47 protein-coding genes are annotated in these 41,756 nt (G+C 59.1%); 26 read left to right on the forward strand and 21 right to left on the reverse strand.

Going from position 1 to position 41,756, the window contains the following annotated elements; all coding sequences use genetic code 11:
* The first annotated feature begins 457 nt into the window (after positions 1–457).
* From exbB to AC5ZG1_RS38585, 3 genes are all read left to right on the forward strand, one after another.
* Positions 458–886 (forward strand): TonB-system energizer ExbB, encoded by a 429-nt coding sequence (gene exbB / locus AC5ZG1_RS38575; protein ID WP_456646776.1) that lies wholly within the window; start codon positions 458–460, stop codon positions 884–886.
* Complete coding sequence (locus tag AC5ZG1_RS38580; protein WP_496136026.1) at positions 879–1,259, forward strand: ExbD/TolR family protein; 381 nt, start codon at positions 879–881, stop codon at positions 1,257–1,259. The genes exbB and AC5ZG1_RS38580 overlap by 8 nt, the downstream gene beginning before the upstream one ends.
* A gap of 391 nt (positions 1,260–1,650) precedes the next feature.
* A complete protein-coding gene (locus AC5ZG1_RS38585; RefSeq protein ID WP_496136063.1) occupies positions 1,651–1,992 on the forward strand; it encodes an energy transducer TonB family protein in 342 nt (113 codons plus the stop codon).
* 224 nt (positions 1,993–2,216) lie between these two features.
* On the opposite strand, the gene AC5ZG1_RS38590 is transcribed toward AC5ZG1_RS38585, so the two are convergent.
* Complete coding sequence (locus tag AC5ZG1_RS38590; protein WP_496136027.1) at positions 2,217–3,353, reverse strand: hypothetical protein; 1,137 nt, start codon at positions 3,351–3,353, stop codon at positions 2,217–2,219.
* 125 nt (positions 3,354–3,478) lie between these two features.
* Here AC5ZG1_RS38590 and AC5ZG1_RS38595 point away from each other — a divergent pair, with 125 nt between their 5' ends.
* The 3 genes from AC5ZG1_RS38595 to AC5ZG1_RS38605 all read left to right on the forward strand — a co-directional run bounded on the left by AC5ZG1_RS38595 (position 3,479) and on the right by AC5ZG1_RS38605 (position 8,823).
* Positions 3,479–3,958: a hypothetical protein gene (locus AC5ZG1_RS38595; protein WP_456646779.1), complete on the forward strand. Its 480-nt coding sequence runs from the start codon at positions 3,479–3,481 to the stop codon at positions 3,956–3,958.
* A 380-nt stretch (positions 3,959–4,338) separates the two neighbouring features.
* Positions 4,339–7,554 (forward strand): efflux RND transporter permease subunit, encoded by a 3,216-nt coding sequence (locus AC5ZG1_RS38600; protein ID WP_496136028.1) that lies wholly within the window; start codon positions 4,339–4,341, stop codon positions 7,552–7,554.
* Positions 7,555–7,671: 117 nt separating this feature from the next.
* Positions 7,672–8,823, forward strand: coding sequence for an efflux RND transporter periplasmic adaptor subunit (locus AC5ZG1_RS38605; RefSeq protein WP_456646781.1), 1,152 nt, complete (start codon positions 7,672–7,674; stop codon positions 8,821–8,823).
* Positions 8,824–8,904: 81 nt separating this feature from the next.
* Here the strand turns inward: AC5ZG1_RS38605 and AC5ZG1_RS38610 are convergent, their stop codons facing one another.
* The 3 genes from AC5ZG1_RS38610 to AC5ZG1_RS38620 all read right to left on the reverse strand — a co-directional run bounded on the left by AC5ZG1_RS38610 (position 8,905) and on the right by AC5ZG1_RS38620 (position 10,386).
* Positions 8,905–9,162 carry a hypothetical protein gene (locus AC5ZG1_RS38610; RefSeq protein WP_456646782.1) on the reverse strand — a complete coding sequence of 86 codons (258 nt, stop codon included), beginning with the start codon at positions 9,160–9,162 and terminating at the stop codon, positions 8,905–8,907.
* Positions 9,163–9,408: 246 nt separating this feature from the next.
* Positions 9,409–10,101 carry a glutathione S-transferase family protein gene (locus AC5ZG1_RS38615; RefSeq protein WP_496136029.1) on the reverse strand — a complete coding sequence of 231 codons (693 nt, stop codon included), beginning with the start codon at positions 10,099–10,101 and terminating at the stop codon, positions 9,409–9,411.
* Between the two features lie 36 nt (positions 10,102–10,137).
* A complete protein-coding gene (locus AC5ZG1_RS38620; RefSeq protein ID WP_456646784.1) occupies positions 10,138–10,386 on the reverse strand; it encodes a DUF1127 domain-containing protein in 249 nt (82 codons plus the stop codon).
* A 133-nt stretch (positions 10,387–10,519) separates the two neighbouring features.
* On the opposite strand from AC5ZG1_RS38620, the gene AC5ZG1_RS38625 reads away from it, so the two are divergent.
* The 4 genes from AC5ZG1_RS38625 (at position 10,520) to AC5ZG1_RS38640 (ending at position 13,705) form a co-directional block, all read left to right on the forward strand.
* The gene (locus AC5ZG1_RS38625) at positions 10,520–11,452 is read left to right on the forward strand and encodes a transcriptional regulator GcvA (RefSeq protein ID WP_496136030.1); all 933 of its coding nucleotides are present in this window, start codon (positions 10,520–10,522) and stop codon (positions 11,450–11,452) included.
* A 168-nt stretch (positions 11,453–11,620) separates the two neighbouring features.
* Positions 11,621–12,388 (forward strand): sulfite exporter TauE/SafE family protein, encoded by a 768-nt coding sequence (locus tag AC5ZG1_RS38630; RefSeq protein WP_496136031.1) that lies wholly within the window; start codon positions 11,621–11,623, stop codon positions 12,386–12,388.
* A gap of 113 nt (positions 12,389–12,501) precedes the next feature.
* Positions 12,502–12,978, forward strand: a complete 477-nt coding sequence (locus AC5ZG1_RS38635; RefSeq protein WP_456645075.1) for a hypothetical protein — start codon at positions 12,502–12,504, stop codon at positions 12,976–12,978.
* Between the two features lie 184 nt (positions 12,979–13,162).
* On the forward strand, positions 13,163–13,705 hold the full coding sequence (locus AC5ZG1_RS38640) for a c-type cytochrome (RefSeq protein ID WP_456645076.1): 543 nt from the start codon (positions 13,163–13,165) through the stop codon (positions 13,703–13,705).
* A 240-nt stretch (positions 13,706–13,945) separates the two neighbouring features.
* On the opposite strand, the gene AC5ZG1_RS38645 is transcribed toward AC5ZG1_RS38640, so the two are convergent.
* The 4 genes from AC5ZG1_RS38645 to AC5ZG1_RS38660 all read right to left on the reverse strand — a co-directional run bounded on the left by AC5ZG1_RS38645 (position 13,946) and on the right by AC5ZG1_RS38660 (position 17,701).
* Positions 13,946–14,485 (reverse strand): hypothetical protein, encoded by a 540-nt coding sequence (locus tag AC5ZG1_RS38645; RefSeq protein ID WP_496136032.1) that lies wholly within the window; start codon positions 14,483–14,485, stop codon positions 13,946–13,948.
* Positions 14,482–14,982 carry a hypothetical protein gene (locus AC5ZG1_RS38650; protein ID WP_496136033.1) on the reverse strand — a complete coding sequence of 167 codons (501 nt, stop codon included), beginning with the start codon at positions 14,980–14,982 and terminating at the stop codon, positions 14,482–14,484. Before AC5ZG1_RS38650 ends, AC5ZG1_RS38645 begins: the two co-directional genes overlap by 4 nt.
* A gap of 90 nt (positions 14,983–15,072) precedes the next feature.
* Positions 15,073–16,818, reverse strand: coding sequence for a GMC family oxidoreductase (locus AC5ZG1_RS38655; protein ID WP_496136034.1), 1,746 nt, complete (start codon positions 16,816–16,818; stop codon positions 15,073–15,075).
* A 229-nt stretch (positions 16,819–17,047) separates the two neighbouring features.
* Entirely contained in the window at positions 17,048–17,701 is a 654-nt protein-coding gene (locus AC5ZG1_RS38660) for a twin-arginine translocation signal domain-containing protein (RefSeq protein ID WP_496136035.1), read from the reverse strand.
* 669 nt (positions 17,702–18,370) lie between these two features.
* On the opposite strand from AC5ZG1_RS38660, the gene AC5ZG1_RS38665 reads away from it, so the two are divergent.
* The 10 genes from AC5ZG1_RS38665 to AC5ZG1_RS38710 all read left to right on the forward strand — a co-directional run bounded on the left by AC5ZG1_RS38665 (position 18,371) and on the right by AC5ZG1_RS38710 (position 24,540).
* Positions 18,371–18,961, forward strand: a complete 591-nt coding sequence (locus AC5ZG1_RS38665) for a superoxide dismutase (RefSeq protein ID WP_496136036.1) — start codon at positions 18,371–18,373, stop codon at positions 18,959–18,961.
* A 65-nt stretch (positions 18,962–19,026) separates the two neighbouring features.
* The gene (locus AC5ZG1_RS38670) at positions 19,027–19,968 is read left to right on the forward strand and encodes a DUF1259 domain-containing protein (protein WP_496136037.1); all 942 of its coding nucleotides are present in this window, start codon (positions 19,027–19,029) and stop codon (positions 19,966–19,968) included.
* Positions 19,969–20,010: 42 nt separating this feature from the next.
* The gene (locus tag AC5ZG1_RS38675; protein ID WP_028162934.1) at positions 20,011–20,196 is read left to right on the forward strand and encodes a hypothetical protein; all 186 of its coding nucleotides are present in this window, start codon (positions 20,011–20,013) and stop codon (positions 20,194–20,196) included.
* On the forward strand, positions 20,166–20,588 hold the full coding sequence (locus tag AC5ZG1_RS38680) for a hypothetical protein (RefSeq protein WP_496136038.1): 423 nt from the start codon (positions 20,166–20,168) through the stop codon (positions 20,586–20,588). Before AC5ZG1_RS38675 ends, AC5ZG1_RS38680 begins: the two co-directional genes overlap by 31 nt.
* 52 nt (positions 20,589–20,640) lie before the next feature.
* Positions 20,641–20,883: a hypothetical protein gene (locus AC5ZG1_RS38685; RefSeq protein ID WP_496136039.1), complete on the forward strand. Its 243-nt coding sequence runs from the start codon at positions 20,641–20,643 to the stop codon at positions 20,881–20,883.
* Positions 20,855–22,021: a chromate efflux transporter gene (gene chrA / locus AC5ZG1_RS38690; RefSeq protein ID WP_496136040.1), complete on the forward strand. Its 1,167-nt coding sequence runs from the start codon at positions 20,855–20,857 to the stop codon at positions 22,019–22,021. The genes AC5ZG1_RS38685 and chrA overlap by 29 nt, the downstream gene beginning before the upstream one ends.
* 51 nt (positions 22,022–22,072) lie before the next feature.
* Entirely contained in the window at positions 22,073–22,603 is a 531-nt protein-coding gene (locus AC5ZG1_RS38695) for a PepSY domain-containing protein (RefSeq protein ID WP_496136041.1), read from the forward strand.
* 246 nt (positions 22,604–22,849) lie between these two features.
* Entirely contained in the window at positions 22,850–23,143 is a 294-nt protein-coding gene (locus AC5ZG1_RS38700) for a hypothetical protein (protein ID WP_496136043.1), read from the forward strand.
* Positions 23,144–23,446: 303 nt separating this feature from the next.
* On the forward strand, positions 23,447–24,220 hold the full coding sequence (locus tag AC5ZG1_RS38705; protein ID WP_496136044.1) for a hypothetical protein: 774 nt from the start codon (positions 23,447–23,449) through the stop codon (positions 24,218–24,220).
* 86 nt (positions 24,221–24,306) lie between these two features.
* Positions 24,307–24,540 carry a hypothetical protein gene (locus tag AC5ZG1_RS38710; RefSeq protein WP_496136045.1) on the forward strand — a complete coding sequence of 78 codons (234 nt, stop codon included), beginning with the start codon at positions 24,307–24,309 and terminating at the stop codon, positions 24,538–24,540.
* Between the two features lie 46 nt (positions 24,541–24,586).
* Here AC5ZG1_RS38710 and AC5ZG1_RS38715 read toward each other — a convergent pair whose 3' ends face one another.
* The 3 genes from AC5ZG1_RS38715 to AC5ZG1_RS38725 form a co-directional block, all read right to left on the reverse strand.
* Positions 24,587–25,177 carry a QcrA and Rieske domain-containing protein gene (locus tag AC5ZG1_RS38715; RefSeq protein ID WP_496136064.1) on the reverse strand — a complete coding sequence of 197 codons (591 nt, stop codon included), beginning with the start codon at positions 25,175–25,177 and terminating at the stop codon, positions 24,587–24,589.
* A 110-nt stretch (positions 25,178–25,287) separates the two neighbouring features.
* The gene (locus tag AC5ZG1_RS38720) at positions 25,288–26,094 is read right to left on the reverse strand and encodes an ABC transporter permease (RefSeq protein ID WP_496136046.1); all 807 of its coding nucleotides are present in this window, start codon (positions 26,092–26,094) and stop codon (positions 25,288–25,290) included.
* Entirely contained in the window at positions 26,091–26,687 is a 597-nt protein-coding gene (locus AC5ZG1_RS38725; protein ID WP_496136047.1) for an ABC transporter ATP-binding protein, read from the reverse strand. Before AC5ZG1_RS38725 ends, AC5ZG1_RS38720 begins: the two co-directional genes overlap by 4 nt.
* Before the next feature lie 148 nt (positions 26,688–26,835).
* On the opposite strand from AC5ZG1_RS38725, the gene AC5ZG1_RS38730 reads away from it, so the two are divergent.
* Positions 26,836–28,065 carry a DUF3182 family protein gene (locus AC5ZG1_RS38730; RefSeq protein WP_496136048.1) on the forward strand — a complete coding sequence of 410 codons (1,230 nt, stop codon included), beginning with the start codon at positions 26,836–26,838 and terminating at the stop codon, positions 28,063–28,065.
* Here AC5ZG1_RS38730 and AC5ZG1_RS38735 read toward each other — a convergent pair.
* The 7 genes from AC5ZG1_RS38735 to AC5ZG1_RS38765 form a co-directional block, all read right to left on the reverse strand.
* Positions 28,045–28,719 (reverse strand): ABC transporter ATP-binding protein, encoded by a 675-nt coding sequence (locus AC5ZG1_RS38735; protein WP_496136049.1) that lies wholly within the window; start codon positions 28,717–28,719, stop codon positions 28,045–28,047. The genes AC5ZG1_RS38730 and AC5ZG1_RS38735 overlap by 21 nt on opposite strands.
* Complete coding sequence (locus AC5ZG1_RS38740; protein ID WP_496136050.1) at positions 28,716–29,975, reverse strand: ABC transporter permease; 1,260 nt, start codon at positions 29,973–29,975, stop codon at positions 28,716–28,718. Before AC5ZG1_RS38740 ends, AC5ZG1_RS38735 begins: the two co-directional genes overlap by 4 nt.
* Complete coding sequence (locus AC5ZG1_RS38745; RefSeq protein WP_496136051.1) at positions 29,972–31,369, reverse strand: hypothetical protein; 1,398 nt, start codon at positions 31,367–31,369, stop codon at positions 29,972–29,974. The genes AC5ZG1_RS38740 and AC5ZG1_RS38745 overlap by 4 nt, the downstream gene beginning before the upstream one ends.
* A gap of 8 nt (positions 31,370–31,377) precedes the next feature.
* A complete protein-coding gene (locus AC5ZG1_RS38750; protein ID WP_496136052.1) occupies positions 31,378–31,746 on the reverse strand; it encodes a hypothetical protein in 369 nt (122 codons plus the stop codon).
* Between the two features lie 330 nt (positions 31,747–32,076).
* Positions 32,077–33,198, reverse strand: a complete 1,122-nt coding sequence (locus AC5ZG1_RS38755) for a DUF3182 family protein (RefSeq protein WP_496136053.1) — start codon at positions 33,196–33,198, stop codon at positions 32,077–32,079.
* Between the two features lie 172 nt (positions 33,199–33,370).
* Complete coding sequence (locus tag AC5ZG1_RS38760) at positions 33,371–34,381, reverse strand: YncE family protein (RefSeq protein ID WP_496136054.1); 1,011 nt, start codon at positions 34,379–34,381, stop codon at positions 33,371–33,373.
* 60 nt (positions 34,382–34,441) lie between these two features.
* On the reverse strand, positions 34,442–34,993 hold the full coding sequence (locus AC5ZG1_RS38765; RefSeq protein WP_496136055.1) for a hypothetical protein: 552 nt from the start codon (positions 34,991–34,993) through the stop codon (positions 34,442–34,444).
* 312 nt (positions 34,994–35,305) lie between these two features.
* Here AC5ZG1_RS38765 and AC5ZG1_RS38770 point away from each other — a divergent pair, with 312 nt between their 5' ends.
* Both AC5ZG1_RS38770 and AC5ZG1_RS38775 read left to right on the forward strand, forming a co-directional pair.
* Positions 35,306–35,989: a response regulator gene (locus AC5ZG1_RS38770; RefSeq protein WP_496136056.1), complete on the forward strand. Its 684-nt coding sequence runs from the start codon at positions 35,306–35,308 to the stop codon at positions 35,987–35,989.
* Positions 35,986–37,410, forward strand: coding sequence for a sensor histidine kinase (locus AC5ZG1_RS38775; protein ID WP_496136057.1), 1,425 nt, complete (start codon positions 35,986–35,988; stop codon positions 37,408–37,410). Before AC5ZG1_RS38770 ends, AC5ZG1_RS38775 begins: the two co-directional genes overlap by 4 nt.
* Before the next feature lie 517 nt (positions 37,411–37,927).
* Here the strand turns inward: AC5ZG1_RS38775 and AC5ZG1_RS38780 are convergent.
* A complete protein-coding gene (locus AC5ZG1_RS38780; protein ID WP_496136058.1) occupies positions 37,928–38,464 on the reverse strand; it encodes a GlcG/HbpS family heme-binding protein in 537 nt (178 codons plus the stop codon).
* Between the two features lie 317 nt (positions 38,465–38,781).
* On the reverse strand, positions 38,782–39,018 hold the full coding sequence (locus tag AC5ZG1_RS38785; protein WP_496136059.1) for a hypothetical protein: 237 nt from the start codon (positions 39,016–39,018) through the stop codon (positions 38,782–38,784).
* Positions 39,019–39,606: 588 nt separating this feature from the next.
* On the opposite strand from AC5ZG1_RS38785, the gene AC5ZG1_RS38790 reads away from it, so the two are divergent.
* From AC5ZG1_RS38790 to AC5ZG1_RS38800, 3 genes are all read left to right on the forward strand, one after another.
* Positions 39,607–39,816, forward strand: a complete 210-nt coding sequence (locus tag AC5ZG1_RS38790) for a cold-shock protein (protein WP_496136060.1) — start codon at positions 39,607–39,609, stop codon at positions 39,814–39,816.
* Positions 39,817–40,045: 229 nt separating this feature from the next.
* Positions 40,046–40,285 carry a hypothetical protein gene (locus AC5ZG1_RS38795; RefSeq protein WP_496136061.1) on the forward strand — a complete coding sequence of 80 codons (240 nt, stop codon included), beginning with the start codon at positions 40,046–40,048 and terminating at the stop codon, positions 40,283–40,285.
* A gap of 310 nt (positions 40,286–40,595) precedes the next feature.
* Positions 40,596–40,823 (forward strand): hypothetical protein, encoded by a 228-nt coding sequence (locus AC5ZG1_RS38800; RefSeq protein ID WP_091891373.1) that lies wholly within the window; start codon positions 40,596–40,598, stop codon positions 40,821–40,823.
* Positions 40,824–41,395: 572 nt separating this feature from the next.
* On the opposite strand, the gene AC5ZG1_RS38805 is transcribed toward AC5ZG1_RS38800, so the two are convergent.
* Entirely contained in the window at positions 41,396–41,641 is a 246-nt protein-coding gene (locus AC5ZG1_RS38805; protein ID WP_496136062.1) for a hypothetical protein, read from the reverse strand.
* Positions 41,642–41,756: the final 115 nt, after the last annotated feature.

Raw genomic sequence — 41,756 nt, forward strand, 5'->3', positions numbered from 1 at the left:
CCGCCGCAAGACCATCAACTGATGTCGAAGCGCCGCGTTCTCAGCTTCAAGCTGCAACCTCGACCTGAACGGCGAGGTCACGACGGCCCGCACGAAACAGAGAAGCCCGATCATCCCGCCACCTTAGCCGAATCCGTCACATCATCAACTCGGACAAGGTTTTCGGTACACGCAGGGCGCCGTCTGGCTGGAGAACGCGGCCTTCACCACTCTGCAGCACGCCTATACTCAACTGAACGACGTCGGCCTCGGCTATTACGCGACTTACGAATATCTGCCGACGCAGTTCCTGCTTCTGAAAGCGCAGGTCGCGCGCAGTTATGGCTCGAACAGCGCCGCTGCGAGCTACGACCGGGGAACCAAGGCGCTGTTTCAGATCGGCCTGATGTTCTGAGCACTCGAGCGAGTTCACGCTTGCGGATACTGTTTTCTTGAACTGTCTTGAGGGACATTCACCATGGAGATGGAATGGCTGTCGGCTACGATCGACTACGGCGTGATCGGACTTCTGGTCGTGTTGAACATCCTCGTCGTCGCCATCGGCCTGGAACGCCTGTTCTTCTACCGTTCGATCGACATCAAGGCATTCACGAAGATCAAGGCGCTTGAGCTGGAATTGAGCCGGCGGCTGGTCGTGATTGCGTCCGTCGCTTCGAATGCGCCCTATATCGGATTGCTCGGCACCGTGCTCGGCATCATGCTGACTTTCTATAATCTTGGTCTCGACGCCTCGGCGGACGTAGGCAAGATCATGGTGGGCCTCGCGCTTGCCCTGAAGGCGACGGCGGCGGGGCTCGTGGTCGCGCTGATCTCGGTCGTCGTCTACAACGCGCTGCTGCGCAAGAGCAAGGTGCTGCTGCTCCAATGGGAGATCGCGCATGGATGAACAACCCTTCGAGACAATCAATGTCATCCCGCTCGTGGACATCATGCTGGTGCTGCTCACGATGGTGCTGACCACGGCGAATTTCATTGCGACCGGACGTATTCCGGTCGCCTTGCCGCAGGCTTCGCATTCGCAGGCGCAGAAGCATCAAGACAACACCATCGATCTCACCGCCGATGGCCGGATTTACCTGGATGGGCAATCCCTGTCGAAGGAAGAACTTGGAAGCCAAGTGAAATCCTTGCCGCCCGAAACGTCCTTTCTGATACGCGCCGATCGCGCGATCCAGTTCCAGCAGTTCATCGACGTGACAGATGTCCTCAAGCAACTGAATTTTACCAAAGTCGTGGTACAAACGAAAAACGCCAGATAGAGCTTGGCGAACGCTGGAGCAAGCAGCCGATGTCCGATCCAACGGTGAAAAGGCGGTTGCGCGTCACATTGCCCTGGTGTCTCGTCGCGTCGATCGCCTTGCACCTGCTTTTGGGCCTGCCGCTCATCTTGCATGCCTTTGCCGAACCGCCTGACGAGCCTCCGGTGCTGGTTGTCGAGCTGCAGGGCGCTGCCGCCGACATCCAGACCGAACAAAAGGTCATGCAGGATACAAAGGCCGCTCCGGAGCAGCAGGCGCAGTCCGGGAGATCCGGGGCCACCGACCCTCAGCCGCCGGACGATCGTCCACCGGACGCCGCGGAAAGCCCTTCGCAGCAGTACGCGACTCCGCCCGCACCACGGCCGGAAGAGCCGACGCCAAGCAATGAGGGATCAACCAATGTTTCCGGCGGCGAGCAGAAACAGGACGCGCACACGATCAAGGCGAGCAGACCGAGGCCGATCGGCTCAGGGAGTACGCCAAACTGTTGTCAAAGAAGGTGCGAGCCCATCTGGTCAATCCTGGCGGCGGGCACGCCAGTTCCGCTACCGTCACGTTCTTCATCCTGTCCAACGGGCGGATTCGTTCCGACAGTCTGAAGATTGTAACAAGCAGCGGGCAATCCAAGGTCGACGCGAGCGCGCTGCAAACCATTCGCGCAAGCGCGCCGTTCGATCCGCCGCCAAAGGAGATGAGTATCACGATCGTCGTCGATTTTGATCGAAGAAGTTGAGCCTCGACTGAGGTCGCAAGTGCGGGATGCACAGTCGCTGTATCACCGCGCCTCCACATACGTTGTGGCCAGTCCGGTACAATCTTCGATCAGCTTGTGATATTGCTGCTGGTTTGGCAGGGTCATGGTCTTTGCCCATTTCGGATGGGGCATTCCTGTCTCTTCTGCGTCTCGCGCAAGGAAACCAGGCCGCTCGTAGAATGCGCTCGGCGCGCTTTTTCATGCTAGGCGACGCGACGTCTTCGCGCTTGGAGAAAGCGAGCGAACTCCTTCTGAAACCGTCTCACTTCTCCGGCGCCCGCAGCAGCATGGCGTGGGCGTGCATGTCGCCGGCGAGGCTGAGTGCCACGACCCATGGTGTGCTCACCTTGCCCTGCATCAGGCACAGATTCACGGGGATGTTTGCGACTGTCATGTTGGCGTTTTCGGCGAGCGTAAAGAACGTCGCGCCGGGCTCCAGCGTCTTTTGCCAGACATCCAGCAATGTCTGCGAGGCCTGGTGGCCGGTCAGGGTAACGTCCTTGGAAGAGATGCCCTGGCGTTGCAGGAGGCGGGCTCACGGCGTGCGGCGCCGTCTGGCCACCGAAGGTGCCAAAATGCTTCAGACCCGATTCGGTGACGTGGTAGTAGGGACCGGTCCAGTTCTGGGCCTGCGGACTCGGGTCCGAAGCACCGGGTTCAAACCGCACTTGGCGACGGTCGCCGATAAGAAACATATCGCCGAAATTCTGCTCCTGGGCGATCACCTCGGTATCCACCAGACGCCAGCGCGGTTGCTGCCCCGGCGCCGCCACGCCCACCACCGCAGCGGCCGCGCCGTCGGCCGCGCTCACCGACTGCGGCGTGTGGTAATCCATAATGGTTGTCCAGCCGCCGCCGATCGCGACCAGGATGTTGCGCGCACGCCCGGCGCGGATCATGGCGTCGGCCAGTGCCACTCCGACATTGAAATTGCTGAAATCATTCGCCAACGGAATCGTCAGCGTCCTTTCCGAGAGCTTCAGATCTCTCGTCAGCGCGAACAGATCCGGCGGTACGAAATAGGTATTCGGAGAGAGGCAGCCCATGACGATGTCGATCTGGCTGATGTCCAAGCTGGCATCGGCAATCGCTGCGCGTGCAGCCGGCACGAGGATATCGAGCACAGTCTGGCCCTCGGCCAGCACATGGCGCTTGTCATAACCCGTGAATAGCCCCTGTCCGTCAGGATGGTGCTCGCGCAACCAATCGAAGATCTTGTCATCGTTGGTGCGGATGTCAGTTGGCAGATTTTGGGCCATGCCGATAATGCCGATGCGGTTTTCAGTCAAGGCGACAGCCGCCAGACTTCCGGGGGAAGGACCGCCCTTGGGAAAACTCATCCCGTGCTGACGTCGTACGGAAATATTTCCGTTGCGACAGCCCCTGGATCGCTGTGGGAGCCCGACAATAGGTGTAACTTCATCTCGCCGTCGCGTTTGGGGCAGGTCAAGACAGGAGCGGCGACATGAAAAACAGCATGGCGCTTACAATGTTGTTTGTACTGAGCATTACTTCGTCAGCATCGGCGCTCAGCGCAATCGGCAGTCGGAACGACTGGTCGGTGCTTTCGACCGATAGGCTGCAGAGACTTCCTCAGCAAGTCGGCTCGGCCGTCCGTGCGGCACAGAGAGCTTGTGGTGAGTACGAGCCACGCGTTCGGACAGGATTTCTGCGATATCTCAAAGGGCGTAATGGGGAGGAGTTCATTTCGCTCCACTTCGATCAGTTTCATTGTGCGCGGTCGTCGGCTCTCTGCAATTCGGCGGGCTGCATTCATCGCGTCTTCGTGTCCAAACAACGGCAACAGGCCCGCGAAGTCTGGCGCGGTCAGGTACATGATATCGATATGGACGATGTGGCCGGACGAGCGAGTATCACCATCCATTGCGGCGATACTTGCAGCTCAAGACTTCATTGGAACGGGAACGCCTTTTCACGTCAGTGACGCAACTGCGGGACGCGGTCTGGAAGCCGCGTAAGTAATACGATCGAGAGGGTTCTGTATCAGCGGCTTTCGGGTGGCGAGTAACGCTATCGTGCGCTTCTCGCAGAGAAGCACAAATCGGTGCAGACCAGTCCGCGCCCTTCTTCGACCGCGTTCACTGAATTACTTTACGGATGTCGGGGTCCGCAGACCCCCGGCATCCCAAGACGGCCCGCCGTCCAAGTTCTGCTCATTCGCTCGACGTCATGGCTGGACGTCGGGGCTGAGGACTTGGACCGTGCTATGTGCCATTTTTCCCCGAAGCGTACGGCTGCTTTTTGTTGGCACCGTCGAGGCGCGCCCGACCGCACAGGCGATGTCGCGCGGGCTGTGGCGGCACAATGAAACTAGTGTCGTTCGCATTACGACGGCCGATCTCGCTTCTGACGATGGTTATCGCCGTCGCATGGGTGGGCTTTCTGGCGCTCGATCGCATGCCCCGCGACATCTTCCCAGATCTCGGGGTGCCCGTTCTGTACGTGGCCCAACCGTACGGCGGCATGGACCCAGCCCAGATGGAAGGATTCATCGTCAACTATTATGAGTACCACTTCCTCTACATTACGGGCATCGAACATGTCGAAAGCAAATCGATCCAGGGCGCAGGGCTGATCAAACTTCAATTCCATCCCGGCACCGACATGGCGCAGGCCACGGCGGAGACGGTAGCCTACGTCGACCGCGCTCGCGCGTTCATGCCTGCGGGGACGGTGCCGCCATTCGTGATGCGGTTCGACAGTGGCAGCGTTCCGGTCGGCGATCTCGTCTTCACCAGCAAGACGAAAACCGTCGCCGAACTACAGGACGCGGCGCTCTTCAAGGTACGCCCATTGTTTGCGACCTTGCCAGGCGTTTCGGCACCGCCGCCGTTCGGATCGAGCCAGCGGACCATCCTGGTTCATTTGGATCCCGACAAGCTGCGATCCTATAACATGTCGCCGGACGAGGCGGTGCAGGCATTGGCCGCCGGCAACACGATCAGTCCATCTGGCAATGTCCGCATCGGCGATCTCATGCCGATGGTGCCCCTTAACTCTGTTGTCGGAGATTTCAAGGGGCTGAGTAACATTCCCATCCGCTCGCACGGAACACAGACCGTGTTCATACGTGATGTCGGAACGGTCGAAGACGGTGCCGACATTCAGACCGGCTACGCACTCGTCAATGGGCGCCGCACCGTCTATATCCCTGTCACCAAACGAGCAGACGCTTCGACCCTCGCGGTCGTCCAGGCCGTCAAAGCCAACTTGCCACGATTCGAATCCGTACTGCCAAGCGACGTTCAGGTAAGTTACCAGTTCGATCAATCCCCATACGTGACTCGCGCGATCCAGGGCCTATTCGTTGAAGGAGCGCTCGGTGCCGTCCTAACGGGTCTCATGGTGCTGCTTTTCCTTCGGGACTGGCGCAGTTCGCTCGTTGTCGTCCTGAATATTCCGCTGGCGATCCTGGCGTCGGTAATCGCGCTTTGGGTATCGCGTCAGACGATCAACATCATGACGCTGGGTGGGTTGGCATTGGCTGTCGGCATCCTGGTCGACGAAGCGACCGTCACCATCGAGAACATTCACACGCGTCTCGGTGATGGCCATAGCCTCGCCCGCGCCGCAAGCTTAGCCACGGCCGAAACCACGCTGCCCCGCTTCGTGGCCATGCTCTGCATTCTGGCGGTGTTCATTCCAGCCTTCTTCATGACCGGCGCAGCGCACAATCTTTTTGTGCCGCTCGCCTTGGCGGTGGGCTTCGCGATGGTGGGGTCGTATCTGCTTTCGAGCACGTTTGTGCCGGTACTGTCGGTCTGGATGCTGCGCAATCCGGACACGCAACACAAATCACAAGAGAGCGTTTTTGATCGATTCCGCGCCAGATACGATCGGCTTACGCGCACGATCATGAAGCACCGACGCATTACCGTGTTTTCTTACCTGGTTGCGACCGGGGCCATCATTCTCGTGGTCGGCAGCTCGCTCGGCACAGAGATATTTCCGACCGTGGATACCGGCCAGATGCAATTGCATCTTAGGGCTCCGGCGGGAACTCGGATCGAGCGTACCGAGCAGATTGCGCTGCGAACACTCGATATCATCAAGCGCGAGGTGGGGCCTGACAATGTGGACATTAGTCTTGGCTTTGTCGGAACGCAGCCGCCCAACTACCCGATCAATACCGTCTATCTCTGGAGTTCCGGGTCCGAAGAAGCTGTGCTGCAGGTGCAGCTAAAGCGTGGCGCCGGAATCCGCATCGAGGATTTGAAGGAGCGGCTGCGCAAGAAGTTGCCGCAGGAACTCGCGGGTGTACGCTTCTCGTTCGAGCCAAGCGACATCGTCAGCCGGGTGATGAGCTTCGGCGCGCCAACGCCGATCGAAGTCGCCGTGAGCGGGCCGAGCTTCGCCAACAGCCGCCAATATGCCGATAAGCTGCGAGCGAGGCTGGGACAGGTGCCGACGCTGCGAGATCTGGAATTCGAGCAGGAGCTTGATTACCCGACCGTTGCGGTCGCCGTCGACCGCGAGCGAGCGGGCGTTCTGGGAGTGACGACGGACGACGTGGCGAAATCGATCGTCGCGGGTACCTCATCCAGCCGCTACACCTCGACCAATTATTGGGCCGATCCAAAGAGCGGCATTGGATATCAGGTGCAAGTCGAGATCCCTGAGCGCCGGATGAATTCGCTGGAACAGGTGAAGAACCTGCCAATCGCTCGCCGATCGGGCCAACAGATCGACCTTCGCAATCTTGCTCACGTTACGGATAGCACAGCGCTCGGCGAATATGATCGCTACAACATGCAACGGATGCTGACGCTTAGCGCGAACATCTACGGTGAGGATCTAGGACGCGTAGCAAGCCATGTGCAGCAGGCGATCAGCGACGTGGGAAAGCCGCCAAATGGGGTGAGTGTGACGTTGCGCGGGGCGATCCAGCCGATGGCGGAGATGTTCGGCGGCCTCCGTCTGGGACTTTTGACAGCGGTGGGCGTCATTCTTCTGCTGCTGGCCGCCAACTTCCAGTCGTTCCGGCTTTCCCTGGCAGTGGGATTGACGATTCCCGGCGTAGTGGCGGGAGTTGTAGTCATGCTTTGGTTGACCCAGACCACGCTCAACATTCAATCGTTCATCGGCGCGATCATGGCGATCGGTGTCGCCGTGGCAAATGCCATCCTGCTTGTAACTTTCGCAGAGCGCAGCCGCGCCGAAGGCCGCGAGCCGTGGGAGGCAGCCATCGAAGGCGCACGAAGCCGCCTGCGTCCGATCTTGATGACGAGTTTTGCGATGCTGGCGGGAATGTTGCCGATGGCACTCGGACTAGGAGAAGCCGGAGAGCAAAGCGCACCCCTTGGGCGGGCGGTGATCGGCGGTCTGCTCGGCGCAACCTGCGTTACCCTCATCATACTGCCCGCGATCATAGCCATACTCCAGTCGCGACATACGCCGATTTCCGCGTCGCTGGATCCTGACGACCCGCATTGCCGCCATTTTGAGCCGGAGTCGCAGCTCGGGGCGGTGCGGTATGCTGGCGACCGAACAGCGAAGTCCCGCGAGCTGGCGGCGGAATAGACGAATGGCCAGAATGGATCCTAAAGGTGACGTACTATGAATTTCACAAGCCGAACCGTCATCAAGGTCTTGTTAGTCGGCCTCGCAGCAGGAACCATCGCTGTTGAACGGCAACATTTGGCGGCATCGCCATCACCAGTGAAGCAAACAAAGATCGATGACCCTCCGCGGGTCGAGGTTGTGCGGCCACGCCGAGTCACGGTGGCTCAACGTCTTCAAACCAATGCGACCCTCGAAGCTTTTGAGGAGGCGGATCTCTTCGCCAAAGTCGCCGGATACCTGTCAGAGGTTCGGGTCGATATCGGCGATCACGTGAAGGCAGGTCAAGTGCTCGCCGTCATCGACGTTCCGGAAATGAAGCAGGAGCTTGCCGTAGCCAAGGCCGAGCTGGAATCCAAACGAAGTGCGCTGGAGAGCGCGCGCCGTCAGCTGGATCACAACAAGGCCGAGCTGGCGCTTCAGGACGCCCTGGCGAAGGACCGGGAGCAGCTGGGTCAGGGACGGAACTTCATCAGCGACCGGACACTCGATCAGGTGCACGCCAACGCGGCCATCGCCAAGGCAGATCTCGGTGTCGCGGAAGCGAACAGCGATCTCGCGGCCCACCAGGTCGATGTGGCCGCCGCGACCGTGGAGAGGATCAAGACGCTGCTCGCCTATACGCAGATCGTGGCGCCTTTCGATGGCGTGGTCGCGCGGCGCCAGGTGAACCGGGGCGATTTGGTCCAGGCCGCCGCGGCCACGCGGACAACGCCGTCCGCCGGATCGCTTTTCACACTGCAGCGGATCGATACGATCAGGGTGTTCTGCGACATTCCGGAGGACGACGTGCCTCACCTTCACGTCGGCGATCCGGCCGTTGTCAAGCCGTCTGGATTCGACGGTAAGCCATTCATCGGCAAGGTAACCCGCTTCTCACTGCGCCTCGATCCCGAGACCCGCGACATGCGGACCGAAATCGACTTGCCCAATCCCGACGAACGGCTTTATCCCGGCACGTATGCGGAGGTCTCACTGGAAATGAACCGACGGCCCGATGCGCTTACCCTACCCACCGCTGCCGTAGGTTCGGATGATGGCGGCAATTTCGTCTACGCCATCGCTGCCGATCGGGTCACGCGCCTCGCCGTCAGGACCGGTCTCATCGATAACGGTCGCATTGAGATTACGGCGGGCCTGTCGGAGGCGACACCGGTCTTGGCGACCACAAAGGGCATTCCGCCGCTTGGAACGGTGGTTCGGTCGGCGATGGTTCGCGAGAATACCTAACATCGACGCCGAGGCCTGCGGCGTCGGGTCAGTAGTTTTGTCGAACCAATGCCTCATCCCCATACTCGCGCCTTCACTTCATTACTTGGCGCAAGTTCTCTCAGCCGCCAAAGCTGTTTGCGCTTCCGCCTGTGTCGGATGAGCCGTGCCGATAACCTTCATTTCACCAGGGGCAGGCTGGGCAGTGACAACTTTACATTTCATCGTCGCGGGATCTTGAGCTACGTAGAACGCGGAACTGCCTGATGGGGGCGCTTGTCCGGTAGTTTTGTCCTGCTGCGCAAATGAAGGTACCCCAAATGCTAGAACGGCGACCGTCGCTAAAAGCATTTTCGTCATAGTATCTACCTCCTAGCATTGGACAGCGAGCAAATAGAGGCAGCCGACAAAGGTTCCAGCGATGAGGGATATATTTCTACTGGAATCCCCGCAGGGTCGCTTCGTGTTTGCCCGCAGCGTGACCGATCACCTCGACCGTGTTGCGCGGATATGCGCGATGAAGACGCGCCGGGTCTTGGGGGCGAATGCGGTGTGCAGAGGCATCCTTGCCTCGCCGCGGTTTCCGACAAGTTTGGATTTGCAGGGTCAGTATCTCGGTCGGTGCGAATTCGCCCACTCGCGAGCATGCGGAATCGGTTCGCGCGGCGGCAGGATCGCGCGAAGCTTTCGCGTCGCCGGCAGGTTTTCCATGCGCTCGCGCCATCGGCAAAAAGCCGGATAGTTCGGGTACATCGCCTTGCCTTCGTCCGTCAGGCTGAAGGCGAATGTGCTCGGAAGCAGGAAGAAGTCCGCGATCGTGATTTCCGTGCCGAGCAGGTAGTCTTGGCCGTGTTCCAATTCATGCTCCACCATGCCAAGCGCAAGCTCGACCTTGGGCATCGCGTGTGCCACGACCTTTTCATCGGACGCGAGGCCGAGTTCCGGAAAGACCAGCCGTTCGTGGGTCACGTGATAGATCATGTAGGGGTAGTAGTAGGAGTTGACCGCACTGATCCACTGGTTCATGCGCGCCCGCAGGCGGACGTCGCTCGGCGTCAGCTTTGGCCCTTCGAAGGCTTCGTCGACATAGGAGGCAATCGCGCTGGTCTCGTAGACCGTGAAGTCGCCGTGCCGAAGAATCGGGACCCGGTTGAACGGGTGCAGCGCCAGATGCTCACGCTTGCCCATCACCGGTTCAAGGTCATGAAAGCCATACGCTACGTCCTTGTGCGTCAGAATCAACCGCACGATGTTGACGTAGGTGCTTCGCGGGAAACCATAGACGATTGGCTCTGCCATCTGTTCCTCCTCTATCTTGTTCGCGACGGGCGCTTGTCATCGCCAGAACGGCTTAGCGGCTTCGTCCAGCGCCTCTTCGCGCGTGAGGCCGATGTCGGCGAGCAGATGCTGGTCGTCGGCCAGATCGCGGAGTGCCTGACGCAGCCCGCGCCGCGCGGACCAAGCCCGAAGCCCGCGTCCCGGAGCGCCGAGCCTTTGCACCGAATTTTCCTGATGAAGTTGTGGGAGCAGACTGGCCGGCCGGATCAGCCGAAGCGGCGAGGCGTTACGGGCAACGGTTGACATCGACAAGCTCCAAATCTCATGAAATGCTGCGTTGGAGCTTTCCCATAAGGTCAGCGGGCCGTGATCGGCAAAGCATCGTTTCTCTGGCCGGCCCTAGTTTTTCTCACGAAGTCTTTGTGCGATGCGTCCGCGCTTGCCGCCCCTGAATGCACTGAAGGCTTTCGAAGCCGCGGCGCGGCATGAAAGCTTTACCCGCGCAGCCGAGGAGCTTTGCGTCACGCAGGGCGCCGTGAGCCATCAGGTCAAGGCGCTGGAAGCTGAGCTTGCGATCAAGCTGTTCAATCGCGAGCGCCAGCGCCTGATCATCACCGAGGCGGGCAAGGACTATCTCACCATCGTACGCGATGCGCTGGACCGTATTGCGGTTGGCACCGAGTGGCTTCTGCAAAGGCAAAGCGCCGGCGTCCTCACCGTCAGCACCTCGCCAGACTTTGCCGCCAAATGGCTCGTGCACCGGCTGGGCCATTTCGCCGAAGCTCACCCCGGGATCGACCTTCGCGTTTCCGCGACGCTTCATCACGTCGACTTCGCGCGAGAGGAAGTCGACCTTGCGGTGCGCCATGGCGAGGGCAATTGGCCCGGGCTCGATACGATCAAGCTGAGCGCCGAGCAGCTCTTTGCCGTTTGCAGTCCGAAGCTTCTCTCGGGTCGGCGACGGCTCAGCAAGCCAGCCGACATTCTCAAATATCCGCTGATCCATATGGACACCCGGGCAGATTGGTCCAGGTGGCTGCAGGCGGCGGGTGTCAACGACACAAATATCATCCACGGTCCGGTGCTCAATCGGGCAAGCATGGTAATCGACGCGGCGATCAACGGCCAGGGTATCGCACTTGCCCGTACGACATTGGCGGCATGGGACCTGATCAACGGGCGGCTGGTTCGGCCGTTTCCGGAAGCATTGCGACTTTCGAAGACCTACTGGATCATTTGTCCGAAGGCGACGGCAGCCCAGCCGAAGATCGTCACGTTCCGCGACTGGCTTTTGGCAGAGGCTTCCAGGGATCTGCGGCAGCTCAAGAAGCTGGGCTGGTCCTTGAACCCGCTCAAGGAGAGCGGGGACTGATCCGTCCTCACGCAGACGATTGAAGATCAAGCAACGGTCAGTAATCCTTCCTGATCGCCGTTGCGAATAGGAAAGGCGGCGTAAAACCGTCGCTCGTTGCGGCCGTTCGCTTCCTGCACTAGTTTACTGATCGGGGACGTCGCAGCCTCCCCGTAAAATGGTGGCCCCATGCAAGCGCTGCTCGCTTTACTATGGAGCGAGCGCATGGACGGGCCCACTTTTGAACTTCCGCTATTTCTGCTTGCGACCTTTGCGGGTGCATTTGTTGCTGGGCTCTCGGGCTTTGCCTTTGGGCTTGTGGCGGCTTCGCTATGGCTTTACATCCTCACGCCGCTGCAGAGCGCGACATTGATCGTCGGCTTCGGTCTTCTGGTGCAAGGCTACTCAGTCTGGAGACTGCGCCGCGCGCTCGATGGGAGCAAATTGCTGCCGTTCATCGTCGGCGCCGCTCTCGGGGTTCCGACGGGCGTGTCTCTCTTGACTTGGTCCGATCCTCGAACCATCCGCATCGCGGTTGGTGCGTTCCTCGCTGCGTACAGTCTCTACGCACTTCTCCGACCCAGCCTAAAACCGATCTCCACCGGAGGGAGCGCGGCCGACGCTGCGGTTGGCTTCCTCAACGGCGTCCTTGGAGGCCTGACCGGCTTAGCAGGCATACTGGTGACGATCTGGTGCGGCCTGCGCGGCTGGTCCAAGGACCTTCAACGCACAATATTCCAGCCCGTTGCCGTTACGACCTTCCTCATGTCAGCGCTCTGGCTTGGAGGAAAGGGAACGGTGACCAGCGAGACTGTTAAACTCTTCGTGATGGGTTTGCCGTGCTTGCTAATCGGAACATGGCTTGGGCTGAGACTGTTTGACTCCATTGACGAAGAGATGTTCCGAAAGATCGTCCTCGCTTTGTTGCTGATTTCGGGAGTCTTGCTGGTTATCTGACAGCCGATTGACAGCAGCGACGGCAATCGGTCTATTCGATCTATGGGGGCGTGCGATCCCCCCACGAGGCGACATGCCCAAGAATCGCGTCCGAACTTCACCAAGGACGCCGCATGTCTGCCATCAACTTCTCTTCTCGGATTCCACTTTTCGCCCGCGATAACGACGTTTGCGCAAACCTGTCGCGCATCCGGATAGCAAGCCTGCTCCGGATAAGCCGCGTCAGCATCCGGGCTCTCGGGATCTCAGCCGCGCTACTCGCTCCGGCGCATGTCGCGTCGCGTCCTCTTGATGCACCGGCGATCAGTTTGGATCGTGAGGCAAACCAACAGGTCCTGACGAGCCAATTCGACGATCTCACTCCAGCGCTGGCAATCCGAGCTAGGCCGCAAGAAAAGTTGCGAGGAGTCGTCGCGGAGGTGGACCAGCGCCATGATCGGATCACCGTGCGCCTGACATCTCTCACGACTGCGGACTTCAAGGTACAGGACGGTTTGCTTTTCGATTCAGTTCGTTATGGCGACGAGGTCGAGTTCACCGTGGAGACCATCAATGGAGAGAGGACCATTGTTGAGCTTACGAAGGAATAAATCGTGGTGTGTGTTTGCGAACATGCTTTGCCATACGCTTCGCGGGCCCGCTTCCGGCAGAATGGTCAACCAGCGGAGGGTCGCGACCGTGCGAGATGCTGTTGGCGGACGAGGGAGCGGCGGGATGAAATGTCTTAGACCGACGTCGCTACTAGTCCTTGTTGCACTAGTGACCTTCGCACCAATGCAAGTCCTTGCGGCGGAAGCTGAGGCCGGAAAGAACAAGGCAGAGGCCTGTGCGGGGTGTCACGGTGACAAAGGTGTCTCCGCCACCGAGAACACGCCGTCATTGGCGGCGCAACCTGATCAGTTCTTACAATGGCAGCTGGTTTTCTTCCGCAGCGGTGCGCGTAAGAATGAGGTCATGGGACCAATCGCGGAACAACTCAGCAACGAAGATGTCCGCGACCTCAGCGCTTACTTCTCTTCGCTCAAGCCTTCCGATCCAGTCGCGGCGAAGGTGCCCGACGATCATCCCGACTTGACCGAAGCCGGCAAGAAGGCGGCTGCGGCCGGGCGGTGCGCCTCTTGTCACGGCGACAACTACGCTGGCAGCAAGGCTGTCGCCCGCATTGCGGGTCAACGCGAGGAGTATCTTGCGAAGGCGCTCCACGACTACAAAGCCGGCGTTCGATCCGGCGGCGGTGTAGCCGCGATGGCCGAGGTCGCCTATCCCCTGAGCCAGGACGATATCTCGGCGCTGGCGCACTACCTCGCACGACTCTAGGAGAGATGCCAGATGCAACGAGGCGGTCCAGTCGGAGCCGTTCGATGATCTCCGCCGAGGACGGCTGAAGACCATTGGTGGCCGACGCCAATCGGACTCTGGTCTGGTTCCTGGGCGGACTTCCCCCTGTTGATCTGGTGGTGGGTCCGGGCCCAGGGACTCCCTTCCCCTGCAACATTTGAAGGAGGTCAATCATGACCATGCGCGAGGATATTGGGCCGATGATCGCGCGTACTAGACTCAGAAGTGGGTGATGGGTTTGTTGTCCGGCCCGAGCAACGTGGAAGGCGCCTCCTTGAAAACCAAGCTGTCTGGGGCGAACTTGGTTGTCTTCCCGCCCAACACAAAGTCGGCAAAGTTGTGGGGAATCGCCGAATGGACGCCAGTGGCCAGGAAATCAGCGAGTACGAAGCAGATGTCGGGCCTTCCGCCGGATCCGGCCGCTAGAAACGCCTGGAAATTCTGACCTGTGACTTGCGCCTTCTTGCGCGCCGACCAGTTGGTATAGCGCCGATAAAGCTTGGGAAAGATGGCAGGTCCCTTGTCCGTGGCCAGCACGCTGAGGTCGCCGACCTTTGGTTCGCGCAGATTGAAATCGAAGGGACCAATCGTATTGGACAGAAACGTCCACACAAGCGTCTTCTTTGACCGTGCGGTTTTTGCAAGGGCGAGAAGCGCATTGATTTCGTCATTGGTCATGCTTGAGTAGAACGTAGGATATGCCCAGCCATGCTCGACCAGCCAGTGATTCAGATTTACCGCCTGGCCGTTCACCGTCACTTCGATGTCGCCAACCAGCCGTCCGTAAGTGTCAACACCTCGTTTGGGGTATCCACTTGGGTCACAACCCGACAGTCGAGGACCGTCTTTCCCGTCGACGTAAGAAAGTCGTGGAGTGCCTTCGCCGATGTGGCCCCCAGTAGCTGACGATAGAAGTGGATGAGACCTTTGTATGCCGCCAGCTTCGTCGCGCTCAAGCCGTTCTTCTCCTTCGCTGAGAGCGCAGATGGCTGATAATGGAGCTCGGTCGCATCGATTCCCTGCAGTCGGATTGTGACTTTTCCGTTCTTGATGGGCGGAGTACTAAACTTGCCCTTGACCTTCGCATTGTTGAACACATGCGTCGGGTGAAATGGCGAAGAGCTGTCCTTGCGGAACTTAATCGCGTCGGGCCCGACGCTTAAAATGACTTTTGTAGTGTCAGCGTCCGATTGACCGCTTGGCCAGAACTGTTTGAGCTCAATTGTGCCGTCCACTTCGAGCAATCCTGCCGGCATTGATAACTCCCCCTGCCAATAAGTAAGCGAAATTCAAGAATTCTGTTTCTCCGAAGCACCCTACGGCAAACCAAGGCTTTCCGTCGGCGCTCAGCCCTTCAACTGTTCCTTGATCGTTTCTGAGGCTCTCAACGCCAGAGCCGCGACAGTAGACGTGGGGTTCGCCGTTGAGCTGGTAGGAAATACGCTGCTGCCCAGCACAAACAGGTTCGGGTGGTCATGCGCCCGACAATATTTGTCAACGACCGACGTCTTGGGATCGCTGCCCATCAGCGTCGTACCCATGATGTGGCCGGAGCCACCATCGATGGTGGTATCCGGCGGATCGGCCTGCATGACACGATCGGTCGCGCCCAGCTGATCAAAGATGAACTTGTGAACGTCTACGACCGTCTTGAACGAGTTGCGAACGTACTCGTCGTCATCAAGATTGTAGCTGATCATTGGTTTCGCGATACCGAGCCGATCTGTATTGGTGGAAAGCGTTACGCGATTGGTCTCGCGCGGCAGCTGCTCGCAAGCGCTGTTCAGCGTGATCTGACGGGTCATGTGATCGTTGATTTTCTTCCGCAGATCGGTTCCAAACAGAGCAAAGTTCTCGACGAAATCCAGGATTGTCCCGTTGAGGTTCTGATTGCCGCTCGGGTCCTTCGGGGGAATGAAGTTTCCGCGAGGGGAGCCCGTTTTGGTGCTCGCCCAGCCGTCATTCTTGATCGAGGTCTTGAAGCCGGCGTAGCGCGCGCGAAAATCGCCGTCGCGGAATGCCGCAATATCGGAGGTGGTCTGCGGTCCGCGGAAGGGAAAGAGTGGCTGGGGCGCCAGTGCGAAAGATTGCTTGATGGGGTGATCCATCAGATAGCGACCGACCTTGTCACTGGAATTGGCCGCCCCGGACGACAGCAGGATCCTGGAATTTTCGATGCCATTGGCGGCGAGCACCACGATGCGCCCTGACGCGCGGTCTTCGGTTCCGTCGGGCCGCTTGTACCAAACGCGCGATACCCACCTCTGCTCGGAGTCAACATCGAGCTTGGTGACGACCGCCTGTGTTCGCAGAACGGCGCCCGCGGACAATGCCTTCTCGACATGAACCACGGCTTCGTATCGCGCCTTGATCGGACATAGGGGCACACAGGACGTGTGGCCGTCGCATTCGGGGCGGCCCGCATAGGGTCGAGAGTTGATCGCATGCGGGACCGTATTGACCTTCAGCCGCAAACCATGATCCGGAACTTTCTTGTCATTGATGACGCGCGCGAGCTCATTGTCGAGGAAGCTAGGCGCGAGGGCCGGCATCGGGAACGGTTCGCTGCGATAAGCTCCCCACTTCCGTTCGTAATAGTCTTCATTTTCCTCATCGCTGCCGGCAACGCCCATCTCGTATTCGGCTTTGACGTACCAGGGTTCGAGCTCGCGATAGGTGATCGGCCAATCAAATCCTACCTTGTAGAGCGTCTTCATCCTGAAGTCGTTGGGGAGCATCCGGATGTAGATGCCCTGCCAATGCCAGGTTGAGCCGCCAACGATGCGCTCGTAATAGCTCTTGAAGAAGCGCTTCTTTCCGATCGCTTCGACGGTGTAGTCGTAATAGTTCTTGCCGCCGTCTTCGATCGGGCTCGGCTGCAGGAAACGGTATTTGCCGGGATCGGTCTTCGGGTCGACCTTCGGATCGACCGGCAGCACATCATCACCGCAGAAAGGCGAGTCCGGCGCCTTGGAAGGAGAATTGGTGTAGTTGTGCACCATGGCCCAGCGGCCGAGCGAGTCGGGAGGTACACCGCCGGCCGCCAGGATCAGGACCCGGAAGCCGTCCTTGGCGACCTGATGCGCAACCATCCAGCCACGCCGGAACCGATGACAACGACGTCGAATTCCGCATGTTCGAGAATCGGTCGCATGATCATGTCTCCCGAGCAGCCATTGATCGCGGATCCGGAGCGTTGCGGTTCAGGCACGAGAACCGGACTCTCCTGCTCTTGGCGTCTGTCTCGCGTCAGTACCTTTCTAGTAAAATGCGTGGTTGCCAATCGAAGGGCAGTCAGACGATCGGCGGCTTGCTGGCCCATTAGCGGCGAGGCCCGCCCGGCGTCATCGGCGCGTGCGCATGGATCACCTGCCAGATCATGCCGCGGCTGTACTGCTCGGGCGTGCCATAGACCCAGATCTTCTTCCGAGTGTCGGCAGGATCATCTTGCAGCGGCGGCTTCGAGCCCGGTGTGATGTCGAGCGGAATGTAAACGGCCGAAATGTACCAGAGATAGATGAGCTGCTTCGCGCCGGCTCGCACGGCGGCATCCGACGACATCCAGATCGACTGCTTGACCTCATTCTCACCCGGGTTGCCCCCGGGTATTGCTCGATAGGCCCGTATCAGCAGGTCCAGGTTCTTTGAGAGCTGGGGATGGGTAGCAAAGCGTTCCATGTACTGGTTTGCGATGTGCCGGTCGAGCTCGGCGAGTCCGGTTAGCGACTTCGACACGCCGATGAAACTTTCGAGATACGCAACGTCCAGATCGTAGCCGTCCGGTTTCGGCAGCGCCTCGTAGTGAACGCTGCAGAGCGGGTCGCCTTCCTCCCACAGCTCCATGACGGCTTTCGCCGATCCCGGCCAAAGGACGGCTGCAGTTGCGCTGGCCATGGCGACCTTTTCGAGAAAGTGCCGTCTGCCAAGATCGATCTTGCTGGGGAATTCCGAATATTTGGAGTTGGCTGTTCTCATTGCCGTCTCCGTCAAGCCGTCGGTCGTTCGTCACCGCGGGTGCGGCCGGAAAAAGTCAGGCTAACCTTGCATCCGGAACAAGCTCTTGCGACAGGCGAAGGCCATAAAATATTTCTCTGTTCTTGAAGTGCCTGACGAGTTGTGCACGAGAAGAAAAGTACCTCCTGCGCGAATTCTCTATGATCTGGTTCACACAATCCTGCTTTTCTTGGATTAGCGCGGGAGCGGGTCCGCATCCGTGATCAAGCCCCCGACACTGATGTCGGCACCCGACCGGTATGGGATGCCGAATAAATTTCGCCCGGCAAACTGCCCTGATCTGAAGGAAGCATCTTAAGGGAAAGGGCGGCGGGCTGCGCAGGCAGATTGACGGTCTTGGTACAGCGAAGTTCCCTGGATTAGCTCCCAGTCCAAGTCTCCGCGATCACGCGGCAGAGAGCCCTGATCCCCGTTGACAAATTAGTCTTTGCGGGACTTACATGCGGCATGGGGAAAGCGATCTCCCCACGAGGCGACATGCCCAAGAATCGCGTCCGGTTTTCACCAAGGGCGCATCATGTCTGCCGTTATCCGAGTCTTCTTCCGCAAGCTTTCTGATCCGACTGTGCCTTTGGCTGCCGGCGTTCCCACCGCCCGGTTGCTTGCCGGTACATGCGTCAGCAAGCTGCCATGACCTACACCATGAAACCCCTTTCCTGCGATCCGAGCCGCGTCCGTGGCATGTCGGAGCGGATGATCATCAGCCATTACGAGAACAACTATGGCGGCGCGGTGAAGCGGCTAAACCTGATCGATGAGAAGCTTGCTGAACTCGACTACGCGATCGCGCCGGGCTTCCTGCTCAACGGATTGAAGCGTGAGCAACTCATCGCAAGCAATTCAATGATCTTGCACGAAATGTTCTTCGATGGCCTTGGCGATGAAAGCGAGCCCGGAAGAAGCTTGAAGGTTGCGCTCACGCGCGATTTCGGTACCTATGAACGCTGGAATGCCGAATTCGTTGCCATGGGCAAGGCGCTCGGTGGCGGCTCCGGCTGGGTACTGCTGACGTGGTCGCCGCGTGACCGGAAGCTCGTCAATCAATGGGCATCCGATCACTGCCATACGCTTGCCGGGAGCACGCCGATCCTGGCGCTCGATATGTACGAGCATTCCTATCACATCGATTACGGCGCCAAGGCTGCCGACTATGTCGGCGCGTTCATGTCGGCCGTCAATTGGCCCGCCGTCGAACGGCTTTACGAGGGTCTCTCAAAATGACGCTGTCCGCTCCTTCCGGGCACGCTGCAGGCGGAGGCCCTTCTATCCAACCATGGAGGTTCACCATGTGTCTCAGATATCTTCTGGCTGCTTCAATTCTGGCGCTGTCATCCGCGTCAATTGCGAATGCGCAGACCATCGACTGGAACATCTTCACCGAGCCGTTCATCCCCAGTGCGCATGCCCAGGCAATCGAGTGGCAAAAGATCGATGAGATCTTCGGTCGGAAGCCGGCAGTTTCCGGCGAGGTGCATCGCTATGGATTCCCGCGCAGCGATCTGACAGTCACTTTGGATGGCGTGACCATCAAGCCGACGCTTGCGCTCGGTGGCTGGGTCGCGTTTATGCCGATGCACGGCGAAGCCATGGTGATGGGCGACCTCGTGCTGCTGGAAACCGAGATCAATCCGGTCATGGCGAAGCTGGTCGCCGGCGGGCTTGAGATCACCGCCGTTCACAATCACCTGCTCCGGGCGAGCCCTGCGACTTTCTACATGCATGTCGGCGGTCATGGCGATCCCGTGAAGATGGCTGCTGCCATCCGCGACGCGCTGGCAGTGAGCAAAACGCCGCTGGCGCCCTCAGCAGCGGCCGCACCGCCCGCCATCGACCTCGATACCGCCCAGCTCGATCAGATCATCGGCGCCAAGGGACAGAACAATGGCGGTGTCTACGCCTTCGCCGTTCCGCGGCGCGATCCGATCAGCGAAGCTGGGATGCAACTCGCACCGGTCGGCCCGATGGGTGTGGCACAGTCCATCAATTTCCAGCCGACGGGGAGCGGCAAGGCAGCTATCACCGGCGACTTCGTGCTGACCGCCGACGAGGTCAATCCTGTGATCAAGGCGCTGAAGGCGAACGACATCGATGTAACGGCGGTCCACAACCACATGCTCAACGAGCAGCCACGCCTGTTCTTCATGCACTTCTGGGCCAATGACGATGCGATCAAGCTGGCCAAAGGGCTGCGTGCGGCACTCGACAAGACCGCGAGCACCAAGAGTTAGGCGAGGAGCAAGCAACACGGACCAGAGTCAAGAGGGGCCGGGATGAAGCGAGTCGTCGTTGCGTTGTCCATGCTGGCAGGCTTTCTGGCCGCCGATTGCGCGGCCGAGGCGCAAACGTCCTGCAAGGTATGCGCCGAGCAGCACAAGGCATGCATGAAGAACTACGCGGGCCCTGCCTGCAAGACCGAGTACCAGATGTGTCTGAAGTCGTGCAAATCGAAGCCATAAGCATGGGCAATTCTCGTGCGGGAACACGCGTCGGATATGCCGCCGTCGGATTGCTGGCCATGCTCACGCTCTGGAGCGGCAGTGCATCGGCCGAAGAGTTGAAGAAGTTGTCGGGCGCACAGATACGCGCGCGATTTTCTGACAGGCAGCTCACCGATGAGGTGCACTGGCGCGAAGTCTACCAACGTGACGGCACGTTCAGAAGTTACTCGATGGGTAAGGTGCTAACAGGCAAATGGTTCGTTCGTTCAGACGATCTCTGCCTCGACCTTCCGGAGCCGGATGACGGGTGCTTCGAGGTGGCATCGTCGGGTTCATGGATTGTCATGACTCCAAGGGGAACGGGCCTCACGACTGTCGGCGTTCTCGAGCCCATTTCGGATCGCGAATAGCCAGTTCTGAGCGCTCGAAGTTGCAAGGGAATGGAGCGATGAGGAGCCAGCGATGATCAAGAGAAAAGAGCGGGCGTCCAAACAGACTCCTGGCGACAGCGAGTCAGCGCGAGCGTCCGGCTCGTCTACCCTCGTCTTCTATGGCGATCCGAAGCTCGTCAGCGACGCCTTCGCCCTGGCGCTCGACGCCATGCAGCGCACGAGTGAGTTTGGAGTTTCCGGCGGGCCACGCCGATCACAAGAGAGGGGCACAGGTGACGACGACAATGCAGACAGAACACAATGGCAAGAGTGAGCTGGCACGGTACTTCCTCCGCCTTGGCTGTCTCGGCTTCGGCGGCCCGGTTGCGCTCGTCGGTCAAATGGAACGGGAGCTGGTCAGCGACAAGAAGTGGCTGACCAAGGAGCAGATGCGGGAGTCGATTGCCATCTGCCAGTCGCTTCCCGGCCCGCTCGCGATCCAAGTCGGCATCTATGTCGCCTGGCTTCGCTGCGGCTTCTGGGGTGCCTGGATCGGCGGCTGGTGCTTCATCCTGCCAAACTTCATCATCGTGGCGGCGCTCGGCGCGCTCTATGTCTACCTCGGCGACTTGCAGCCGGTGACGGCCATCTTCTATGGCGTCAGCCCTGCGGTCATCGCGCTCATCCTGCACTCCTGCTATCGCCTCGCGAAGCTCGGCATGGAGGATTGGCTGCAGTGGGCCATCGCCGGGGTTTGCCTTGTCGTTACCGTCGTCCTGCAGGCCGAAGTGGCACTGCTGTTCATCGGCGCCGGCATTGTCGGGATTCTCTACTACGGAAACATCTTCAAGCGTTCCTCGACCGCGATGCAAATCGTCGTCATCCCGGCCGCCGCGCCGGCCGTCACCCCGGTCGTGACTGGCTCCACGCTTGGCAAGCTTTTGCTGTTCTTCCTCAAGGCCGGGTCACTGACTTTCGGCAGCGGGCTCGTCATCGTGCCGTTCCTCGAGCAGGGGCTGGTTCAGCAATATGGCTGGCTTAACGAGAGGGAGTTCTTGGTCGCCGTGGCGATCGGCATGATCAGTCCGGGGCCGGTCGTCATCACGGCGACCTTCGTCGGCTATCTAGTCGCCGGTTTCTGGGGGTCGCTTGTCTCGACTGTCGGCATTTTCCTGCCGTCGTTCTTGCTGGTGCTGATCGCAGCCCCGTTGTTGGCGCGGCACCGCGGAAACCCGAACGTTCAGGGATTCGTCAAGGGTGCCTACGCGGCGGCGATTGGCACGATTTTGGGCGCCTGCATTCTGCTTGGAAAGATCGCCATTGGTGATTGGCTGACGATTGCGATCGCGCTCGTCTCGCTCGCGGTTCTGTTCCGCTGGAAGGTCAGCAATCCCATGCTCGTTGCGGCCACGGCGATCGTCGGCCTCGTTGCCTATCCGTGGCTACAGCCGGCGTGGGTGATGATCAAGTGACAGGTTTCGGTGCGGGGCGAGGGGCATTGAGGTCAGTGAACGGAGGGACCCATGATTCGCAGGAAGTTCCTAATCACTTCTGCTGCCGGGCTCGTCATCGTTGGTCTGACGAGATTGTCCGTCGGGCTCGGACACGCAGCGGGTGATGATGAAGGCGAAGGCGTTCTGGTCAGATTGTTACCTTCTGCCAAGGTTAGCTTGCAACAGGCCCTGGTGACCAGCGAACGGGAAGGCCAGCCAATCTCCGGAAAATTCGAGGCTGAAGATGGCAAGCTTCAGCTTTCGATCTACACCGCAAAAGACGGGAAGTTCTTCGAAGTCATCGTTGATCACATGACCGGCGAGATAAGCAAGGTCGAGCCCATCACCGAAGGCGAGGACCTTGAGCACGCCGAGGCACAAAAAGCTGCGATTGACAGGGCAAAGGTAACGCTGGCCGCTGCCGTGGCCAAGGCAAAAGGATACCGCGCACAGAGCATTGTGGTGAGCGCCGTGCCCGAACTGAAAAACGGGCAGCCTATTGCGTCGCTTGGTTTCTTGAACGGGAAGAAACTTTCGAGCATTAGCGAACCGCTGGATTAGCCAACTTGCGGGTCCAGGCATAACTGGGCGCACGTGACCGATCCATCGATCGCCGCGGCTCTCTGACAACAACTTCAGAAATTCTTCGGTGGTGGCGCGCTGAGAGGCTGGCAAAATCAATGTGGCCAGGATCGGTTCGGCGACTACAGCGATCCAGAAGAGGTTCTGGGAAGAGCCCTTCAGCGCCACGACTGATGATCGCCGGCGGCAAGCTCGAGCAATCGAAACCACGAAGAGGAGAACGCGATGGATCGAAAGTGGATATTGGCCGGTGGTGGTCTGCTGCTGTTGGGATTAGCTGGCGCAGCTATGGTGACCGCCGAACCCAGTAAGGGCCCGGTTTTCATCGCCGGCGATCAACCGGTCACCGAGGACCAGGTGCGCCAGAAACTGCAGTCCGATGGTTGGTCGAACGTACAGATCGTTCGTGACGGAAGGTATCTCGAAGCGATCGGCTCAAAAAGTGGCCAAACCACAAAGGTTGCAGTCAACGCGCAGACCGGCCGGTTGCGCGTTGCCGACGAGGACGACGAGGATTGAGTAGAATCAGCTTGCTCCGGCGTACGGTAGCTGGCCGCCGTAGGGGCAGGTTGCGGCAAGAGCTCTCTCGCACGCGCGGGGTCTCGTGCCAGCTATCCGAACTGGCTGCCAACAAGCATTCAGTAGTGTGGTCGAGGTTGTTCTGCTGGCCGGAATACGATTCTCGAGGGTATCGGAGCCGCTCGATTAGCGGATCGAACTCGAGATCGCCAAAAGGCAGGAGAGAGAATGAACTTTCCGCTGCATTGCTGGCGGTACTTGTTTCGCCCATCGCCCCGAGGTGTCGACCGCGGACGAACGAAGATGCTCACTGAGTCGTTTCCAGTCCGATGCGCTGCGGCATCGTTGATCTTTGTCGGTGTCGCGGCATGCTCCGGCCGTGCCTTCGCCTACCGGCCGTTCGACGGCACCGATGCCGCCGTGGCCGCGCCCGGAGAACTCGAAGTCGAACTGCAGCCGGCCGGCGTCCGACGTGACGGAGCCACCCCGACGCTGGTCGCGCCATGGACGGTCCTGAATTTCGGCTTGAGCGAAGGATGGGAGGCGGTGTTCGAGGGGCAGGGCGAGACGCCACTGTCGCCCTCGGGGCCGACGAACCTGATCGCAGCGGGTGCGTTCCTCAAGCATGTCGTGGTACCGGGCAGCCTGCAGGACAAGAGCGGACCGAGCATCGCGACCGAATTCGGTGTGCTGCTGCCAGACAGTACGGGCGACAGCGGCGTCGGCGCAAGCTGGGCAACCATCATCTCGCAGCGCTGGGACTGGGGAACGATCCACCTCAACGCGGAAACGCTACTGACGCGAGACCATCATGCCGATGTCTTCCTCGGCACGATCATCGAGGGGCCGTCGAAATGGACGGTGCGGCCGGTCTCGGAATTTTTCTACGAAAAGGAATTCGGCCAGGAGGAAACCTTTTCCGGGCTCGTAGGCTTGATCTGGCAGGTGAGCGACAAGCTCTCTTTCGATGTCGCCTATCGCCACGCGCTGACCAATCACCGTCCGGTCAACGAAGTTCGTGCCGGTTTGACGTTCGGCGTTCCACTCCGGTTCTTCGAGAGCGCCCACGTCAGATAATGGGATTGAAAATGCGGGCGAGCCAAATCCGTGAAAATCGAAGCCGCAGGGAATCATCGCGGCGCTTGCAAGAAGGAGTGCAGATGATGTCAGTACGCACAATCTCCCAAGCGATCCTTTGCTGCCTGATGGTCAGCCTCGTCGCGCCGGCTCATGCCCTGACCCAGCAGGAACTCTTGGCCAAGCTTCAATCGGCCGGCTACACGCAAGTCCGTGACATCAAATCCAGCGCTGAAGGCATTTCGGTCAAGGCGATGAAGGACGGCAAGGACGTATCGCTCGTCGTCGACAGCAGCGGTCAGGTCAAGGAGCGGCGCTAAGCCGGCCGCCTGCTGGGTCAACATCGCGTCCCTAACCGTGCGACTATCACCCTCCGGGCTGGCCGCCTAGCTTTCCGACGAACCCTGCGGCGACCGTCAGCGAGCCGTCGGCGATCGCGAGTGGAAGTGCCGCCAGACGGCGGGGCGCCGGTCCGAATACGACTTGGGCACTTTCTCGGGGATTAAATTCGGAGTTGTGACAGGGACATTTTAGAACGTTTTTGTCGCCTTCTGATGCCTTCACCCACTCGGAGACAGGACATCCGGCGTGTGTGCAAATCAGCGAATAAGCGACGACGCCGTTGGCCGATCGCGATCGGGACTCGTCGTCGAGTTCGCCTGGATCAAGCCTTACGAGGACGATCTCATTGAGCCGCGATCCCTTGCGGATCACCGAGGACTTCGGGTCCTTCGGCCAAGCGTGCACGGGCGGCCCGCCAAGCTCCAGATCATTCAGCTTGATGATTTCGCCGGCATGTTCCCCTTCGGAGTGAACGAGAAAATCGCCCTTTTGCGGTCGCTCATCGCTGCCTGGCTGATCCTCCTCCTCCGCCACGGCTGGCTTGGCAGCCAGATAGGCCCCGGCGGCCAGAGCCGTCAGCAGCAGCGAGCGTCGTACCGGATCCTGACACGCCATCGCCGCCTCCGTTCCACTTTTCTTACAACGTGCGATTTGCACTTGATCTTAGCGCAAATTGAGCGCCGCGACTCAGCCAAAATGAAGGCGGTGGACGATGAGAGTAGTCCTTACCCCGCCGTTTCGGTAGCAATCCGGTCCAGGCGCAATCGATGCCGATGATCCGTGAGCAGGCGTCCGCCGCCCATGACGGCGGCCAACGTTCCGAGGCCCGTTCCGCCGGCAATCAGGAACATGATCAGTAGCTGATATTTCACGGCGTCTACCGGCTCGACCCCGGCGAGGATCTGGCCAGTCATCATTCCTGGCAGAGAAACGAGACCGATTGCCGCCATGCCGTTAATGGTGGGCATGAAGCCACTTCGCAGCGCATCCCGCATGACCGGCAGCAGTGCCTGATACCGCGTGCCACCCAGCGCAAGGCAGGCTTCTACCGCCGCTCGTTCGCGCATCAGGCCATTCGTGAGCACGTCCAAGCCCAAGCTTACCCCCGTCATGGTGTTGCCCAGGATCATACCCAACAGCGGCAGCGCATAGCGCGGATGATACCAGGGCTCGGGATGCAGCTGCGTCAGAAGCGAAAACATCGTGACGGTGCCGGCAGCGATCAACGTGCATCCTGCGCCCAAGCCGTAGGTCCCAAAGCCTAGCAGCCGCCGCTTCTGCCGCACGACGATTTCGCGCGATGCGAACAGAACCATGATGGCGGCGGCGAGGGCCGTCCAAACAGGCGAGACGGCAGCAAACAGGAAGGTGAGCACATATCCGACCAGCACCAGCTGAACGACCATCCGCACAGTTGCGACGGCGAGTTGCCGTTCAAGCTTAAGGTGGAGCGCAAGCGAGAGAGCGCCGTCCATGAGAACGAGCAGCGCAGGCAGAATGAGATCACTGTAAGTCAGTTGGATGTAGGTCAAAGCTGATGCTCCTCGATGCGGCCGTCGCCTCCCATCACAAACAACCGCGATCCGACGCGGTGGGCCTGGGCGGTATCGTGAGTACTCCATATGACACCTGTCCCGCTTGAGACGCGCTCAGCAATGATCGATTCAACGATCGCGGTCGATGTCGCGTCGAGCGCCGAAGTAGGCTCGTCCAGCAGAAGCACGCGCGATCGCAGCATCAGCGCCCGCGCAAGCCCCAGCCGTTGCTTCTCTCCGGTGGAAAGTCTTTGGATGGGCCAGGTTCCGCAGCTGGCCGGTAACCCCAGTCGCGCGACCAGCGGCATGGCATCATCCCAGGCGGCAAAATGCTTTTGCACCGTGTCCGCCCACCAGCCCGGCTCAGCGGCGAGGTAGGTCACTTGCTTCCGCCAAAGCGGGGCCGGCACGGTTTCCCTGAGCGTTCCGTCCAGCTTGATCGCCCCCTCATTGGGATCGAGATCGGCGATGGCGCGAAGCAGCAGGCTTTTGCCGACCCCGGAAGGTCCCTGCAGGGCGATGCATTCGCCATCCTTCAGCGCGAAAGAAACACAGATGTGCAAGCGCTTCAGCTTGCTGACTGTAAGCATGACCGTCTATGGCCTTTCAGAACAAGGCCACGCCTTGCGTTAGAGGAGGTCGCTCACTAATGTATTCCCACGGGGGTTTGCAGTCTCCCCGTCAGACGGGTGTTCCGTCCAAGCACTGGCCAATCCTCGGTTGTCGGGATGGTTGCGCATGGACGACACTAAGTTATCTCCTTTCCCTGATCACATTGGACGAGGACGGTCGGCCGCCGCCGGTCAAAGCGAGCCCAGCACGCCGGCGGTCAATGCGGTCGCCGTCTACTTTTCCCGGCTGGGCGCGCCGATGTACGCCCACGAGAACATCACGCTGTCGGCGGTCGCCGAAAGCATCGCTCGGCTTAACGGTCATAGATACGCCGGCATCTTCGACGCCAAGAAGCATTCGACCGGAGATTTCTTCTTCGTTCCGGACGACACGCTCATGCTCGAGGAGGCGCGCGCCCTCGGCATTCACTCACCCCGCCAGCTTTATGGCGCGGTCGTGCCTTTTCCTTTCGCCAAAACGAAAGCCATCACGCACCGACTGATAAATCCGTTCGCAGCGCACCCGTACGGCTGGTCGGCCGCATTCGCAGCAAATGTGAGCAATGCTGTCCTGCCGGGCTATACCGTGTTCAACCCTGACGATGCTGGGACGGCTGTTAGGTACCTACTGTTGCAGGGGCCTGTCCGCGTAAAGGAGCCGCTCAGAGACGGTGGCTACGGACAAACGGTGATTGGCAAGATTGCTGATCTAGACGCACTTCTCGAGAATTTACCAGCCGAGAAGATCGCGCGCCATGGACTGGTTCTCGAAACGAACTTGCGCTGCGTTACGACGCGAAGCATTGGTTGCACAATGGTTGGCGATCGGACGATCGCTTATCACGGCACGCAACGGTCGACCACGAACAATCTCGGAGTTTCAGTCTACGGTGGCTCGCATTTGATTTGCGTGCGCGGGGGCTGGGCAGAACTGGTCAATCTGCCGATGGATACCAAGACGCGTATCGCCATAACGCAAGCTCGGACCTATGATGGCAATGCCACCCAATATCCCGGATTCTTGGCCTCACGCCGAAACTATGACGTCGGCGAGGGAATAGATGGTTGTGGACAATGGAGGTCCGGTGTGTTCGAGCCGTCGTGGCGCTCAGGTGGTGCAAGCACCGCCGAACTCGCGGCCCTGACCGCGTTCGCGCAAGACTCCGCTTTGCAGGTTGTCGAAGCTGCCTCTGTGAAACATTTCGGAAAGCCGCGCAAAATCCCGCCTGGCGCAGTTGTGCATTTTGAGGGCGACGACCCCGAAGAGGGGCCGCTGCTCAGATATACCGTCATCATACGAGCGCTGCGCCGTGCAATGACAAGAGTTCCCGGCGCATCATTCCGGCGCCGCCATTAGCACACCACCTCGCAGTTCGAGAGATCTTTGAGCAGTCTGTAGGTCGCGCTCGTGAGTAACGAGAAGTAGGGTCTTGCCGTGTTCGCGAACTAGGCCCGTTAGCAGCCCCATCACACGTTGTGCACTTTGGTCGTCAAGATTCCCGGTTGGCTCGTCAGCAAGGACGAGCGCAGGATCATTTGCCAACGCTCTGGCAACAGCAACCCGTTGTTGCTCTCCCCCGCTGAGCTGGGACGGATTGTGGTCGCTGCGATCGGCCAAGCCGACGAGATCAAGAAGTTCGCGGGCGCGGCCTTGGTTCGCTCGCCCCAGCGCAATCATTGGGAGCAGGACATTCTCGAGCGCGGTCAGCTGCGGGATCAGATTATAGCTCTGAAACACCATGCCGACCTGCTCGGCCCGGTACTTTGATGCCCGACTCCCGGACAGCCGACCGACGTCGATACCCCCCACGAAGACCTCCCCCTCATCAGGCCAATCAAGTCCCGCGACGAGATTGAGAAGCGTGGTTTTGCCGGAACCGGATGGTCCGCTTAGCCGAACGAACCCGCCCTTCTCGATCTCAAGTGAGACTTCGCGCAATGCACCAACTGTGGCGTGGTCGCTACGATATGTCTTCGAAACTGAACGCAGGGAGATAAATGCAGGAGTCACGGGCTCGCCTCCGATAGAGTCGCGGCAACAGGCCCTCGCAGAAGCCGAGCTATGGTGGAAGCCAAGCCGACGCTCACGGCAGCAATCGCAATCGCCACCATCGAGCACACCACCACCCAATCGATTGTGGGCTCCGTCGGGCCAAGATCGGCCATGAGAGAAGGCATCGCGAAAGTTCGCGGCACGAAAGCATTGGCAACGAGACCGCCAATGGCGACCGCAGCCATTCCAAGCACCAGCCCGAAGATGACAGCGGGAGCGATGCCCATCGCGGGCGGAAACCCGAGGGCCAGAAGCGTGGCATACTGCCGCCGACGCTGAACATAAATGTCGTGCAGCAGGTTTGCGGCGAAGGATCCAGCCAACAGCAGCGTCGCGATACTCAATGCGGAAAACAACGTTAGCGTCAGAGCGAAATCGCGCACCTTGCGCTGGTATTGGCTGTATCGTTCCGTTACGAAGATGCCGGGCTCCAGCCGAAAGGCTTCCTGGAGCTTGGCGACGAGAGCTGGCACGTCAGGGGTGCTTCTCGCAATGACGAGGGCATCGGTCAGGTTCTCGCGACCGAAAATGTCTTCGCTCGTCTGGATATTCACGAATGCACCGCTCGAGACGAAGGTCGAATCGGGCCTCAACGAGGGCGCTTCAGCCGATCTTGGCGGGGCGCCCCGTAGCTCTAATCTGTCGAGAATGCCAACGACAGTGAGCTGCAGATCCGTACCGTCCGCCTTCCGCACCGGAAAAGTGCCGCCGATATCTACGCCGAGCGCCAGAGCGGATGCTTGATCGAGCACCGCCACAGCGCGATCTTCCTTCCGCAGGAATCGACCGCGCGCGAGCGAGAAGCTGCTCAAACCGCGCTCGACGTCGGGATCGATACCAAAAACATACATATTGAGAAAGCTGTCGCCGCTGACGACGTTGCGAAACAGCGACTGCCGCTTAACAACCTGGTTGTCGCCCGCAGCCATTCCCAGCTCGGCGGGATCGATGAGAGGTTCATAGACCGGAATTGTGAGCGGCGGTAAATATCCGCTCCGGGGGGTTTCAAACAGAGCGCGATTGAAGCGACTCTTGACCTCGACGACGTCGGGTCGATCCTGATGTATAGCCCTGGTCAATGTGTTTCGAGCCCCCTCGACCACCATCAGCGAAGCAGCTACCGTCGCGCTGGTAGCAGCGAGAACGATGGCGGCCGCAAGCGCTTCGACGAAGCGGCGGCCGTAGCCTCCGAAGGTAAGCTTCACCCACATCATGCGGACACCCGAAGGAGCTGGGCCGGCGCTTGCGCAAGCGGCCAAAGCAGTACCGGAAGAGCTGCGATGCTCGCAGCCACAAGCGCAACGGCGACGGCAAAACCGAACGTTGAAGCGCTGCGAGCGATTGGCAGAATACTCACCGCCACTGCAGCGATCACTATGCCTGCGGCAAGCACAGCGTATAGTCGGACCGCGAAGTAGAGCAGAACTCTAAACGGAGAAAAACCAACGGCCTGCAAAATGCCGAATTCGCGCCAGCGTGCCAGAACCAACTGGATCTGCTGACCCGCTGCCCCGGCTGCCACGAGTACAAGCAGCAAAAGGATGAAGAACGAGCCTCCTGTTTCCAGTTTCCTTTGCTCTAGGAGCGCCGCTTCGAAGTTGTTTCGCTCCGGCACTCTCAGGCAGAAGGTGGCTGGATTGGCAGCGCCGCAGTCTTGCTTGAGACCGCGCTGATCGAGCAAGGAAGTCGCTTCGCCTTCGACTGTCGGCACTGCCCGAACTGATTTCGCTCGCACGACAAGTTCCTTGGCTGCCGCCTCTTTCGGGGGTTGTGTGCCGCGGGCAGCCAATTGCTCGCCGACAAATCCAAGAAATTCCTTCAAGAGCTGTTTGTTCAACAGAATGGGCAACGTGGTTGCCACGCCCTCCGGCGCATCCGGCCGGCGGACTGTGAGAACTTCGCTGCCGCGCGCAGCAAGGCGCCAAAATGGCTCAAATCGACCCTGATCCGGGCCGATGAGCTCGAATGTCCCGATCAGGCGTAGCTTCTCGTAGCGTCGAACGATTGGTGGATTTGCATTCAGATACGTCAGATCGACAGTTGCTTCGGCACCAGGTCGAATCCCGACATAGTCGGTGACCCCGGAGGGGACTACGACCTCATTGCGATCGGGCGGACGGACCGTTCCAGATGTCGCAAGCAGGGGGTTTCCGAGAACTGCCGTGGGCGCGGTCGGATTCAGATCGTGGAAATTCACATAATAGCTGCGGACTGGATCAAACGACCGATCGACGCCCAGCACAGTTGTCCGGGCACCGAGAGATTCCTGCTGCTTCTCGTTTTCGAAGACCACAAAGGAAGTGTCGGCCACCAGGCCGAGCTGTGTTCCATTGTAGGGAGCATCGACCGACTGCACGCCGGCAATCGAATGCAGCGCCTGGACCAGATTCGCGACGTCGTTCGCAGGTACGCTCCCGAGCTCAACAACAAATGTCGCCGCTCCGGACGCTTCATAGCCGGTCAGCAGCTCCGCCTGTCGAAGACCGATCTGCCCCACAAAGAACGTGACTGCGATCAGCGCGAGCGCGATCGCCAGTGCGATCACCAGAGACCGCAGCCACGACCTCCTGAGATCGACCATGGCGAGCCAAATCAGCCCGCGATACACGATCGTTCCTATCTCAGCTCGCGCTCGATATCCTCGTGGAGCTCGCCGATCATGCCGGAAATGGTCGATTGCACCTTGGTGGCGGGCGCGCCGCTCGTAATCTCCTTGTCCAGCGAATCGAACAACAGCTGTTGCTCGCGAGCCTCACGCGCGGAAACCCTCGGCGCCAAGCTGTTCCAAGCGGCACGCGCTTCGCCAAACCGGGTTTGAGCTTCGGCGGCGTTGCCTGACGCGTAGGCTGTATCCACCGCGCGCAACGAACTCACGATCCGGTCCACCGATTCCCGGCCTTGGGACCTCTTCTGGGCGACCGCGGCGCCGCTCCAGCCTGCGCTATCAATTCCGAGTCCGATCGTCACCACGCCGGCCGCCAGCATTAGGCTAATCCACATTGGGGCAGTTCTCATCGCATCCTCCTGTAAGACGCCAGCTCGACCACGTTGATCTTGCTCGTCTCTCAGCGTGCCACCACTGAAGAATTTCTGAAATTACTGTCAGGAAGCTGCGGCCGAAGGGGAACCGCGTCTATAACACCGGAGGAGCTCACGAAGCGGAGCACACCATGTACGCATTTTGGTCGTCGAGAAGAACAGACGCACGCGACTTCGCCGATCTCCCAGTCACGTACTCGCCATGCTATTGAGCGCCACCCGCAAACAATTCGTAAGCTTCATTCGCAGGCTTCATTGGATGGTCTTCCCGAAGTCTCAAGCCCGACGCTTGGCTCGTTCAATACGTCGGACGACCGTATACCGGATCATAGGCCCGTCTTGGGGATCATCGAGCCGAATGGAGGTGAGAGCTTCTGGTGGCGGTTCAAGATCCCTGCCGAATTCTTCGACGTGAGATGCTTCGACGATCTCTACTGAGGAATCCCGCATGAATTCGGCCAAGGCCGCCACTTCCGCGCCCGTGGCCCCTCCGGCCCGCCACGAGGACTCGAAAACCCCCGATCCATAATTACCGTTCACGTCAAGGCCCAAACCGACATCATAGTTTCGGCGCGAGGCCATAAAACCGGCATACGCGTTCGTCGCCTCGTCATAAACTCTTGCCTTCTCGACTCCGACGCGAACTGCATGGCCCATCGGCAGCTGATAGAGGGCGTCCCATCCTCCCCGCACACAGATGAGATCCGAGCCACCATAAGCCGGCCGATTCTCGTTATTCGTCGTCACCCTTTGCCTTCCACAATACGTGAAACTCAAGTTACTAACCGCAATGTGACCCACGCCCAACGTTGCAACTTGATGCAGATTTTCTTCAAGCACCAAGCCAGAGTAGGCCAGATTGTGCATCGAAAAGCGATCGAGGAGTTCGTCCAGCTCGTTGGGCGCGGTGATAACCGTCTGGCCTCGACCTCCAGCCTCTCGCGGGTCTTTCACGCGGATTGGTCCGCGAAGGAGCATTCGGCCTGCCGCAATCCTCGCGTCCCGACGACAGAAGACGGTATAGCCGGGCAATACCGCATTGCGTATTCGCTCTCCGAATCTGAATAGCCATCCATCTGGCCGATGTGCGTCCTTGTCGACGAGTGGATGTGTTATGGCCTTTGTCTTGACAAATGGATGTGGAACAACGCCACCATAGAGATCGGTCGCGCCTCGAATACCGAGAGATTCTGCTTCATCCAACAACAGGGTGTCGTCTGGAACGAAGTAGATATGACCACTGCGATTGTTGTTGGCAGCGGCGCCGTAATCGCCGCCAAATTCATATTGCGTTAGCCCGGCGATCGCTTTGGCGTTGGCAACCAACATGATTCTCTGATGGGCACGTAGCGGCTTTCCAAGTCGGGATGCATAAGTGACCACGGTACCTTTGGGCATTCTCACACTGAATCCAAGGTTTTCTGATCCCGGTCGGGGATGTGCCGCCCCCACGCTTCAAATGTTTCGGTGCTCTTTCAACCGGCTGATCGACTATCAGCGTGCGGCGGCTCCCGAGCGCCCAAGAGGCGCGGCGTCAGCTCGCGGCCACCTCACGTATTGTGACCCTAGCTCACGGCGTCGGACGGAACACCCAGATTGCGGCGGGTTCGCCGGGATTGGCGCGCGCGGCGACGAAAAGCCGATCGAGATCGGGGACAAACAGCGCGGTTCGCGCGCCCGATATTGTGAGCATGTGAGCTGAGCGACGGTATGCATCTCCGTTTGCCTCGAACACATCCAAGTATCCATCGCCGCAGATGAGGTATACGCGATGGCGCTTCGCATCGAAGAAAAGGTCATCTGAATCACCACAGCTATCGGTGGTTGCAATGATACTGCCGTCCTGCATTGAGAAGACGCCAAGCTGAGCGGGATTCCGGGACGCCACGAGAATGCGTCCGGACTCTTCGTCTAGGGTCATCGGAAAATTGCTGCCGGTGTCGACCGGCCAGTTCGCCACCTGCTTGCTGGCAAAGCGATCTATCACCGCTATCTCACGCGATTTTGGGACGTTTACGAAGATGCGACGGGACGAGCGGGCGAGTTGAAAACTCTCGGGGTGAGCCCGCAGCGGAATGTCTGCGATCTTGCCATTCGTCGCCGGGTCGATCTCTGCCAGTGAGCCATTGCCGTAGCCGACGAATATCCGGTTGGATGCAGGATCAATGCGAATGTTATCGGCATCATCTCCCAGATCGATCTGTCCTGCTGTCTCGTAATTCGGACCGCGGAACAACTGCACCGAACCATCACCGGCATTCGCAACAAGGAGCGTGTCACTCGACGGCACGTAGCCGATGCCTTGCGGTCGTTTCAGCCCGGTAATGACATGCTGCGCCCTGCTTTCCTTTAGATCGACTATCTGGACCCTATCGTCACCAAGCTCGGCGACGAAGAGGCGCTGCCGGGGCAGATCGATGGCTAAGTGATCAATCCGGCCGCTCACCTCGCCCAAAGTGATCTTGTTCTCGAGCTGGAGCGGTGGCGTCGTCGACGCCTGACCAAGCGATCGATCCACTGCGACCGTCGCCACCGCAATCACGGTGAAGCATACCACGCAATATCGACGCATAGTCTTCATTCCATCAGGCCCAAACTGCTTGAGATTGATATCGCCCTGCGACGATTCGGTCAGCCTTGCTCAGCTCGCCGTTGGCTCGCCGCTGACGAGATCATAGAAAGTTGGCTTGATCGCATTGCCCTGGACGACCATGACTTCGAAGACGGGCTTGCCGCTACGGATCTTCTCTCTAACGGCCAGAACCGTACCCAGCGACGACGCCTTCTGGATGATCGCCGGTATGGTTACCTTGGTCATTGACAGAAGCGAATGGTACTGCGCCGACCGAGCGATGTGCTTTAGGTCAGCGAACACTTCCTTCTTAGGGCTCCAGGTCTCCGTCGTCACATCGCCGATGTACTCGTTGAAGGAGTTGTCCTCCGCAGCGGTGCCAAAGCCCTTTGCCGAGGTGTAGATCGACAGCATGAGCTTGTCTTTGACCATTTCGTATTTCGCCTCGATGGGCACTTCAGTTCCCTTAGCCACCTGGTCGATGCCTTGCTGCAGGGTCAGCTTGGCGCTTGGCAGCGCCTTGATCAGAGTTGCCTGATCAGCATCTTCGGCCCAGGCAAGATTCTGCCCCAACGTCGCGAATACGACCGCGATAACGAGCATCAGGCCTTTTCTCATCATGTTGAGCTCCTCCTTGTATGCGCGAGAGTTCGCTTCTGTGGACTGCCTCTCAAATTTGACGGAAGCATCCAAAGTCGGCCGGGCGGATTTCGATCGGGTCTTTTTGGCCACGCAACATTGTTGCCATTTCTGGTCCCGATTAGTTCCACTGGTCGAGCCGATGCTCGCCTTCGTGGTGCGGCTCGACCACGTTGATCTTGCCTGTCTCCCAGTGCGCCACCACTGAAGAATTTCTGAAATTCCTGTCAGGAAGCTGCCCCAGCGACGAACCGTGTCTATAATGCCGTAGGAACTCTCGCAGCGGAGTACACCGTGCGCATTTTGATTATCGAGGACGAAAAGAAGCTCGCGAATGCGCTGCGCGAAGGTCTTAAGGCGGAGCACTATGAAGTTACGATTGCTGCGACGGGAGAGGACGGCTTCTTCCTCGCGAGCCAGCGCTCCTTCGACCTTCTGTTGCTCGATCTCATGCTGCCACGCCGCGACGGCATCGATGTCCTCGCCACGTTGCGCAAATGTGGCAATCAGACGCCGGTATTGGTCCTGACGGCGAAGGACGCTGTCGAGGACAGGGTAATGGGCCTCGATCAAGGCGCCGACGATTACCTTACCAAGCCGTTTGCATTCTCCGAGCTGCTCGCGCGCATTCGCGCGCTGGTCCGCCGGGGGCGCATGGATCAGATTCTCAAGCTACAGCACGAGGATCTCCAGATGGATCTCGTCACACACAAAGTCTCCAGGGGAGCGCATTCTCCCGACCTGACCGCGAAGGAATTTGACTTGCTCGAATACCTCCTGCGCCACAGCGGCAGTGTGGTGTCGCGGGAGATGCTGGCGCGCGACGTGTGGCACGCGACTTCCCGAGCTACACCGCTCGACAACGTGATTGATGTCACCGTCGCACGGCTGCGTCGCAAAATCGACGAACCATCCGAGAAAAAGCTGCTGCACACGGTCCGCGGCGTTGGGTACATGCTGAGCGGGAGGCAAGAATGAGATTCCGCCTGCCAAGCGTGCGTGCGCGGCTTACCCTCTGGCACGCTGGTGTGTTGACGCTCATCGTATGCATTTTTTCCGCTGGCATTCTGCTTTTCGTCGCGACTCGCCTCTATGCCGAACTGGACGCGCAGCTCGACCGAGAGATCGCAACCATTGGTAATATCTATCGCGAGGAACCGGACGAGCTGAAGGATCTCCCTTCCCACTGGGGCATCACACTGTTCCAGGTGGACGAGGCCGGCGACATCCGTCAGCAAACCGAAGCATGGGAGCGAGAAGAACTATCACGCGCGCTGCAGCCAGCTGACTCGGCATCGCCGCAGTCTTGGACGGCTCCGACCGGCCGGCACTATCGCGTCCATAGCGTTTCTGAATCCTCCTATCGCGTAGCCGCCGCGGTTGAGGAAACCTCCTTGCGGGACACGCTCTGGACGCTCGCAGTGATCCTCGCGATGGGTATTCCCTTCGCTGCAGGCCTGGCGATCGCGGGCGGTTACTTCCTTGCCGGCCACGTACTCTCTCCGGTCGGCGCTATGGCGCAGAAGGCCCGGGAAATCACTGCGGAATCGCTCGCCAAACGGCTCCCGGTCGATAACGTCCGGGACGAGTTCGGGCAGCTCGCGACAGTATTCAATGACACGCTATCCCGCCTGCAAGATGCGTTCGAACGGCTGCGCCGGTTCACGGCCGACGCCTCGCACGAGCTACGCACCCCACTCACAGCAATGCGCAGCGTGGGGGAAGTGGCGCTGCAGAATACGCTTGACGCCGTCACGTATCGCGACGTCATCGGCAGCATGCTGGAGGAGGTCGACAGGCTCACGCGGCTAGTCGAGAGCCTTCTGATTCTCACGCGCGCCGACTCGGGAAAGGTCCAACTGGCTCCAGAGGACCTGGACGTTGGAGGGTTGGCAGGACATGTCGTCGATCAGCTCCGCGTGCTCGCTGACGAAAAGCAACAAGAACTCGTGCTTCGAGCCCCGATCCCAGTCCATGCGACGGGAGACGCCGCGCTCATCCGTTATGCCCTCATGAATTTGATACACAATGCGATAAAATACACTCCAAATGGTGGCACGATCACCGTCGGAGTGAATGCAACGGATGGGCGGGCCATAATCGAGGTGCGAGACACCGGACCGGGGATTCCTGCCGCGCATCGGGATCATATTTTCGATCGCTTCTATCGCATCGACCCAAGCCGCTCTCGGGATGAGGGCGGGGTCGGTCTGGGGCTCGCAATCGCTCGCTGGGCGATTGAGGCGAACGGCGGGCATATTGAACTCGTAAGCGAAGGGACGGATGGGAGCTCGTTCCGGGTCATTCTACCGGTTCCGGATGATTCATCCGCAGCCGGCGGGGATCCACAGTTGCCGTATGAACCGCGAAGGGAGAGACAAGAATTCGCATCATCGTGAAATGCGCTGTGATGGTCTGCACCTGCATTCAGGCAAATAGTCGAACCGTAGCCCCTAATTGGAATGGTTGGGCGGTTCTCGCCTTTCAAATCGACTGGATTGTACTCTAAAGCGAGCTGCGAGTCTGGCGGGACAAGGTCGTCAATATTTTTCAGGTTGGTCTATCAAGCGGATTTCGAGTCAGATCCTGATCGATTCCGAGTCCCGGGTTGCGCGACATGGCCCAATTCCGAGTCCCGTCGAAGCGGCCGGTTTGGGGTAGACCGGACATCCGACCGCACCGGCACGTCGCAGAAGGGCCATTCGCGTCATTTTTGGCCAGTGCCCCAGATGTCTGCTTTTCCCTTAACAGCGGCGGAATAGCAGCGTCCGCCGACCGCCGCTTGGGGCCAATAACCGACATTTCGGCACGGACGAGCACTCCTCTGAATTGGGAAGAAGCTGAGAGCCGTACAAAATTTGTGCTCACATCCGCCGGGGACAGCCCCGGCGGACGGCCTTACTAAAGCTATCGAGCTTATTTGAGCGCAGCCTGTCCGGCCAACGAGACCACATTGTCCTGCGAGCCGGTACCGCCGCTTACGCCAATGGCGCCGATTACCTTGCCGTCGACAATCAGCGGATTGCCTCCCCGTGACGCAATCATACCATCGAGCGTCGTCAGATAGGCGAAGTACGGTCCTTTACCGATCAGCGTTTCGAACACCAGCGTTGGACGACGATATCGAGCAGCGGTACGCGCCTTGTGCTGCGAGATGCTGATCGATTCATATTGGCAATTATCCTGCTTTTCGAAATAAACAAGATCGCCGCTTGGGTTGACGACAGAGACGCAGAACGCATTCCAATTTCGCTTTGCTGTTTCGGCGATGGCAGCGGCCGCCACTTTCTTGGCCATCTCAAGATTGATGGGCTCACCATAGGGCGGCGGAGCCAATGTGTCTGGGATCGCATCGTTGGGATTGTCAGGATTCGGTTGCACCTGGGCAAAGGCTGCAGTGCCAATCATAAGCGCGACATATGCAGCGCCCGCTAACGCAACTAGATGACGCATTGGGTCCTCCCTAAGAGTGTTTTTGCCGCCTAGAGGCCACCTCGACGATAGCCTAATTCCTATTTCTATCCGATGCGAACATTGACTTCATTTCGGTCAATGGGAGAAAGGAGACGGCGGCATCGGGACACTGAGAATAACAGCGCGCCCGGCCCAGCGTCGGACGATTTATCCCGTGTCGCAGTTAGGTCATTCGCGTCATTTTTGGCCAGTGCCCCAGATGTCTGCTTTTCCCTTAACAGCGGCGGAATAGCAGACATCCGCCGACCGCCGCTTGGGGCCACAAGGCGACATCGGAGGCAGCCGATTTGAGTGACCTACCGTTCTAGCTCTCTGCGAATTCGATCACGGTGCTGGATGTGCAGCACCTGAGATGCATAAAACTTCTCCAGAAGTAGCTTAGCTCCCGCTAGATCGTGGCCGAGGCGAGCGAGGTCTTCAATCCGCTGCTCCTGCTCAGCAATGTGTCGTTCGCCTTCGGCAACGTGCCGCTCGGCTTCCTCCAAATGACGAAGTTGCATCACGCGAACATCTGATTGAAGGAAGTCTGACATGTCTCGCTCCCGTCCTATGCAGGCGGGAGCGCAAGCGGTCTCTCAGCCACCAGCGCCCGTATTGGTCACTGCCGGTGATGTTCTCACTCTACCAAGTCCATGAAGAGACATCACACTCGCAAAAGAAAAACAAAAAGCCGCCATACAGCGGCCTCATTCCGATCTGTGTAAGTCTCTCTAGGTAAAATTTGTGCTGTCCGACCTTCCGGCACGGCTGCACACCACCAGCGCCACGGGCTTGGTTTGGTTTAGCAAGGGCAATAGGAGTTCGCTGATCGGAACATTTGGAACACGCCATGCTGCCGATGCTTCGACCACTGAGAGCCTCGCCGGCGCTAGTCGCCGGGTCGACGTGATCTTACTGACGATCGGTGCACTACCACGATGACGCGCCGCTGGCTTTCTTCTTGAAGTCTCTCAACTGCTAGTGTATTGTGCCGCTTATCGATACTGGTCGAACAACTGTTCCGCTTTCGCCTCAGATCCTGACGGCGCGCGCACGTTTCAGACATTCTCCATCATCGACTAACCGGACGGCTGGCCGCAACTCCGCGCGCCAGGTCCTGCGCGCATAAGAAGGAAAACCTGATGAACACCGGTACAGTGAAGTGGTTTAATACCCAAAAGGGCTTCGGCTTTATCCAGCCATCAAACGGCACCAACGACGTCTTTGTTCACATCAGCGCGGTCGAACGCGCCGGTATGGGAACTCTGATCGAAGGTCAGACGCTATCTTACGATGTCGTCGCAGACCGTCGTACTGGCAAGTCCGCTGCCGAAAATCTTCGTGCTGCTTAGTTAAGAGCACGACAGACCTATCGCTCTAGCCACGGATGTACTGGTAGAGCTTGTGGTCCTGCCCCGCTCCCGAGTTATCGGGGCGGGGTTTTTCATTCAAGCAGGTAAAAAGATCGAAAAGCGGGCGCGACTGCGGCTTCCTGTTGCGCCTGTGTCCGGTGGACTACGTCAGCATGTTCACCAGCCGCATCGGGAACGTGATTCCTCAGTGCCAAGCAGGAGAGAGTCAATGAGCATAGTTAAACGTCATCTGGCCGAGCAAGAAGAACGCATGGTCCTGATCGAGGAGATTTGTATCGATACGGGAGCGCTTGTCTTGGATACCGCCACAGACGAAGTCTACTTCTCTGCAGACGAAGAGGCGTACAAGAACGCCTACGTTACCGTGTTTCAAGCTTGGGCGAGGGGCACGATCAAGGGCACAGCGGAGCAGATATTCGAGGCTACAAAATCCATTCTTGAAGACTAGCGAGACCGCCGATAGAGCCGTAAACGTCGAGGAAAATATGTCATACGCCTATAAGCTAAATGAAGAGGTTCGGCACCAAGCTCAAGGTCCCCAAGGACGCGCCGCAACTGAACCGCCGATGATTTACACTATCGTACAGCATATGCCCATCGAGTCCGATGGACGACTTAGGTACCGTATCAAATGCAAGTCCGAGAAGATCGAGCGCGTCGTCACGGAAGATCAGCTTTCGTATTTTCAATGATCTCCGCCTGATTCCCGCATGCGTCCATCGGCCTCCGACAGTGTCGGGAGGCAGCTAGGAGGAAAAATGTCAGACCGGCGGGAGCTCTATCGTAGCCCAAATGGCGACGCATGGTTCATCGCACGCGAGCCGACAAACGGTTACGCTTTCATCATCCACCAGCCCAATGCGCCCTCTGGTGGCCGGTTATCTCACGTCGAGTTGGGGGAGTTTTTGCGTGACGGGAAGGGACCCGAACAGCAAGCATTGTTGCGATTGATCGGAACGCTGGTCGAGGTCCCGCCGTTTGCGTAGGATCCTTACACTCATCGATCACCGCCAACTCGCCTAATAACGTTGCTGGCCACTTCAAGGCTGCTGCCAACTTCAAAGCGAGTTTAACACTTCTTTGTAGGTCGACACGTTGGGTACCGGCCGCGGGGAATTGTCGACGGGTCACAAGCGTTCAGCACCCTGCTTGCCGCGAGAGATACTCGGCCGCCCGCGAGAATGGCGCTTTGGTAGGGAGCTGGAATAGTACAAGTGAGTCAGACCTTCAGCGCACGCCAGAAGCACCGGACGCACGCCTGAAGGGGTCATCGAGTCACTTCGCGTAACCCTGTGATCGGAGCCAACCGATCCGACGCTCTCCATTCATCCAATCGTCAATATCGGCTTTGCTCGTGAAGCCCGTAATCTCTCGCGCTTCTGCGCCCGGGTACTCGGCGATGATAACCCAGTCGCCCTCGGATTTGCGCACTGGTTTGAAGCTCACTTTTATTTTTGCCATGCCGAACTATGTAGGAAGGCGGCCGAAAAGGGAACCTCGTTGAGCCATGTTCGGCCTAGAATAAATAGCAGACGTCGCCCGCCCCACCGAGGATGCCTTACTCTGGGGCGATCCTGTAAACATCGCCGGGTTCGAGGTTGAGTTCCTCGAACATCCTCTGCTGCTTTTCAGTCAGAACCGCTGGCACAACTTCCGCAGTCCAGCCTTCGGGAACGGCGGCGAGGACCAGCGTCAATGCCTGATTGGGCTTGGCTAAGGCGAGCCACATCTGCTTCGTTGGCTGCGGAGCGTCGTCCGAGGTCACCTCAACGATAGTGAATGAACTGCCGAACGACTCCGCCATCAATGGCTAATCCGCGGAATTGCTAAGAGTTGCAATAACTAGATCGCGATGAAGTTAGGTTCGTGCATATCCTGAGTTTGCCAAGTAGCTTGCGCATTCTTTGGGCGTGAAGAGC

This window comes from Bradyrhizobium sp. Leo78, assembly GCF_059512425.1.

Coding starts and splice junctions, on each gene's coding strand:
- exbB (WP_456646776.1), top strand. CDS start 458: ATGGAGATGGAATGGCTGTCGGCTACGATCGACTACGGCGTGATCGGA.
- AC5ZG1_RS38580 (WP_496136026.1), top strand. CDS start 879: ATGGATGAACAACCCTTCGAGACAATCAATGTCATCCCGCTCGTGGAC.
- AC5ZG1_RS38590 (WP_496136027.1), bottom strand. CDS start 3,353: ATGAGTTTTCCCAAGGGCGGTCCTTCCCCCGGAAGTCTGGCGGCTGTC.
- AC5ZG1_RS38595 (WP_456646779.1), top strand. CDS start 3,479: ATGAAAAACAGCATGGCGCTTACAATGTTGTTTGTACTGAGCATTACT.
- AC5ZG1_RS38600 (WP_496136028.1), top strand. CDS start 4,339: ATGAAACTAGTGTCGTTCGCATTACGACGGCCGATCTCGCTTCTGACG.
- AC5ZG1_RS38610 (WP_456646782.1), bottom strand. CDS start 9,162: ATGACGAAAATGCTTTTAGCGACGGTCGCCGTTCTAGCATTTGGGGTA.
- AC5ZG1_RS38615 (WP_496136029.1), bottom strand. CDS start 10,101: ATGGCAGAGCCAATCGTCTATGGTTTCCCGCGAAGCACCTACGTCAAC.
- AC5ZG1_RS38620 (WP_456646784.1), bottom strand. CDS start 10,386: ATGTCAACCGTTGCCCGTAACGCCTCGCCGCTTCGGCTGATCCGGCCG.
- AC5ZG1_RS38630 (WP_496136031.1), top strand. CDS start 11,621: ATGCAAGCGCTGCTCGCTTTACTATGGAGCGAGCGCATGGACGGGCCC.
- AC5ZG1_RS38635 (WP_456645075.1), top strand. CDS start 12,502: ATGTCTGCCATCAACTTCTCTTCTCGGATTCCACTTTTCGCCCGCGAT.
- AC5ZG1_RS38640 (WP_456645076.1), top strand. CDS start 13,163: ATGCAAGTCCTTGCGGCGGAAGCTGAGGCCGGAAAGAACAAGGCAGAG.
- AC5ZG1_RS38650 (WP_496136033.1), bottom strand. CDS start 14,982: ATGCCGGCAGGATTGCTCGAAGTGGACGGCACAATTGAGCTCAAACAG.
- AC5ZG1_RS38655 (WP_496136034.1), bottom strand. CDS start 16,818: ATGGTTGCGCATCAGGTCGCCAAGGACGGCTTCCGGGTCCTGATCCTG.
- AC5ZG1_RS38660 (WP_496136035.1), bottom strand. CDS start 17,701: ATGAGAACAGCCAACTCCAAATATTCGGAATTCCCCAGCAAGATCGAT.
- AC5ZG1_RS38665 (WP_496136036.1), top strand. CDS start 18,371: ATGACCTACACCATGAAACCCCTTTCCTGCGATCCGAGCCGCGTCCGT.
- AC5ZG1_RS38670 (WP_496136037.1), top strand. CDS start 19,027: ATGTGTCTCAGATATCTTCTGGCTGCTTCAATTCTGGCGCTGTCATCC.
- AC5ZG1_RS38675 (WP_028162934.1), top strand. CDS start 20,011: ATGAAGCGAGTCGTCGTTGCGTTGTCCATGCTGGCAGGCTTTCTGGCC.
- AC5ZG1_RS38685 (WP_496136039.1), top strand. CDS start 20,641: ATGATCAAGAGAAAAGAGCGGGCGTCCAAACAGACTCCTGGCGACAGC.
- chrA (WP_496136040.1), top strand. CDS start 20,855: ATGCAGACAGAACACAATGGCAAGAGTGAGCTGGCACGGTACTTCCTC.
- AC5ZG1_RS38695 (WP_496136041.1), top strand. CDS start 22,073: ATGATTCGCAGGAAGTTCCTAATCACTTCTGCTGCCGGGCTCGTCATC.
- AC5ZG1_RS38700 (WP_496136043.1), top strand. CDS start 22,850: ATGGATCGAAAGTGGATATTGGCCGGTGGTGGTCTGCTGCTGTTGGGA.
- AC5ZG1_RS38705 (WP_496136044.1), top strand. CDS start 23,447: ATGCTCACTGAGTCGTTTCCAGTCCGATGCGCTGCGGCATCGTTGATC.
- AC5ZG1_RS38710 (WP_496136045.1), top strand. CDS start 24,307: ATGTCAGTACGCACAATCTCCCAAGCGATCCTTTGCTGCCTGATGGTC.
- AC5ZG1_RS38715 (WP_496136064.1), bottom strand. CDS start 25,177: ATGGCGTGTCAGGATCCGGTACGACGCTCGCTGCTGCTGACGGCTCTG.
- AC5ZG1_RS38725 (WP_496136047.1), bottom strand. CDS start 26,687: ATGCTTACAGTCAGCAAGCTGAAGCGCTTGCACATCTGTGTTTCTTTC.
- AC5ZG1_RS38730 (WP_496136048.1), top strand. CDS start 26,836: ATGGACGACACTAAGTTATCTCCTTTCCCTGATCACATTGGACGAGGA.
- AC5ZG1_RS38740 (WP_496136050.1), bottom strand. CDS start 29,975: ATGATGTGGGTGAAGCTTACCTTCGGAGGCTACGGCCGCCGCTTCGTC.
- AC5ZG1_RS38750 (WP_496136052.1), bottom strand. CDS start 31,746: ATGCTGGCGGCCGGCGTGGTGACGATCGGACTCGGAATTGATAGCGCA.
- AC5ZG1_RS38755 (WP_496136053.1), bottom strand. CDS start 33,198: ATGCCCAAAGGTACCGTGGTCACTTATGCATCCCGACTTGGAAAGCCG.
- AC5ZG1_RS38760 (WP_496136054.1), bottom strand. CDS start 34,381: ATGAAGACTATGCGTCGATATTGCGTGGTATGCTTCACCGTGATTGCG.
- AC5ZG1_RS38765 (WP_496136055.1), bottom strand. CDS start 34,993: ATGATGAGAAAAGGCCTGATGCTCGTTATCGCGGTCGTATTCGCGACG.
- AC5ZG1_RS38775 (WP_496136057.1), top strand. CDS start 35,986: ATGAGATTCCGCCTGCCAAGCGTGCGTGCGCGGCTTACCCTCTGGCAC.
- AC5ZG1_RS38780 (WP_496136058.1), bottom strand. CDS start 38,464: ATGCGTCATCTAGTTGCGTTAGCGGGCGCTGCATATGTCGCGCTTATG.
- AC5ZG1_RS38785 (WP_496136059.1), bottom strand. CDS start 39,018: ATGTCAGACTTCCTTCAATCAGATGTTCGCGTGATGCAACTTCGTCAT.
- AC5ZG1_RS38790 (WP_496136060.1), top strand. CDS start 39,607: ATGAACACCGGTACAGTGAAGTGGTTTAATACCCAAAAGGGCTTCGGC.
- AC5ZG1_RS38795 (WP_496136061.1), top strand. CDS start 40,046: ATGAGCATAGTTAAACGTCATCTGGCCGAGCAAGAAGAACGCATGGTC.
- AC5ZG1_RS38800 (WP_091891373.1), top strand. CDS start 40,596: ATGTCAGACCGGCGGGAGCTCTATCGTAGCCCAAATGGCGACGCATGG.
- AC5ZG1_RS38805 (WP_496136062.1), bottom strand. CDS start 41,641: ATGGCGGAGTCGTTCGGCAGTTCATTCACTATCGTTGAGGTGACCTCG.